At 45.4% G+C, this 57,671-nt stretch carries 48 protein-coding genes (2 of these 48 only partly in view); 15 read left to right on the top strand and 33 right to left on the bottom strand.

The features are described from left to right. Nucleotides 1-562, bottom strand: partial view of a hypothetical protein gene (locus ACM1ND_RS03665; protein ID WP_418027081.1) — the 5' portion only. Its footprint begins 485 nt before the window's first position; only the first 562 of its 1,047 coding nucleotides appear in the window; the start codon lies at nt 560-562; the stop codon falls past the left edge of the window. Between the two features lie 173 nt (nt 563-735). On the opposite strand from ACM1ND_RS03665, the gene ACM1ND_RS03660 reads away from it, so the two are divergent. Next, complete coding sequence (locus ACM1ND_RS03660; RefSeq protein WP_418027080.1) at nt 736-1,134, top strand: hypothetical protein; 399 nt, start codon at nt 736-738, stop codon at nt 1,132-1,134. 540 nt (nt 1,135-1,674) lie between these two features. Here the strand turns inward: ACM1ND_RS03660 and ACM1ND_RS03655 are convergent. Both ACM1ND_RS03655 and ACM1ND_RS03650 read right to left on the bottom strand, forming a co-directional pair. Beyond that, nucleotides 1,675-1,983 (bottom strand): DUF2500 family protein, encoded by a 309-nt coding sequence (locus ACM1ND_RS03655; RefSeq protein WP_028541043.1) that lies wholly within the window; start codon nt 1,981-1,983, stop codon nt 1,675-1,677. 465 nt (nt 1,984-2,448) lie between these two features. Further along, on the bottom strand, nt 2,449-3,843 hold the full coding sequence (locus ACM1ND_RS03650) for a helix-turn-helix domain-containing protein (protein ID WP_418027079.1): 1,395 nt from the start codon (nt 3,841-3,843) through the stop codon (nt 2,449-2,451). Between the two features lie 242 nt (nt 3,844-4,085). On the opposite strand from ACM1ND_RS03650, the gene ACM1ND_RS03645 reads away from it, so the two are divergent. Further along, entirely contained in the window at nt 4,086-4,538 is a 453-nt protein-coding gene (locus tag ACM1ND_RS03645) for a hypothetical protein (protein ID WP_028541046.1), read from the top strand. A 959-nt stretch (nt 4,539-5,497) separates the two neighbouring features. On the opposite strand, the gene ACM1ND_RS03640 is transcribed toward ACM1ND_RS03645, so the two are convergent. The 7 genes from ACM1ND_RS03640 to ACM1ND_RS03610 all read right to left on the bottom strand — a co-directional run bounded on the left by ACM1ND_RS03640 (nt 5,498) and on the right by ACM1ND_RS03610 (nt 15,197). Continuing rightward, the gene (locus ACM1ND_RS03640; RefSeq protein WP_013308681.1) at nt 5,498-6,325 is read right to left on the bottom strand and encodes a carbohydrate ABC transporter permease; all 828 of its coding nucleotides are present in this window, start codon (nt 6,323-6,325) and stop codon (nt 5,498-5,500) included. After that, nucleotides 6,322-7,206, bottom strand: a complete 885-nt coding sequence (locus ACM1ND_RS03635) for a carbohydrate ABC transporter permease (protein ID WP_023986930.1) — start codon at nt 7,204-7,206, stop codon at nt 6,322-6,324. The genes ACM1ND_RS03640 and ACM1ND_RS03635 overlap by 4 nt, the downstream gene beginning before the upstream one ends. A gap of 38 nt (nt 7,207-7,244) precedes the next feature. Beyond that, nucleotides 7,245-8,525: an ABC transporter substrate-binding protein gene (locus ACM1ND_RS03630; RefSeq protein ID WP_023986929.1), complete on the bottom strand. Its 1,281-nt coding sequence runs from the start codon at nt 8,523-8,525 to the stop codon at nt 7,245-7,247. 218 nt (nt 8,526-8,743) lie between these two features. After that, the gene (locus ACM1ND_RS03625) at nt 8,744-9,811 is read right to left on the bottom strand and encodes a response regulator (RefSeq protein WP_341057916.1); all 1,068 of its coding nucleotides are present in this window, start codon (nt 9,809-9,811) and stop codon (nt 8,744-8,746) included. Beyond that, the gene (locus tag ACM1ND_RS03620) at nt 9,808-11,607 is read right to left on the bottom strand and encodes a sensor histidine kinase (RefSeq protein ID WP_418027078.1); all 1,800 of its coding nucleotides are present in this window, start codon (nt 11,605-11,607) and stop codon (nt 9,808-9,810) included. The genes ACM1ND_RS03625 and ACM1ND_RS03620 overlap by 4 nt, the downstream gene beginning before the upstream one ends. Before the next feature lie 133 nt (nt 11,608-11,740). Continuing rightward, nucleotides 11,741-13,747 (bottom strand): beta-galactosidase, encoded by a 2,007-nt coding sequence (locus ACM1ND_RS03615; protein ID WP_418027077.1) that lies wholly within the window; start codon nt 13,745-13,747, stop codon nt 11,741-11,743. A gap of 55 nt (nt 13,748-13,802) precedes the next feature. Further along, nucleotides 13,803-15,197 carry an MFS transporter gene (locus ACM1ND_RS03610; RefSeq protein ID WP_418027076.1) on the bottom strand — a complete coding sequence of 465 codons (1,395 nt, stop codon included), beginning with the start codon at nt 15,195-15,197 and terminating at the stop codon, nt 13,803-13,805. A 174-nt stretch (nt 15,198-15,371) separates the two neighbouring features. On the opposite strand from ACM1ND_RS03610, the gene ACM1ND_RS03605 reads away from it, so the two are divergent. Beyond that, nucleotides 15,372-16,286 carry an AraC family transcriptional regulator gene (locus ACM1ND_RS03605; RefSeq protein WP_069079774.1) on the top strand — a complete coding sequence of 305 codons (915 nt, stop codon included), beginning with the start codon at nt 15,372-15,374 and terminating at the stop codon, nt 16,284-16,286. A 159-nt stretch (nt 16,287-16,445) separates the two neighbouring features. On the opposite strand, the gene ACM1ND_RS03600 is transcribed toward ACM1ND_RS03605, so the two are convergent. After that, on the bottom strand, nt 16,446-17,534 hold the full coding sequence (locus ACM1ND_RS03600; RefSeq protein ID WP_023986923.1) for a site-2 protease family protein: 1,089 nt from the start codon (nt 17,532-17,534) through the stop codon (nt 16,446-16,448). 333 nt (nt 17,535-17,867) lie between these two features. Between ACM1ND_RS03600 and ACM1ND_RS03595 the strand changes: the two genes are divergently transcribed. Together ACM1ND_RS03595 and ACM1ND_RS03590 are read left to right on the top strand one after the other, a co-directional pair. After that, nucleotides 17,868-18,818: a macrolide 2'-phosphotransferase gene (locus tag ACM1ND_RS03595; protein ID WP_034094972.1), complete on the top strand. Its 951-nt coding sequence runs from the start codon at nt 17,868-17,870 to the stop codon at nt 18,816-18,818. Between the two features lie 166 nt (nt 18,819-18,984). After that, the gene (locus ACM1ND_RS03590; RefSeq protein ID WP_418027075.1) at nt 18,985-22,350 is read left to right on the top strand and encodes an SNF2 helicase associated domain-containing protein; all 3,366 of its coding nucleotides are present in this window, start codon (nt 18,985-18,987) and stop codon (nt 22,348-22,350) included. 128 nt (nt 22,351-22,478) lie between these two features. On the opposite strand, the gene ACM1ND_RS03585 is transcribed toward ACM1ND_RS03590, so the two are convergent. The 3 genes from ACM1ND_RS03585 to ACM1ND_RS03575 all read right to left on the bottom strand — a co-directional run bounded on the left by ACM1ND_RS03585 (nt 22,479) and on the right by ACM1ND_RS03575 (nt 24,623). Then, the gene (locus ACM1ND_RS03585; protein ID WP_418027074.1) at nt 22,479-23,429 is read right to left on the bottom strand and encodes a ring-cleaving dioxygenase; all 951 of its coding nucleotides are present in this window, start codon (nt 23,427-23,429) and stop codon (nt 22,479-22,481) included. A gap of 55 nt (nt 23,430-23,484) precedes the next feature. Further along, complete coding sequence (locus ACM1ND_RS03580) at nt 23,485-24,111, bottom strand: nitroreductase family protein (protein WP_023986919.1); 627 nt, start codon at nt 24,109-24,111, stop codon at nt 23,485-23,487. Nucleotides 24,112-24,251: 140 nt separating this feature from the next. Then, nucleotides 24,252-24,623, bottom strand: a complete 372-nt coding sequence (locus ACM1ND_RS03575) for an MmcQ/YjbR family DNA-binding protein (RefSeq protein WP_023986918.1) — start codon at nt 24,621-24,623, stop codon at nt 24,252-24,254. A gap of 531 nt (nt 24,624-25,154) precedes the next feature. On the opposite strand from ACM1ND_RS03575, the gene panB reads away from it, so the two are divergent. Next, nucleotides 25,155-26,027: a 3-methyl-2-oxobutanoate hydroxymethyltransferase gene (gene panB, locus ACM1ND_RS03570; protein WP_068941424.1), complete on the top strand. Its 873-nt coding sequence runs from the start codon at nt 25,155-25,157 to the stop codon at nt 26,025-26,027. Then, nucleotides 26,027-26,950, top strand: a complete 924-nt coding sequence (locus ACM1ND_RS03565) for a ketopantoate reductase family protein (RefSeq protein ID WP_053324600.1) — start codon at nt 26,027-26,029, stop codon at nt 26,948-26,950. Before panB ends, ACM1ND_RS03565 begins: the two co-directional genes overlap by 1 nt. 101 nt (nt 26,951-27,051) lie before the next feature. Here ACM1ND_RS03565 and ACM1ND_RS03560 read toward each other — a convergent pair whose 3' ends face one another. The 7 genes from ACM1ND_RS03560 to ACM1ND_RS03530 form a co-directional block, all read right to left on the bottom strand. Then, entirely contained in the window at nt 27,052-27,609 is a 558-nt protein-coding gene (locus tag ACM1ND_RS03560; RefSeq protein WP_028541058.1) for an NADPH-dependent FMN reductase, read from the bottom strand. 241 nt (nt 27,610-27,850) lie between these two features. After that, nucleotides 27,851-28,858 carry an AI-2E family transporter gene (locus ACM1ND_RS03555; protein ID WP_023986914.1) on the bottom strand — a complete coding sequence of 336 codons (1,008 nt, stop codon included), beginning with the start codon at nt 28,856-28,858 and terminating at the stop codon, nt 27,851-27,853. A 55-nt stretch (nt 28,859-28,913) separates the two neighbouring features. Continuing rightward, nucleotides 28,914-29,330, bottom strand: a complete 417-nt coding sequence (gene psiE / locus ACM1ND_RS03550; RefSeq protein WP_025723919.1) for a phosphate-starvation-inducible protein PsiE — start codon at nt 29,328-29,330, stop codon at nt 28,914-28,916. An 87-nt stretch (nt 29,331-29,417) separates the two neighbouring features. Then, the gene (locus ACM1ND_RS03545; RefSeq protein WP_013308662.1) at nt 29,418-29,912 is read right to left on the bottom strand and encodes a DedA family protein; all 495 of its coding nucleotides are present in this window, start codon (nt 29,910-29,912) and stop codon (nt 29,418-29,420) included. Between the two features lie 22 nt (nt 29,913-29,934). Next, nucleotides 29,935-30,444: a CDP-diacylglycerol--serine O-phosphatidyltransferase gene (gene pssA / locus ACM1ND_RS03540; RefSeq protein WP_023986912.1), complete on the bottom strand. Its 510-nt coding sequence runs from the start codon at nt 30,442-30,444 to the stop codon at nt 29,935-29,937. Between the two features lie 24 nt (nt 30,445-30,468). Next, entirely contained in the window at nt 30,469-32,238 is a 1,770-nt protein-coding gene (locus ACM1ND_RS03535; protein ID WP_069079776.1) for a sensor histidine kinase, read from the bottom strand. After that, nucleotides 32,235-32,915 carry a response regulator transcription factor gene (locus ACM1ND_RS03530; RefSeq protein ID WP_028541060.1) on the bottom strand — a complete coding sequence of 227 codons (681 nt, stop codon included), beginning with the start codon at nt 32,913-32,915 and terminating at the stop codon, nt 32,235-32,237. The genes ACM1ND_RS03535 and ACM1ND_RS03530 overlap by 4 nt, the downstream gene beginning before the upstream one ends. A gap of 210 nt (nt 32,916-33,125) precedes the next feature. Here ACM1ND_RS03530 and ACM1ND_RS03525 point away from each other — a divergent pair, with 210 nt between their 5' ends. From ACM1ND_RS03525 to ACM1ND_RS03515, 3 genes are all read left to right on the top strand, one after another. Then, a complete protein-coding gene (locus tag ACM1ND_RS03525; RefSeq protein WP_279835506.1) occupies nt 33,126-34,469 on the top strand; it encodes a glycoside hydrolase family 30 protein in 1,344 nt (447 codons plus the stop codon). Between the two features lie 162 nt (nt 34,470-34,631). Then, nucleotides 34,632-35,021 carry a winged helix-turn-helix transcriptional regulator gene (locus ACM1ND_RS03520; protein ID WP_023986908.1) on the top strand — a complete coding sequence of 130 codons (390 nt, stop codon included), beginning with the start codon at nt 34,632-34,634 and terminating at the stop codon, nt 35,019-35,021. Between the two features lie 271 nt (nt 35,022-35,292). Further along, nucleotides 35,293-35,739 (top strand): hypothetical protein, encoded by a 447-nt coding sequence (locus tag ACM1ND_RS03515; protein WP_023986907.1) that lies wholly within the window; start codon nt 35,293-35,295, stop codon nt 35,737-35,739. 103 nt (nt 35,740-35,842) lie between these two features. Here the strand turns inward: ACM1ND_RS03515 and ACM1ND_RS03510 are convergent, their stop codons facing one another. Further along, complete coding sequence (locus ACM1ND_RS03510; RefSeq protein ID WP_013308656.1) at nt 35,843-36,334, bottom strand: phenolic acid decarboxylase; 492 nt, start codon at nt 36,332-36,334, stop codon at nt 35,843-35,845. A gap of 166 nt (nt 36,335-36,500) precedes the next feature. On the opposite strand from ACM1ND_RS03510, the gene ACM1ND_RS03505 reads away from it, so the two are divergent. Then, nucleotides 36,501-37,049 (top strand): PadR family transcriptional regulator, encoded by a 549-nt coding sequence (locus tag ACM1ND_RS03505; RefSeq protein ID WP_418027073.1) that lies wholly within the window; start codon nt 36,501-36,503, stop codon nt 37,047-37,049. A 63-nt stretch (nt 37,050-37,112) separates the two neighbouring features. On the opposite strand, the gene ACM1ND_RS03500 is transcribed toward ACM1ND_RS03505, so the two are convergent. Genes ACM1ND_RS03500 through ACM1ND_RS03490 form a run of 3 tightly spaced genes read right to left on the bottom strand, consistent with a single transcriptional unit; the run spans nt 37,113 to nt 41,129 of the window. Further along, a complete protein-coding gene (locus tag ACM1ND_RS03500) occupies nt 37,113-38,312 on the bottom strand; it encodes a Ger(x)C family spore germination protein (protein ID WP_418027072.1) in 1,200 nt (399 codons plus the stop codon). Beyond that, the gene (locus tag ACM1ND_RS03495) at nt 38,309-39,403 is read right to left on the bottom strand and encodes a GerAB/ArcD/ProY family transporter (RefSeq protein WP_028541065.1); all 1,095 of its coding nucleotides are present in this window, start codon (nt 39,401-39,403) and stop codon (nt 38,309-38,311) included. Before ACM1ND_RS03495 ends, ACM1ND_RS03500 begins: the two co-directional genes overlap by 4 nt. A gap of 25 nt (nt 39,404-39,428) precedes the next feature. Then, nucleotides 39,429-41,129: a spore germination protein gene (locus tag ACM1ND_RS03490; protein ID WP_316243276.1), complete on the bottom strand. Its 1,701-nt coding sequence runs from the start codon at nt 41,127-41,129 to the stop codon at nt 39,429-39,431. A 238-nt stretch (nt 41,130-41,367) separates the two neighbouring features. Here ACM1ND_RS03490 and ACM1ND_RS03485 point away from each other — a divergent pair, with 238 nt between their 5' ends. From ACM1ND_RS03485 to ACM1ND_RS03475, 3 genes are all read left to right on the top strand, one after another. Then, nucleotides 41,368-41,709: a phage tail protein gene (locus tag ACM1ND_RS03485; protein WP_023986902.1), complete on the top strand. Its 342-nt coding sequence runs from the start codon at nt 41,368-41,370 to the stop codon at nt 41,707-41,709. 46 nt (nt 41,710-41,755) lie between these two features. Further along, nucleotides 41,756-45,646, top strand: coding sequence for an immunoglobulin-like domain-containing protein (locus tag ACM1ND_RS03480; protein ID WP_418027071.1), 3,891 nt, complete (start codon nt 41,756-41,758; stop codon nt 45,644-45,646). A gap of 235 nt (nt 45,647-45,881) precedes the next feature. After that, nucleotides 45,882-47,249 (top strand): exosporium glycoprotein BclB-related protein, encoded by a 1,368-nt coding sequence (locus ACM1ND_RS03475; protein WP_254348777.1) that lies wholly within the window; start codon nt 45,882-45,884, stop codon nt 47,247-47,249. 71 nt (nt 47,250-47,320) lie between these two features. Here ACM1ND_RS03475 and nirD read toward each other — a convergent pair whose 3' ends face one another. From nirD to ACM1ND_RS03435, 8 genes are all read right to left on the bottom strand, one after another. Then, complete coding sequence (gene nirD / locus ACM1ND_RS03470) at nt 47,321-47,650, bottom strand: nitrite reductase small subunit NirD (protein ID WP_023986899.1); 330 nt, start codon at nt 47,648-47,650, stop codon at nt 47,321-47,323. 39 nt (nt 47,651-47,689) lie between these two features. Further along, nucleotides 47,690-50,119, bottom strand: coding sequence for a nitrite reductase large subunit NirB (gene nirB / locus ACM1ND_RS03465; RefSeq protein ID WP_023986898.1), 2,430 nt, complete (start codon nt 50,117-50,119; stop codon nt 47,690-47,692). A 259-nt stretch (nt 50,120-50,378) separates the two neighbouring features. Then, a complete protein-coding gene (locus ACM1ND_RS03460; protein ID WP_023986897.1) occupies nt 50,379-51,050 on the bottom strand; it encodes a DUF4867 family protein in 672 nt (223 codons plus the stop codon). Then, nucleotides 51,047-52,906 carry a beta-glucoside-specific PTS transporter subunit IIABC gene (locus tag ACM1ND_RS03455; protein ID WP_418027070.1) on the bottom strand — a complete coding sequence of 620 codons (1,860 nt, stop codon included), beginning with the start codon at nt 52,904-52,906 and terminating at the stop codon, nt 51,047-51,049. The genes ACM1ND_RS03460 and ACM1ND_RS03455 overlap by 4 nt, the downstream gene beginning before the upstream one ends. A gap of 141 nt (nt 52,907-53,047) precedes the next feature. Further along, nucleotides 53,048-54,007, bottom strand: coding sequence for a hypothetical protein (locus ACM1ND_RS03450; RefSeq protein ID WP_023986895.1), 960 nt, complete (start codon nt 54,005-54,007; stop codon nt 53,048-53,050). A gap of 42 nt (nt 54,008-54,049) precedes the next feature. Then, nucleotides 54,050-54,499: a ribose 5-phosphate isomerase B gene (gene rpiB / locus ACM1ND_RS03445; RefSeq protein WP_023986894.1), complete on the bottom strand. Its 450-nt coding sequence runs from the start codon at nt 54,497-54,499 to the stop codon at nt 54,050-54,052. Between the two features lie 19 nt (nt 54,500-54,518). After that, the gene (gene rpe / locus ACM1ND_RS03440) at nt 54,519-55,175 is read right to left on the bottom strand and encodes a ribulose-phosphate 3-epimerase (RefSeq protein WP_068941342.1); all 657 of its coding nucleotides are present in this window, start codon (nt 55,173-55,175) and stop codon (nt 54,519-54,521) included. A gap of 413 nt (nt 55,176-55,588) precedes the next feature. Beyond that, complete coding sequence (locus ACM1ND_RS03435; RefSeq protein ID WP_028541072.1) at nt 55,589-56,599, bottom strand: LacI family DNA-binding transcriptional regulator; 1,011 nt, start codon at nt 56,597-56,599, stop codon at nt 55,589-55,591. A 232-nt stretch (nt 56,600-56,831) separates the two neighbouring features. On the opposite strand from ACM1ND_RS03435, the gene ACM1ND_RS03430 reads away from it, so the two are divergent. Further along, nucleotides 56,832-57,671, top strand: partial view of a spore germination protein gene (locus ACM1ND_RS03430; protein ID WP_418027069.1) — the 5' end (the start) only. The gene runs 840 nt beyond the window's last position; 840 of the gene's 1,680 nt are visible here — the first part of the coding sequence; its start codon is at nt 56,832-56,834; its stop codon lies beyond the right edge, outside the window.

The raw sequence follows: 57,671 nt of genomic DNA, 5'->3' as shown, positions 1-57,671 counted from the left end.
GCAAGTTGTTACGGGTCGGAAGCGAAAGCGCCGCATCAATCAGGTTCGTTCCGGTGGGATTCAAGCGTACGTAACGATAAAGCCGTCCTATACGATCCTGGGCAACCGTCCCCCCATCGGCTCCGCCTGGCTGAATTGTAGCCTCTCGATTGTCTGTATTGGAGGGATTGAGGACATGGTTATTGCTAAAAAGATAACGTGTCGCCGGCGCTCCAGTTGGGGCAACGATGAGTCCGGTTGAACCGGAGCCTTCAATCGTCCCGACACTGTAGCCGGCGATGACCGGGCGTATGCGCACTTTGTAGTCCGTGGCATTGGCTCTGATCTTTCCAGTCTTTACAATTCGGACTGGAACGTTCGTTTTCTTTCCTAATGCGGTGGCCGACAGGAGTCCAGTAGAGGCCGACGCTAAACGGTCCGTGTACACAATGACAGCGGCTCCTCTTTTGGGATGAGCAGGGTCCCTGTACCCTACGCCAATGCCGTGGACACCGGACATTTTTAAAACTCGCTTGGCCATCCGCTTTTTCACTTGAAGCGCGGCCGAGAAGGTAGCCAACATAATCATCTCCTTTTACATTCAGATGAAATATTGTATGGCTAAGGCCGCTTCGCGTTCCATTTGATCATACGATCGCTGTATTGAAAGGCATATGAAAACATTCCAAAAAATGGTATACTCATTTCCGAAATTGACATCTTATCATTTGATTCTGGTGTTCAAGGAGGTACTTTATGTTTTCAATCATGTTGACATATAGCATACAAGCAATTGTAATTTTACTGATTATCTTTGAATTGTTGAGAAAAAACAGAAAAAAAATAGGCTGGGGATCACTTTCACTGCTGTTATCTCTTCTTGGCATGGCTGTTTCTTTCGAATTTGGCAATTACGTATTGGGAGACCAGTTGCTTTCCTTTTTAGGATTGCCCGCCTGGTCTAACAGTGTTGATAATACTAGGTTTCACTACACCATTTTTCTATCCAGTATTTTTTTTATTCCCAGTTTAATCATTGGATATAAAAATCCTAAAGAGTTTGGAGCTACAATCGGAAAACGGATTTCTAGTATATATCTATTTTTGATCATCATTTCGCTTTTATTTTTTATTATCAGTATTTTCTCGAAGTGAAAGTTGTCTTAGCGGAGGTTGTTGTTTTATACATTAAATCCGAACAATCCGGGGTGAGTAATTAGATCAAGGAGTTGGTATTATCTATAATTCATTTACCTCCATATTCTTTCCGGCACTGACTGCAATCATCCTTATAAAGATGCCAATATTGGAAACAAGAGTGGACAAAGGTACGATGTTGAAAGTGAGAATTACAATAATAACAGTCCTGCTTATCGGAGTCGTGTTGTATATAATTGATACTCAGTGGTGGATTGTGATTGCTTTTGCAGTATTTTTCTGCATACTACTTGTTATAAAACTTTTGAAAAGGCGTAATAAGCCACATTGATTTATGATTCTCATACTCAGCGTCTAACAAAAGCCCTCCATTAATGGAAGGCTTTTTATATTACGTAGCATATTTAAATTCCCAACTTATTAAAACACCCCACCAGCGTATGCCAGCAGGGTGCTACCGATGCTTTCGGATTTATATGGGAAGTATATAACGTTTGGGTGATTATGTAAATAAATATATAGATTAAGCTGATCCCCTCATATTATGACACGTTCTACCCAGTTCCAAGTACCTTGGCTTGTTACTTTGATTTTATCCCCTACGACAAAAAGGCCATATTTATCGTTACTAACTGAAATTTCTTTGCGCTCATTGCTTTCGAACTCGCAAGTTATATAAAATGTTTTTGAAGACGATCCTTCAGTCCAATCTACCCGCTTATCAACCACCTCACCTATACGTTCTATTCTCGGTTGTTTACGATTATTGCTCGCAATCCGAGAACCGCCTATAAACGCTGAAAGAATAAGTCCCACGACTATAAGTAAAAGAATCCAAAAGACCATCTATAATCCTCCTAAGTATTCATTAGTTGGTAATTATGATATCGGCTTTTCAACTGTTTATTTTGATATCGATTGAAAAATGAATATAAAAACACCCCACCAGCTTAGCCAGTAGGGTGTCACCGATGCTTTCGGATTGCACAACAGTACTTCCGTATTCGTTTTATCAATACGATTGGTTTGGATGAATTTGTAAATACAATATGTATGGTTCATGCTGATCACCTCAAGATAGGTATTCGGTGATTGATGTGTTAATTCCTCCAAAATAACAAATCACCGCCAACCACTGGATGGCGGTGATTTGTTTGCTTACGCTTAAGCACCTCCATGCTGTACATGAGGCTGTATATCATGCGTCTGGGCAGGTACAGTAACAATAAACAAAAAACTAGCTGCAATCATTAGCAGTACCATTTTTTTAACATTGTCTAACCATTCATTCTAAAATAGAGGGCATAAATATTAATAGTAAAATAATCTTTCTCTTTGCCCTACACTAACTAAACTTTCATACTTTATAAAAGTTCTAACGTCAGCAAATTGTTTAAACTGCTCAAATAATCTTATGCATCTAATGAAGAAGGATTCTTTGTTATTGGCTAATGATTTAGATAAAACGTCTAGCAGGTATCTGAAGCCATAAGAGTAATTGCCTCTGTTCAAGTAGTATTTAGCAAGTTCATATTTAAAACGTGTTGTTTGCTCTGGTACTACCTGATAGGTATACATATCCGATGATGGCTGTTGTACAAAAGAATCAATAATCATTTCAAACCGTTTAAGTATATCATTCACGTCTAACTGAAATCGGTTAGCTGCAAACATTACGTTCAAAAGCTTTACGATCATTTCCTTATCGACTTTATCACTTGATGCAATAATATATTGAACATAATCGTTTAGCACGCTTACATCTCCAGATAAAAGCTTATATACGTACGTGTTACCTTCTGCCCAGTTTTGGAACAAGCCCATCCAGTATTGGGTGTCCTCGTCCTTCTCCAAAACCCAATCTAAATTAGTGTAGGCGTATGTATACTGTAGGGCTTGGTGGTAATCGCCTTTAGCTTCGCAAGAACCTGAACACAACAAATCAGCATAAGCGATGTACACAAACAGTGGACGACTTAGTTTCTTGGAAGACTCATCACGCATTCGACTCTGCTGTCGATGTTCCAAAGTATATTGGATTTCAGCTTTAGCTCTCATTGTTCTAGCTACTTCCTCAACCTTGTCCCATTTACGCAAAGACCTGTACACGTTTGCTAAATCCTTCAGCGCGTCAAGCTGTTCTATTTCATCCAGACGTTCCACGAAGGATTCAAATAGCGTTGCTGCCTTGAGATTCCGGCTTTGATCGTTTCCAACTTGAATCGTGAATATACGATATTGGCAGACTGCCAATCGTTCAGAATGTTGATACTTCTCCGCTTCAGCCACACCCTCATAGAGCAGTAGTGCAGCCGCATGTCTTCCCTGCTTCAACAATTCTTCTGCAATTTCAAATAGCTTGGGCGAATACAGTAGATTGTCCATGATGGCTCCCACCACTCGACTAATCGCATCCAACTTGTCCAACTCCGCACAACGAAATAGAAATGGCTCGATTCGCCTCATATTCGGGGGGGTGTCGATGATGTAGTTTTCTATAAACAGATCGTAAAAATACCCTTCTGGTAAATCCATAGCCTCAGTGATTAGGTCAAGCTGGTTAACAGACATTGACTTATTCCCTGTCACAATAGCACTTACTATTCCCCTATTCATGCCTGCAAGTTGTCCGAATTGCGCTAAGCTCAAACCCTTTTGTTGTAGGTAACTATCTAATTCTGCTCTAATCGTAGGTGTATGCTTCATGTCATATCCACCTCCCACACAGAAATTCCAAAAATTTTTATTATTGCATTCTATTGTTGTCCATAATTTAACAGTTGTCAATAAGTTTTGAAATATATGTCATGCAATATTCGAATAAAATATATATTTTCGAATATTAATGCTTTTTACCATTTTGTTAACAAAAATATACACTATATTCCTTTTTTAATGATATACTTGGTCAGTAGTACAAATTATACCAATCGAGAGGGCGATTTTTGATGAAGTTTAAAAACACAGTAATCATTCTTACAGGTGTATTGGCTCTTACGGCAGTGGCTCCGCTGGCTGCTACTGCCGCACCAGTTACGGGGATTAAAGTATCGAAGGATCATGGAGGTATAGTTATCCAACAAACTGGTCAAGAGGTACATGAGGTTCTTGGTGGGACAAGTCCGACGATGGACTTAACTGTTGATAAAGGTTATGGACATGTAAAGATTAAAGTTCGGAATCAAGGAACATCAACTATCTCTTGGAGCTTGCAGGGTAACGGGAAAGAATATGTCTATAAAACTGTTGGCAAAGGAGGCTCATTAACGTGGAATAGTCTTAATTCATTCCCTAATGGGATGCCTTCAGGGAAATACGTAATTCAATTCAGAGCCGACGGAAACAAAGTTGATGGCGAGGCTTGGGCTACTACTGGTCAGTACCCATCAGACATTAACTAACCGTTATTACAAGCAGGGGAGCGTCTTGGAGTTAAATCCAAGGCGCTTTATTTAATTTTTCCAAAAAAATAAAGGTGAAGGTAGCAAAACACCTGATGTAGTGATAATTGTTGGTTTAGTGATCGGAGTTCTCATAGGTATCGCTCCTGTCTTTCTTAGTGGAATACAAGAGTGGACTTGGCACACTACAGTCCTTGTACTTGGTTCTGCGCTTGTTATTGGTCACATCCTTTATAGTTGGATAAAGGAAAAGATAGTATATGAGACAAACTATGTCACGGTATTCGTAAATTAAAGCCCTTGTTGCAAATGGAAGACCTATTCATTGTAATGAAGAGGAGAGAGTGATGAAAAAGAAATTTTTTATCGTAATTGGAGTTATAATAGGCATCCTGTTCTTCTTTTACTTGTTAACTTTATGGGCGGCAAACAATCTCCATGTGCCCTCTCAATAGATTAAACAAGTTATATCGATTTTGTTTGATGTTCATTTACAATTCACATAAACGTTCCTTTCCATAAAGAGTTGCGTTTGCAATATACTCAAAAGTAAAGGAATTGTGGCTAACTTCAAATGAGAAGCATATCTTATTACAAGTAAACTCTCAACATTTTAAGCCCAGTGGAATATGAGGTATGCATAATAATCAAGGGAGCTGATATTATCTATAATTCATTTACCTCCATATTTTTTGCTGCGTTAACTGCAATCACCCTCATAACGCTGCCAAAATTAGAAGCTAGGGTGAGTAAGAGAATAATGTTGAAAGTGAGAATTTCCATAATAACAACAGTTCTGCTGATCGGAGTCGTGTTGTATATCATTGACCCTCAGTGGTGGATCATTGTAGCCTTTGCAATTTTGTTTGTAACCCTTCCTATCTTTTTATTGAAACGTTGGCGCGAAAAAAGCTGAATCAGAGAAAAAGCCTTCCTTGTTGATAGGAAGGCTTTCCACCTTATCCCTTAACCGCTCCCTCCGCAATGCCCTCCATGATGAATTTCTGAAAGAAGGCGTAGATCAGGATAACCGGGATGGAGGTCAGCACAAGTGCGGCCAGAATAAGCGACCAATCCTTGTTGTACTCTCCAAACAGCATATTGGTCGAGAGAATCAGGGTGTAATGGTTCACATCCGTCAGCATTAACAATGGAAGCAAAAAGTCATTCCAAATCCACAGAAAATCCAAAATCGCAATGGTAACTGTGATTGGTAGCAGCAATGGAAATATAATGCGAAAGAATGTTTGAAACTCATTACAGCCGTCCATTTGTGCGGATTCTTCCAGCTCACGCGGAATGGATTTGACGAATCCATGATACAAAAAGATCGCCATATTCACACCCAAGCCGATATAGATCAGGGCCAAGCCGTACGTACTGCCCTGAACGGACAAATCTTTTGCCATTCGCGTAAGCGGTATCATAATAGAGTGAAACGGTACCAGCATCGATGCGACAAACAGGAAGAAAATCGCACTGCTCAATTTCCCCTGTGTACGAGACAGCTTGTAGCCTGCCAGTGCCGAACAGATCACAATGCCACCAATGCCGATAAAAGAAATAATCGTGGAATTAAGGGCGCTGTTCAGCAAATGAGTCTGATGAAAAGCCTGACTGTAATTTTCAAAGTGAAGCTTTGTCGGCAGCGCCGTAAAGGATGCAAACATCTCACCCTGTGTTTTAAACGAGTTAATTACCGCCATGTAGATTGGGAAGAAGGACACGACAGCGCCCACGCACAGAATCAGCGTAATCAGCAAGGAATTAGCTTTCTTCAGCCTCATGCCTCCACCTCCCTCTTCTTCATGACACGCAGCTGAATCAGGGTGAAAATGAGAACGATTGCGAACAAAATAACGGATTTGGCGCTCGCATAACCATAACGGAAGTTGTTGGAGAACGCCTCCTCATAAATGTTCATCGTAATCACCTGTGTACTGCGCCCCGGCCCCCCGCCAGTCAGTCCGTATACGACCTCATACACCTTGAAGGCACCATTCAGCGTCAGGAAGAAACAGATCGTAATCGCATGAGTAATCATTGGCATCGTTACGCTTCGCAATGTCTGAAATGCGTTCGCCCCGTCAATAATAGCAGCCTCCTTCAAGCTTTGTGGTACACCTTGAAGCGCAGCCAGATAGATGATCATCATATAACCTACACCATTCCAGAGCGACACGATAATAATTGAGAAGAAAGATACTTTCGGATCGCCCAGCCACGATTGGCCCAAAAAGGCGATAGCCGTCTTTTCGGCGATCTGTGGCAGCACGGAAGAAAAAACGAAGGTCCACATAAATGCGCTAATAATGGTACTGATCATATTGGGCATAAAAAATATCGTCCGGAAAAATCCTTTGGTACGTGTACGCGACTCAATCAACACTGCCAGTGCCAGTGCCAGTACATTTTGCAGCACAATCATGACCAATACGTATTTAAGGGTAAACCAAAGGGAATTGAGAAAATCGGGGTCTTCCTTCAACGATTCCACAAAGTTCCCCAAGCCGATAAAGCTGTAATTAGGATTCAATCCGTTCCAGTCTGTAAAGCTGTAGTACATGCCGCTGATCGTTGGAATGAGCAGGAAGATAGCATAAAAGATCAGCGCCGGGGCTGTAAACGCCAGTAACATGACGTATTTTTTATAGATTTTAAAAGGCATGGAGTCTCTCCCTCCCGGTGTAATTCTGTAGGTTACCGTTACTTGTTCACTTTGTTATACGATTTCCATGCCTTATCCAGCGCCTTAATTACGTCATCCTGCGAGAGCTGACCAGCATAATAGGATTGTAGCGATTTGCCTGCCTCGTCCTTGACCGCTTGCGGGATAGATGGATCTTGGTACGACTTGCCTGCTTTCACGTATTCGGTAGCGTCATTAACCCAAGGATAGCTTTTAAACGTATGCACTTTGGAGATCGGGTTAAATTTCAATGCTTCATAGAACGCGCTAGAATCCTTGTCATCCAGCACATAGTTAACAAAATCGAGCGCAACCTCCTTATTCTTGCTTGTAGAGGATACAGCCAGCGAAGTCGAAGTGGACAAATTAATCAATGTCGCATTGGAATCGTCATTGATCGGCAGCGGTGCTACCCCAAAATCCATCTTCGGATCCGATTTTAAAATCGTTTCCGCAAACCACGGCCCTTGAATCCACATCGCCGCTTTACCCGAGGCAAACGCAGCCGATCCATCATCCCCGCCGATTTCCAGAGCCTTGTCAGTACCGTTGCTATTCACCAGATCAATAATATCGAACATGCTCTTCATTTCGGAAAAAGAGCCTTTATCCTGATTCATCCGGTCGATAAAATCCTTATTCTGTGTGTTCATCATTGCACCTGCCGTAAGTGGCACAAACAGCTGTGGAATCCAGGATTCCTTGTAGGACAACAGGAACGGTTTCACATTATTCGCTTTCAGCTTCTCGACCACAGCCTTCATTTCGGTCAACGTTCCCGGCGGCTGCAAATCCAAATCCTTAAATATCTTTTTATTGTACAAGTAGCCCCATGAGATCGTCTCCAAAGGAACCGCTACGACCTTTCCGTCTTTGGTTGTCACCGAAGGCTTCACACTATCCATCAATTTGTTAACAAAAGGCTGACCGGACAAATCCTCCAAATAGCCCGCTTTATAAAACGGAGGAATTTCATTCACCGCGTGCAATGCAAATACGTCCGGCGCATCGTTGGATGCGAGTCTTGTCTTCAAAATTTGTGCGGCGTTGTCAGCAGGCGGCATCTCCAGTTGGACCGTAACGTCGATATTTTTATCTTTCTTCTCTTTCGCTACGAACGCATTAATGTATTTATCGTAGTGCTCCTTCAAACGGGGCTGAGCAATAAACATTTTGAGATTCACCGTTTTGCCGTCTCCACCGGAACCGCTGCTGTCACTGCCTGAAGAATTCGCTCCACACCCGGCCAATAACGTGCCAACCAGCATCGTGCTCAATACACCTTTCCACACTTTCATGAAAAATGACCTCCCCTATTTTGAAAATAACTGTTACCCATCGGCAAATCAGCTGTTATTCAAAGCAGCTATGCCGCCGGTCTTCAACCTCTATTCAGCTCTGTGCGAACTTCGTAAGGCCAAATTCCTTTGTACCGCTTGTTTTGTATACGCTTTCATTATAGGGTGGGAGGTCACTTCTGCCATTGGACACCCTTAGCTTATTGAATTGGACTTTTTTAAACTTCCTTCCTCATTTCACCGGGTGCCATGCCAAAATGCTTTTTAAATACCCGATAGAAATAAGACACATCCTCATATCCTGCCATCTCCGCAACTGCTTTAATTGAAATCTGTTTATTGGCCAGCCATTCCCGCGCCTTTTCCATTCTTCGCTCTACGATGTAGTCCGTTACATTTTGACCATACTCCTGCTTAAATACCTTGCTCATATACTCTTTGCTCACAAAAAAGTTTTTCGCCAACTGCTCCAGTGTAATCGGCCCAGCAAAGTGACTGTCGATATATCGCCGTACCTCTTCTAAATTCAGTTTGTTTTTGTATTTCCGCTGCCGAATGAGCTGATCCAGTTCCTGAACATAGCACGACGATACGAATTCCAGCGCATGTTCTACAGAGGATACGGCATCCTGCGGCAGTGGAAATCCTGCCTTTGTCGTAGAATTATCCAGCCCGTTATCCGCTGCGAGCTCTTTCAGCAGGGAAAGAAGCTCCTGCACCAGCCTGCCTAGCATATGTGGACTTGGTGCTCCATAACTCTCCAACTCCTGCATAACCTGCCTGCAGGTTAAGTTCACCCCGTCACAGTTCAGCTCATTAAAATAAAGACGCAGCAGTTGCTTATACCGGGTCAACCTGTGAAAAAACTCATAATCCAGCTCTGTCGCTTCTTGCTGCTGTTCAGCCACCTTGACCTCCAGATCGTTTTTGCATTTGAGTAGCACTGCATTCAGCTCTGCAGGATTGACTGGCTTTAACAAATAATCGACGGCCTTATAACGGATGGCATGTTTGGCATACGCAAAGTCATCATATCCACTCACGACAATGATTTTCACATCAGGACAATGGTTATTTAGTGCTTGCAGCAACTCCACTCCGTCCGCACCCGGCATGCGCATATCAGTAATCACAATATGGGGAGCTAACTCCCCGACCAGCCTGAACGCCTCGTCCCCGTCTTCAGCCTCACCCACTACCAACATTCCAAGTTTTTCCCATGTGCCAAATGTCTTCAGAATATCACGGTTCCACGGCTCATCGTCCACAATTAATACTCTGATCATACTTTTCCCTCCTCTGCTGAGGTGAATGGAATGCGGATGGTGACACGTGTACCGACTCCCTGCTCACTATCTATCGTCACTCCGTAGTGCACTCCAAAATTCATCCGTATGCGTGAAGACACATTGCTCAATCCGATATGACTACCCTGCGCCCAGATCGGTTCCTCCGACGCGTTTTCCAGCTTTGCCCGTAGTTTTTCCAGCTTGTCCGGGGCCATGCCGTTTCCATTATCGCAAACCGTAATACACACATCTTGTTTCATAATCTCCACTCGAATCCCCATTTGCCATGCTCCCGCCTTTCGATCAAGACCGTGCTGAAACGCGTTTTCCAACAATGGCTGAAGCGATAGCTTAGGCAGTCGAATATCCATCGCCTGTTCTTCCGACTCCACCTGAAATACCAATCTTTGTGGAAATCTCCGTTGCTGGATGCGCATATAGTGTCCCACATGGTCAAGCTCTGCGCGTAAAGAGGCCAAATCCTGAGGTTCCCGTACCACGTAACGGAACATCTCACTCAGCGACCGAATGACTTCATAGGTGTCCTCCGGCTTTTGAGAAAATACCATACTTCCGATCATTTGCAGCGTATTTTGCAGAAAATGTGGATGAATCTGCGCTTGGAGCGCTTTCAATTCAGCCGTCTTTTTTTGCAAATTTATACTGTATTCCGCCTGAATATGCTCGCGAATTCGGCCTGCCATCCCATGCAGACTTCTTTCCAGCAGCCCAATCTCATCCGGGCGTGTACTTGGCTGTCCAATCGGTCCTTTGATCATATCCAGCTCCTGTACGGAACGCGCCAAATGAACAATCGGACGTGCAGTCCGCCATGCGATGAAAATGGCAATGCAGATGGAAACCAGAATTGAAATCACGCCTACGATAATACCATACAGCATGGTTGAAAAGGCACTGTGGTTAATGGAGGAAGTGGGTACGATTTTGACCAGCTTTAGCCCAACTACATCCAGATCATTATAGAACACATAATGTTCAGCAGTTTGAATCACTCCAGGGCCCGGCTTAACGTCACGAAGAGCTGTCAGCACACCTGCAGGTGGAGGCGACTGCCGAGCCTGTGCTGGATACATGACCCTGCCATCCGCATCTGTAATAAGCACCTGATGCTGATCCCCTCGTCCCAGCAGGCCCAGCGTCTGATCGAATTGCGACCACAATACATCCAATGAAATAGCTCCCGTCTGCTTCTGATCTTCAAAACGCCGAATACTGCGCGTCAAAGTAAAGCGTTCCGGGTCAGCAGAGCTTGGACGAATCGAATAATCCTTATTCGCTTGCCACATCTCGGCATACTGTGGGGGAATACCGCTCACTGTCGTAATTTCATTTTGCATGCTATTAAAGGTAAACAGGGTTTGCGATTGCTTCAAATAAAGCTGGATGCCGATCACATGACTTCCGGCCGAATAATACACATTCGCCATCGTATTCAGCATTTTTCGCTGGGCATTAAATTGGCTCGAAAGATTGTCAGGCTCGCGCTCATTCAAATAATCGCTCAGATCAGGGCTGATCTGAATGCTGTAAATCAGATGATTCAGACGATCTAGCTGGTCGCTGATATAGATCCCCGTCCATTTCATATTGGACATGTTCGTCTCTACCACTTCAGTTTCCATGGAAGCTCTACTTTTTTCCGCAGCCAGCACCGTGACAGCAATGACCGGCAGCACAGATAGAACAATCATCGTCAAGATCAGCTTAAGCTGAATGCTGCGTCGATACGGGGCCGTCAGCGCCCGGAACCAGCGGACTGCTCGGGTTGGCATAGCGATGCACTCCTCTACTCAGCCATATGCGAAAACGCCCCGCAATTCGCAGGGGCGCTTCATTTACCGGATACTCCCGGAGAATACCTATATGATATTATTCGTAAGTTGGTTTCAGCTCATTATTCATCATTTACGCTTCTTCGATAATTATAACACCCCAAGGCTCTAATGGAAGCGTTTGTCCTTGGATAACTGTACGCCCCCCGATTAACTCCTTGCCGTCTCCATGTGGATATACCACTGAGCCTGCTTGTTCGGAATAGTTAAAATAGTACCGGATTGTCCGTCCCAGCTCATTCGTGCCGGATTTAACAATGATCGGATAAGACGTTTCCTGATCTACTCCCCATACTCCCGCCTTTTTGGCTACAGAGCTGAATAGTTCGCGGATGACCGCCGGGCTGACGATACAGCCGATGTAGGTCGCTGTTCCCTGACCATAGCGGTTTTGCGTAATCGCGGCATAGTTTCCCCAATGCGGGTGATCGTAATAGGCCAACACTTCGGCGGTCGTCGGGGTAATCAGCTCCATCCACGTATCTACCTGATTGTCCTCTGGTGCCACCTCAAAAGGATTATTTTTGAGCGTCACCTTCTTCGGCTCCACGAACAAGCTGTAATGAATGCCGCAGGCTTCGCTAATCACGCCCGGCTGCCGGGACGTTCTCACCTGCACATGCTCGTCGGTAAATCCGCTTCGGAATGTGTATACTATATGACCACCTTTCTCCACATATCGGTTCAGCTTCTCCAGTAGTGCGTCTGGGGCAGAATAGAGGACCGGGACGATCAAGAGATCATAGTCGTCAAACGATTCTGTACCTGGATGAACAATATTCGTCCCGATATTCAGTTTATACAACTCGTCATACAAACGGCGTACGATGTCATTGTAATTCAACGGGCTGCTCATATTAAATTTAAACCAGTCAATCGACGTCAATGCTTCGTTGCTGACCAGAATCGCCGTTTTATTTTTCTTTTTCAGGTTGACCAAATGCGGAGACAATCTTGCAAAATCCTTCCCTATGGTCTGTGCTTCCTCATACACAGGATTCGGTTCAAAATCATGGCTGAGCAGACCCTTCCAGTAGGTTTCGAAGGAATTATGGATGGAATGCCAGTGCCAGTATGCCACCATATTGGCTCCAGAAGCCAGATGGCTGAACGCTTGCAGACGCAATTGCCCCGGATAGGGAACCCAGTGGGTAAAAGCCTGCGCTTCCGTTTCCAGCACTAGATAGTTGTTATTTTTCGTCGAACGCGCTACATCGCCACCGAAGGAAATTTCAATTCCGGTCAGATCATCCTGTGATGGATGGTAAATATCCACCCCAGTCACATCAAAGGCTTGCGATGCCGCAAAGTGATCCACGTCTGGCTGAACACCAAAGGAATGACCTCTCCATTCAAAATCAAAGTTTTGCGTAACAAATTGGTCTTCCCGCTTATATTCATTCACCAGCGCGACCTGCCATGCCAGGAAATCCGTCACCAGCTTGCGCTGGAATTGGGAAAAGGCTGCGCCCAAACTTCCATTAATCGTTCCGACCACCGAAGGAAAGTCCTCCCAGCTATTGATGCGATTACTCCAGTAGTCCAGACCAAATTTGCGGTTTAGCTCCTCCAGCGATTCGAACCGCTCCCGCAAATACTTTACAAATTGCAATTGCACATTGGGCCCACTCGTGTGGTAATGCTTGGTCTCATTATCCGTCTGAAAGCCAATGACCGCCGGATGCTGACTCACCCGTCCGATCAGCCTGCGTATGATTCGCTCGGCATGGAACAGGTACACCGGGTTCGTTATGTCCATAATCTGGCGAGCTCCATATTTGCCCGGACCTTGAGGCGTTGTTGCCAATACATCAGGATGCTCCTTCACCAGCCATGTGGGTACGGCATAGGTGGGCGTCCCCACAATGACTTCGATGCCCGCCTTATGCATGGCGTCCAGCACCCGATCCACAGAGGTAAAATCAAACACGCCGTTTTGCGGTTCATGCGTACTCCAAGTGGATTCGGCAATCCGCACCACGTTGATGCCCGCATCCTTCATCATTTGGATATCCTGGCCCAAACGGTCATATGGCATATACTCATCATAATAGGCAACACCGTACAGTAGCTTTTTCATCAAGTCGTCCTCCAATTAGGTTCGTTAGGGTATGTGGAGCTATATAAGGTTATTTTCAAACACCGTGGCTGTTATGCGGTTTTTTCAGGGATGGAACGGATATCGTCTTGTCGGCTACACCCTGCTTCGCAGAATCTGCCTGTTGTAGATTTTTTTTCGCACTTGCCAGCCAGCCTTCTACGTCTTTTTCTTTAATCTTGTACAGCCATGCAAACAGACCTGCCGTAATTAAGGCCCCCACTCCAGGTACTACTGCATAGAGCGCGAATATCCATGTGAGAACCTGTCCGGTCTGCGATACATTCGGGACATAGCCTGCAAAGGCAAGCGCATAAGCGACGATTCCACTGGCTGCCGCTCCCCCCAGTTTTCCTGCAAACGTTTGGGTAGCAAAAGCGGTACCACTGGCACGTACGCCTTTTTTGAATGCGCCATATTCCACACAATCGGCCGTAAACATCGGTACCATGAGCTGTGGTGCAGAGCTGAACAAACCGAAAAGAACCGCGAATACACATACGACAACGGGGTTACTGTAACCGATTACAAATAAAGATAAGCCCGTAGTAAACAATCCAATCAAGCTGACGACATTCACTTTCCACTTGCCGAATCTTTTAATAATTGGGGGTAAAATCAACGCGGTGAGCAGCTGCACACCCAAGGAAATGAACATGAGAATGGAAATATAAATAGGATTTTTCAAGTTGTATAAGGCAAAGTAACTGACGACAATCCCTTGCAGATTGGTCATAGACAGCATCATAAACGACATCAGGTAAAATAAAAGCTGCTTGTTTTGCAATGGATACGTCATAATTTGCTTGAGCGTAACCTTCTCCGCCTTGTTGGAATACCGTTCTTTGACATTAAAGCGAGTAAAGTTCATGAGTATCAAACCCGCTATGGCAACAATCAGTGCCAAAATTGGCCATGATATCTGATTGGCCACAGCTACCGAAGATGAGGAGATGACCATAAAACCCAAGAAGACCATCGTCCGGCCTCTGGACATTAACAGATCACGTTCATGCGTATTTTTCGTCATCAGTGTAGCCAACCCAAAGCCAGGCGCATCACTGATCGTATAACACATTTCCCATGCCAGATACGTGACGGCGATATAAATCACCTTGGCGGTAAGCGACGCATCATTAGGAACGAGAAAAATAAGTACAGTAAGTATCGGCAAAATGATGGAAGCCAGATTCGTCCACGGTTTGAACAAGCCGCCCTTCAGATTGGCCCGGTCAATGATCACGCCGAAGATCGGAGCACTAAGTGCATCCCATATACGGGCTAGTACGAATAAAGTACCGATAATAGAAACAGATATGCCAACATAATCCGTATAAAATAGCATCGCAAAAGAGGCGACCAGACAGAGAATTGCGTTGCTCCCCAAAAAGTAAACGTAATACGATACACGTTCTTTCGATGTTGTTTCCATAGCTCCTCCTGATTACAATATGGCATCGCTTTCAAAAAATCTACATATAAGCGCTTTCTTTTATGTAAAAGCTTATACTATAGCATTTGTAAACGCTCTTTTATTATAGTTAAATGTTAGATACAATGAGATTGTCTAAGCGGTGTAAAATTTGCCCTAATCGAAGGTGATCTGATGATATTAAATCCTGATGTTGATCCAGCTCTATTCCACGATTGCCAATGGCTACCCATTATTGACTGGAATGTGAAATTTTTCGGCGCCCATATTCACCGGGTCAAAGCGGATTGGTGCATGCCTGAGGAATCTCATATCGGTTTTGAAATTGCACTCGTTTTAGAAGGTCGTCAGGAAACGATTATGGAAAATAACGTATATTCGGTTGGGGAAGGTGATATTTTAATTATTCCGCCGGGTTTCAAGCATGTGAGTCAGTGTGTTTCCCCAAACGGCATGTACTATTTTAGCTCTCATTTTAATGTCGATGATCCATTGTTCCGTCAGGAAATGATTAAGAGCAATCAGCTCTTTTTCCCAGCGGGTACTGAAACGAATACCAAGCTGCAAAAGGTCGTCCATAGCTGGATTGGCATGGTACAGGAAAGCGGAGAATATACGACAGCAGACCGTTTTCGTATGCAAATTGCCTTATTTGAGCTATTCGGGATATTCTCGCAAATGATATCTACCGGTTTGGAGCCCAGAATTGCGCCTTCATCCGTTCAATATGCCAAGGCCATCATGGAAGCCATTCAATCAAGGTTTAAGCCTTATCGGGAAGATGAATCTGGCGAGCAAGCGTTCCGCCTTGAAGATGTGGCGGCTTCCCTCGGGATCAGTCCTGGCTATGCCCAGGAAGTGTTCCGCAAGGTATACGGCTATTCTCCACGTCACTATCTATCGGAGACCAAGCTGCATGAGGCTAAGGTGCTGATCCAGCAGCCCAATCTGCCACTCAACAAGGTAGCTTCCCTGCTCGGATACTCCAGTCTGGCTCATTTTAGCAGACAGTTCAAGCGCTGGACAGGCACCAGCCCACTTAAATATCGTCAGACGTTAAAGCCGATTACTGATGCACAAAGGATTTAAGATATAAGGACGGATAGCAAGGGCTCCACCGTGTTATTCATACAAAAAAAGAGCGTGACACCGAATATTGCGGTTGTCGCGCTCTTTTCACTCTATTTTCTATAAGCTCTACCGTTGCCTTAATGATCTAAAATCTTGACTAAGCTCTCATTACTCGAATCACAGCCTAATATCCCCTATATGCTGGTGCACCACATACATCATCCCCATCAGGAATACGGCCAAAGCCAAGTAACCGATGCCGAATTTCCAGCGCGATGATGCGGGTACTTCGTAATATTTATCATTTTCAAACGGAATGTAATCAATCCCACACAGCAATCTGAGCTGGTACGCATCCGGCGTCGGTATATGTTCCACACCGTTCAGCCATACATGCTGGACAAGACACTGCTGTGGCAGCAGAAGCGTCTGTTCCACATCCAGACTTTCCATATACACCGTCACATATTGCTGCCCCTCCAAATCCGAGTAGGTATTAAAAGATAATCTGCGCGTGTGCTCCGGTCCGGGCAGCGGATATCCTTGCTCATACAGATGCTGTACGTTCACCAGCGGCTTTTGCAAAAAGGATTGGACCTTAACCTCCTCTTTATTGCGTTTAACATATTTTTTGTACAAATCGTAGGCAAAGAACGCCCATATCAAGAAAAATAAAAAGGATTTTAAATATACTACGACTACAATTCCACCCAATAGGCCCACCAGCCACAGCCAACGCGTCACTGCCGTGGAAATCCGTCCTCCGTCGAGCGGATGAATCGGCAGCAGGTTGATCAGGTTCAGGAAAAATCCGACATACGAGAGCGCATACAACAGGGGACTGTCTGTTGCATAGGCTCCTGCGTATACCGCCATAGCCCCAACCGTCCCCAGTAACGGGCCGCCCATGGCTACATAAGCCTCTGTCTGCGCATCCAAAGGTTGCCGTTTCATTGTGATCAGCGCGCCGAGAAAAGGAATAAATAACGGTGCTGATACGGGAAGCCCCTTGCGCTTGGCGGCCAATACATGTCCCAGCTCATGCACAAACAACAGCAACACGAATCCGACCGCAAATCCCCACGGGTAAATGATCGCATATGTGCCAATCGTTATCGCCATAGATATCAGCGCACCGCCAAATTTACTGAATTTTAAAAGGGCAAGTAACGACTTACCTTTCAGAAGAAGCAATGCTGCTGCACTACCAAGGTACCATTTGGATGAGCCGGATTTGGAATCGGTCTTTTTCTCTTCATTTTGCAAAAGTATCCGCCTCCTTTCTTTAACACTTCCATTGTATCCTGCTATGTGCAGCTTGTAAAAACTTCTCTAACTCACAGATAAGCGAACTGGGGTAGCCATTTATATTATTCCTCGTATTGTAGACATCCTCCAATGTAGGATGTTATATTGGTGCTGGGTTAGATGCCCTATTTTGTAAAGGAGGTTTGCTCTTTCATGTGTACTCACTACATGCGTCTCAGATAAAAGGATAGGCTTTTCAATGAAGCTCAACCCGTTTTTTTATATGGAAGGTTGAAGCTTGTTTAAGTTACCTTTTTTTAAACTAAATCTGAACAATGAGGTGTGTTTCATATGACTGAAAAGCGTTCCTTGACTAACTCAAAAGACGTTAGTGATATATTGGCCCTTGCCAAAAGCAACGGGCTTCACATACTACATGAAGGATTAGAGCTCAACGAGTCCGGGCTAGATTTTCGGGCACTATTCGCCAAAGACATTCAGGGTACCCCTTGGGTTCTACGTACACCGCGACGAACAGATGTGGTCCAATCAGCCGCTTACGAGCACAAAGTGCTTCAGTTGATTCGGGATACTCTTCCTGTAGCGGTACCGGATTGGCAAGTGTATCGTCCAGAGTTCATCGCCTACCCTCAACTGGAGGGCACTCCTGCCGCTACCATTGATATGGAAACCAAAAGCTACGTATGGTTCATCAATCCTGAGGCTCTGACGGAAAGATTCGTTGCTTCGCTCGCTAAAGCCCTAGCCGCGTTGCACCGGACGGATCACCAACAGGCAGCAAATTTCGGTGTCCGCGTAAAGCAGCACGACGAAGTTCGGCAATTGATGGACCAGCGGATGAAGGAAATAAGGAGCGTCTTTGGTGTATCTGGCGAGCTATGGCAACGATGGCAAACCTGGCTGGCAGACGATAGCTACTGGCCGGAATATTCCGTACTTGTACACGGTGATTTGCACCCAGGCCATATTTTAGTCTCTTCGAATACAGAGGTTACTGGAATGCTGGACTGGACCGAGGCCGAAGTAGCTGATCCGGCGATTGATTTTACGAGTTACTATACTTTGTTCGGAGAAGTAGAGCTTACTCGTTTATTGAAGCTTTACGAGGCAGCAGGCGGACGTGTATGGCCGCGTATGATCGAACATATCGTTGAACTGACCGCGGCTTACCCTGTGCTTATCGCCGAATTCGCCCTCAAATCCGGGCTAGATGAATATATGGAGATGGCACGTAACGCGCTGGGTGTCCATGAGCAAGAAGAAGGACTGCCCGACATATAATATAGCTGTAGCCACCTGGCAGGCTTTGGTTCAATGACGGACCAAGGCCTGTTTTTTTCTGCTCTCCTTTTTTTGTAAAGTTACGTTTCGCGCCCAAGTGTCCATCCTCCTGTCTGTTCTGTTATCATGTAAGAAAACGGAATAACTCAGGAAAGGATTACGAATCATGAGTTTTGAACTTACCCGGCGAGCCATCAGACAACTATGCAGTCAAGCTGCTTATGACGACGGGGATGCCTATTACCGGGCCAAAAGAGTGGCCTTTACACAAATAGATCATGATGAAGGGGTATACGAAGCTACGGTCAAAGGAAGCAGCTTTTATGCTGTTGCGGCGATGATCCGATCCAATGGAAGTATCCGAGCAGAGTGCACCTGTAGCACATTTCAGAACACCGGACGATATTGCAAACATATCGCTGCTGTTCTCCTTAACGCCCATGATATACGCCGTGGAAAAAGTCTGTCTGTACGCTCCTACGCCTCCAGACTTCATCCCGGTACTACCCCAGATACAGCAGGAAGCATGGATTCAGACGGGATGTACACATCTACAGATGCTCCGTATGATTACACTGCTAAAACGGCACGATCCTCTGACATCACACAAGGGGATCTCCAGCTGACCGACAGTATGTTAAAACTATTTGACCGCAAGCGACCGCTTCGCAGCACGCCTACCCTGCTGGATACTCGTGCGGTCTTGGATTTTCAATTCGTCATCCGGCCTTTTGCCTACGGTTACCAAAAATATATGTTTGGTGTAGAAATGAAGGCTGGCCCCAAACGATTATATATCGTCCAGAAAATTCGTCCGTTTCTGGATAGTATTGACCGTGGGGGTAGCTACATGTTCACGAAAAGCTTCTCGTACGAGCCTGAGTTGTACCGCTTCCGACCTGAACATGACGCTATTCTCCAGCAATTATCCCAGGTGTGCCACCATGAGCGTATGATTCGGGAAACCTCAGGCACGTATTCATCTTCCAGTAGCCATATGAGCGGCGAGCGAATGCTCCTCATTCCGCCTGCGGCTTGGGAAAAGCTGCTCCCCTTGCTGACAACAGCACAGGGCGTCTACTTTGAAATTCACGGAAACATGAGCGAGGGTATTCCCCAGTCCGACCTGATGCTTCCACTGCAATTTGAATTTGATGAGGCCGGGGCCATAACCGAAGGCTACCAGCTAAGCATACAAGGATTGGATGACTTGACCATCATGGAGGACTATGGTGTCGTCATTGCCGATGGCAAGCTTGTCAAACAGAAGGCCGATCCCTTACGGCGTTTGTCCGAGCTAAAACGGATGGTAGAGGTACACCACAGGCGAAAAGTTCTGATTGCGCCAGAGCAGATGGAATCTTTTATGGACAAGGTTGTACCCGGGTTAATGAAGCTCGGACGTGTTCATATGACTCGGTCCGTCTCAGATCGGGTCACACAGCAGCCATTGAAGGCAAAGCTATATCTGGACCGGGTAAGAGACAAGCTACTGGCAGGGCTGGAGTTCCAATATGGGGATATCATCATCAACCCGCTGGAAACAGATGCACGAACGCCTGGTAACGACCGAATTCTGATACGTGATGGGGAACAGGAGCAGCGTATTTTGGAACTGATGGAGCATAGCTCCTTTGCCAGAACAGACAGCGGATATTTTATGGAAGATGAAGATGCAGAGTATGATTTTTTGTACCATACTGTTCCTCAACTGGAAAAGCTGCTCGACGTCTATGCTACAGGTGCAGTCAAAGCGAAAATAAACAATACTCTGCCTACCCCAAGGATACGGGCGGAATGGGATGAACGTACGGATTGGCTTGAATTTAAATTTGATATGGAGGGCATTCCGGAACCGGAAATTCGCAAACTGCTCAAATCGTTAGAGGAAAAACAGAGATATCACCGTCTGCCGAATGGTGCCTTGCTGCCGCTGGAAACAGAGGAGTACAAGGAATTGATTCGGTTCATGAATGAAACAGGTATCCGTAAAAGTGATCTGGATGCAGCGCAAATTCGTGTTCCCGTCACACAAGGACTGTATTTAATTGATCCTCACGATCATGGGAAAAACCTGACTTTGGGTAAAACCTTTCGCCAGCTGCTGGAAAATATACGTAACCCAGACCATCTCGACTTTCCAGTTCCAGACATGCTTGCTCCAATCTTGAGAGATTATCAGGTTTACGGCTTTCAATGGCTTAAGACATTGGCGCATTACCGTTTTGGGGGCATTTTGGCAGATGATATGGGGCTGGGTAAAACGCTGCAAAGTATCGCCTTTCTCGTCTCAGTATTGCCGGAGATTCGCAGCCAGCAGCTTCCAGCCATGATCGTGTCCCCTGCATCACTGGTGTACAACTGGCGGAATGAGCTGGAGAAATTTGCTCCACACGTCCGCGTCACTATCGCAGATGGCAGCCCAGAAGAACGCGGCCGGATCATACGGGATGCCGCCAGTTATGACGTCGTCATTACGTCCTACCCGTTGCTACGGCGCGATGCAGATGTGTACAGCAAGCCATCGTTTCATACGCTCATACTGGACGAGGCGCAGGCTTTCAAGAACCATGCCACCCAGACGGCACAAGCTGTTAAGGATGTAAAAGCCCGTTACCGTTTTGCCCTGACAGGAACGCCTATAGAAAATACATTGGAAGAGTTATGGTCCATATTCGACGTTGTATTTCCTGCGCTATTTCCCGGTGGGAAAAGAGTGTTTCACAACCTGCCTCGAAATGTGATTGCCAAGCGGGTTCGTCCGTTTCTGCTGCGCCGTCTTAAGAGCGATGTCCTCAAGGAGCTGCCGGAGAAAATCGAATCCGTGCAGGTATCCCGGCTTCTGCCAGATCAAAAAAAGTTGTATACAGCCTATCTGGCCAAGCTCCAGCATGAAACGTTGAAGCATCTCAACGAGGAAGGATTTCAGAAAAATCGAATCAAAATTCTCGCAGGTCTGACCCGACTTCGTCAGCTCTGCTGTCATCCGGGCTTGTTCATCGAAGGGTATACGGGAAGTTCCGCCAAATTTGAACAGCTGTTGGAGATCATTACGGAATGTCTCAGCTCCGGGAAACGGATGCTCATTTTTTCACAGTTCACTACGATGCTTCAAATGATCGGACGTGAGCTTGCTCGAGAAGGGGTGTCCTACTTTTACCTGGATGGGCAGACTCCCGCTCCGGAACGAGTCGAGCTGTGCAGTCGCTTCAACGAAGGAGAACGCGAGCTGTTCCTGATTTCCCTAAAGGCAGGAGGCACTGGCCTGAACCTCACCGGAGCAGATACAGTCATTCTGTATGACCTGTGGTGGAATCCCGCTGTAGAGGAGCAGGCTACCAACCGCGCACACCGAATGGGTCAGAAAAAAGTCGTGCAGGTTATTCGTCTCGTCGCCCAAGGCACGGTAGAGGATAAAATGTATGAGCTGCAACAAAAAAAGAAAAACATGATCGACCAGGTCATTCAACCGGGGCAAGAAACCCTTTCGGCACTGACCGAGCTGGAGATTCGTGAACTGCTCATGATCTAGCCAACTCTTCCACGCTTATTTATACGTTAGTATGACAATTCCACATGCAAAAAAAGGTCCAATCACGGTAGAAATCTTCCCGCATTGGACCTTTTTTCTTCTAAATATGATTGTTTGGATCGAGCAGATTAATCCTGTTTTAATACTCTAGGTTCAATGGGAACCAAGTTAGACTCAATCTGGGTGCGATGAGGCTCATACCATTCAGGCAGCATCAGCTTGTGCCCCAATTCATTCAATTCCTCATCCACGGTAAATCCGGGTGGATCGGTTGCGATCTCGAATAAAATACCGCCCCGCTCGCGGAAGTATACGGCATTAAAGTATTGGCGATCTACAATACCACTGGTCCCAAAACCATGCTGATGAACCCATTCGTTCCACGCCTGATGCTCCGTATCGTCCTGCGCGCGCCAGGCAATATGGTGAACCGTACCGGCGCCGCCATTCCCCCACGGGACATCTTTGACCGGAATGTCGATCAGGTTGCCCAAATCACCTGTCGCCTGATAGCGGATGTAGCCTGCATTTGCGTCTTCTCCGATGGGAGTCATCCCCAGGACGTTCTCCAACACCTCTTGCGTATGCTTGGAATCCGCACTGTACAGTACCGCCCCGCCAAAGCCCTTGATAGCTTTATCCGTAGGCACGCCGCCAGCTGTCCACGTGTTCACCGGGCCATCTTCCCGCTCCACCAGCTCCAGATGCAAGCCCTCGTTGTCTCGGAACTGGATGAATGACTCGCCAAAACGAGAGGCCTTCGTGAAAGACACCTTCAAGCTGTGCAGACGGTTTTCCCAGTATTCCAAAGCACCGGACGGCACGACATACGTCGTAATCCCGACCTGTCCACCTCCAATCTTACCCTTGCGTGTACCCGGAGCTGGAAAAAAGGTAATGATCGTTCCCGGGCTGCCCTCTTCATTACCAAAGTACAAATGGTATACTTCTGGAGCATCAAAGTTGATCGTCTTTTTAATCAATCGCAAACCAAGTACGCCTGCGTAAAAATCAACGTTGCCCTGCGGGTCTCCTGCAAAGGACGTGATATGGTGAATTCCAGCGGTTTTCAATGACATCTTTATCACTCCTTCATTAACATGATGATTTATTTACACAAATGATTTACAAATTTCAAAATCCATTGTAGCTGACAAATTGTCCAACCGGCTTGCGGTATCCCCGTGCCCGCTGACCCGATTCGTCCTCTTTACCCAAGGTAATCATCATCACGGGTACAAATTGCTCTGGAATATTCAGTACTTCCTGCACCTTCGCCGGATCAAAACCGATCATCGGGCAAGTATCCCAGCCTTTGTCCTTGGCAATCAACATCAATTGCATAGCCGACAGACTGGCATTACGGATCGCTTCTTCTCTCTGGAAGACAGGTCCCCGCTCGCGATAAAACTGAGTTACCGATTCCACCGTACTATCATATTCCTGCTTGCTTAGGACACCTAAATTCAGGAATCCTTCGTTGAGGTCAGCTACCTTGGTATAAGCTTCTGTATCCCCCAGCACTACAATGGTCGCCGAAGCCGTTAATATTTTATACTGCTTACTTGCCTCATCATGCAGTCTTTGTTTGGTATCAGCATCCTGCACTACGATATAGCGCGTATGCTGTAAATTAAAAGCCGATGGAGCAAACTTCACCAACTGAAATATTTCTTCTAGTTCTTTTGCATCTATAGTAACATCAGGAATAAATTTAGAAGCTGATCTTCTCTCTTGAATAATATTCACCAGTTCGCTCATGTTAAGTTCCACTCCTTGATATTATTTTCAAATGAATTATCTTTAAATTAAGAATATATCTATTCGTGTTTTCTGTCAAGTAAAACTATAATAATGTTAGTAAGTATTTTTGGATACAACCTAAGGGCTTCACCAGCCCTTTACAAATCCGTTGCCCGTATTCTCATCGTAATCGCTTCGCGTTGCGCTTTGGTTAAGCTCTTGAAGACTAGCTCATACGAATGGTCGATCATGCTGTACAAATCCTCCAGTGGGAAGGTAGCATCAACCTCAATCGTATTCCAATGCTTTTTATTTAAATGATAGCCTGGCTTAATTGCCTTGTTTTGTTCACGCAGATTTACCGCAATGATCGGATCACATTTCAAGGATAGATGGCTAATGCCGTCCTTTTCAGATAATAGAGCAAACATCTTGCCTCCAACTTTCAGTACTAGCGTTTCAGCACCGAATGGATAATCCTTAACAGCCTCTTTTTGGCTCAGACCATACGCTACAATTTGTTCATACACCAGCCTTCACTCCTCTGCTTGATTCATCATCTATGAAACGATTTGTGCCCTATTATATCACGCTCTCCACATACAATAGTCCCATGCTACAATTAGAATTCTATCGGGAGGGTCAATCCTTTCTATATGAATTTATTGACCGTCCGTGACCTCATACACGTCCTGATGATTTAGCAATATTTCACATACTGTATCTGCAAGCTGACAGCCCTTCACTTCCGAATAGGAAGTTGGAGGGGCTTGTTTTGTTCATATAGTAGAGAATGTTATGCAACAGCCCTATATTTTGGTATACTTCCGTGAGAGGCTGTATCGATACATTCGAACGGTACTCTAGTTAGTGTAATTCAATATGTAGATGTGTGAGCCTATGGAGGTGAACTCGTTGGATTTTGCTCTGATCCGCAAGGACCGAGACAAAAGAACGGTCGCAAATTGACTCTTTTTTTGCCTTTCGGACCTTTTCAGCCATGTGCTGAAAGGTTTTTTTTGTGATCTAAAATAAAGGTAGGAAAGGATTTGAATGCAACCATGGCAACCTCGAAAGCACTTAATATTTTGCAATTGAAGAAAATGAAACGAGAAGGTTCACCTATAAGTATGATTACGGCGTATGACTATCCATCTGCTCGTTTGGCTGAGGAAGCCGGGATCGATATCATCCTTGTCGGTGATTCCGTAGGTAATGTGTTATCTAATTATAACTCCACACTGCCCGTCACTATGGATGATATGGTCTATCATACACGGTCTGTCGTGCGCGGTGCGGAACATACTTTTATTGTTGCTGATATGCCATTTATGACGTACCACGGGAGTAGTGAAGAAGCCCTTACTAATGTGCGCAGGCTCATGCAAGAGGGACATGCCCATGCCGTGAAATTAGAAGGGGGCATGGAAATTTGCGACACCGTGAAGCGAATTGTTCAATCCGGCGTCCCACTACTGGGGCATATCGGACTTACACCACAGTCTGTGCATCAAATCGGCGGATACTTCATTCAAGGTAAAAACTCACAGGCCGCTGAGCGCCTTCTAAATGATGCCCGGGCCCTGGAGCAAGCGGGAGCTTTTGCCATCGTGTTAGAGCTGGTGACAGAGGAAGTAGCGAAGAGCATCACCCGAGAGATATCTATTCCGGTCATAGGCATCGGTGCGGGGAGATACTGTGATGGCCAGGTTTTGGTGTATCATGACATGTTACAATACTCAGCTCCTTACCGGGAGAAGAAGTTCGTAAAAACCTATTCGGATATAGGTGCTTTGATTCGTAACAGCATCGGGCAATATGTCGAAGACGTGAAGAATCGTTCTTTTCCAGGCGAGGAGCATGTTTTTAAGGCAGATGAGAACGTAGTAGAAGGATTATACGGGAATGCAAAAGTAAAGGCAGGGACCCTATAATGCGATTTCTGATTGTAGGTGCAGGGGCGATTGGAGGCTATTTCGGGGGACTTCTTGTTCAAAAAGGAGAAGACGTGACCTTCTTCGTACGCCCTTCAAAAAAATCTCAGTTGGCAGAAGTCGGTCTGATTGTTAGAAGTGTTCATGGAGATTTCCAGACGCCAATCCGTGCTATTACAAATGGTGAAGCCGCCGATCCGTTCGACTGTATTATCATTTCGGTCAAAGCGTATCATCTTCCCCAATTGCAGTTCGATCTTGAGCCTTATATCGGTGATCATACCATGATTCTTCCGTTACTTAATGGTTACGAACATTTTGACTTTTTGCGCAAGCAATTCGGTTCTGAAAAAGTGCTGGGCGGACTTTGTTATATTGAAACTACGCTGGATCATGATGGTTCTGTTGTTCAGACAAGTCCGTTCCACCGTATCGTCTTCGGTGAATGGAACGGAGTGCACTCAGAGCGTACACAATTGCTGCTGAATCATCTTGATCATGCAGGCTTCACAGTGGCACGAAGCCACGATATCCAGCGTGAAGTTTGGCAGAAATATATATTCGTTGCCAGCTTGAGTGCAATTACAACACTGATGGATGCCTCGGTTGGAACTATACTTGCCACGGCAGAGTCACGTGCTATTTACGAAAAGCTGCTGCATGAGATTGTCACACTTGCTCACAACGCGGGGATGCCGATTGATTCAGAGATGGAAGCTCATACACTGAAAACGATGGAATCCTTACGACCAGAGATGATGTCATCCATGCAACGCGATATGCTTAAAAAGCTTCCGATTGAAGCCAGCCATCTACATGGTTCACTGCTTGCATTGGCTGCAACCAGTAATACTGTTTACCCCATACTCGAAACGGTATATGCCCGATTAAAGGTATACGAGAGCTTATTGGACACTGTCTAAAATTCAAACTTTAAAATCAATTAAAAGAGGAAGCGGCAGCTTCGAAGGTGAAAATGAAATCTTAGACTGCCGCTGCTTTTCCTTTATTAAACTTCAAAAATCTAAAGAGTTCCTGTGCTTGAGCATGCTTGCTCAAGCCCTTGAAGTAATGCTTCTAGCTCCTGCCTAGTTTCAGCGTTTGTAATTTCACCTTCCTGATTTAGCTTCAAGGTGATATGCGGAATAATGACCTTTCCATTCTCCACAATCTGTGCATTGATCATTTGCAATGTGAGCAGCAGCGAGGCATGCGCAAGATGGCCGCCCATAGGAGACGGTGACGCGCTAATGACCGCTGTAGGTTTATTTACAAATTCACCTGAAGATACGAGCCAATCCAAGGCATTTTTCAAAGCACCCGGCACACCATTCCCATATTCCGGTGTACAGATCAGCACTCCATCCACTTGTTTCAATTGCTCCCGTAGCTCTTTTACGGAAGCTGACCCCTCATCTACATCCAAGTCAGGGTTAAAATGCGGGAGATCCCCCAATCCATCATAGACTGTGAATATCATATTTTCAGAAGCCAGCCCAATAGTAGCCTTCATAAGCGCTGTATTGGAGGACTTTTGACGAAGGCTACCCGATATAGCCAATACCTTAATTTTCTGTTCCATCCGATCATCTCATTTCTTTTAACTTGATCTAATCTTGCATATTCAGTGTACTATAGCTAACAAGAGAATTAAAAAATAAGTGAGAATGCATTGATAATGCCGTTGGACACACCCTGCATGATGATGAGCGTCAGCGATTTTTTCCTATGAACAAAAGGGCAATAAAAAAATGCCTGCGGCTTCGCAGGCATTCGTGATGAATCAATAGTCACTATACAAGGGTGGAATCTGTAGTGCTGAATCAAGTATCCTTCTCTTGCTTGCGTTTTATCCCAATCAGATCAAGGAAGAAAACAAACAACGGAATACCTACAATCAAGCCCCAAATTCCAATCAGATGCTCAGAGAAAATAAGTACGACAAAGGTAAAGAAGATCGGTAAATTCGTTTTGGATGACATCAGCTTCGGATTTAAGAAATAGGCCTCAATCGCATGAATCACCACGATCAGAATAACTAGATAAATCACATATTGAATGCCGCCGACACTGAAAGCGATCAGGCCGAGCGGTGCCAGTGAGATAAACACACCTGCCACTGGAACCAATCCAAGTACGAAAATGATGAGCGCAAGACCAAGCAGATTAGGGAAACCCATAATCCAGAGTGCAATCGTGGTCAATATACAGTTAATAAGTGAAATCAGTAGTTGAGCCTCCAATACCTTCCCGAACGTATCCAGAAACATACGGCCAAAATGACCCACTTCCTTGAAAAACCAACCCAGTTTGCTATCTACAAACGTAGCTGTAAAACGTGTAATATATGATTTTTCCATCAGGAAGAACAAGCTCAAAATAATCGACACCAGAAGCTGTGTTCCCAATTGACTGACCTTCATCACTGCACTCAGGCCAGGCTCAAATAGCCGCTGAACATTCAGCGTGTCCATAAATTCGATAATCGTTTCGTTCCATTGATTACGATCAGGATACATATACGCTTGCTGAATCATGAGATACACCTGCTTGACCTGTACAACGATTAGCGGCACCATTCTGTAAACGCCCCACACCATAATCAGAATTAGCAACCCATACACCAGTAGCAGCACGATCATCGACGGCACATTGACGAACCGCTTGACCAGCTTATTCACTCCGTTATATATACTACCAATCAAGATCGTAAGCAGCAGTGTTAACAACATAATATTCATCATGCTTCTTAACATAAACAACAGCAAAACGATTATCGCAAGGACGGCTACCCGCCTGACGCCCGCATGATTCATCCAGTTTCTTACCATTCGTCTTTATTCCCTCTTTCCCACTTGACTGTCAACTTTGCAATCTTCCTGAGCATCAATTTTCTCTTTTTATCAATTTACTGTTAGCGATCAATAGAGAACCTACCATGACTAGGATAGCAATAGACCACCAGAATGTATTTTTAGCATCATCATGATCTACAATAATGAGCCTGATGACAGCCGTGATCCCAATATAGATAAAATAACGTAATGGAAAATGAAAATTGGTTTTAAAGTACTTAACTATTAATGCTATGAATTCAAAATACAAGAAAAACACAAGCAACTCTTCCGTGAATTCATAGTAATTTTTGTCGGCCTCTGTGTACAAAAAAACATAAGAAAAAATGGACCATGTTTCTTTTAGAAGTAAGAAGCTTAAAATCAGCCCGACCAGAAACAGCGAGATATTCAAGATCATTTGCAGAAAACTAGGTAACTTCTCAATATACTTCATTAATGCATTCAATACAGATCCCCTCACTGGTTGTACAGTATCTTTATTTATATTATCGGTGGTATACGTGAAAAATGCTACATTACTTTTGAGGTCACCTTAATGAAAGTTTATATTCGCCCCTGCAATATAACCAATGGAGATAAAGATAAGCGTCCATATCAGAGAACCTGCGCTTGCCACCAGCATATATTTTCGGACAGGCATCGCACTAATGCCCGACAAATAGCTTGTCGCATGTCTGACTCCTGGGATAAAATAACCAAACAAAATGGTCCATAACCCAAAACGCGCAAACCACCCCTTAACTCTTGCAAATCGCTTCGGTGTCAATCCAACCCACTTGCCGTGCTTATCCACCAAGGGCTGACCCAGCTTTTTGCCTAGCGTGTAGCTGATCATCATCCCTGTCATTGCACCGATGAAGCTGACTAATATAGACACCGAATAATTCAGTACCATGATAGAGGATAAATAGCCGACAAACACCATAATAATTTCATCCGGAACCGGTAGACCGATAATCCCAAGAGCAAGAAGAGCAAAAATAGCGATATATCCGTATTGTGTAATCATGCTGATGACCCATTCCATAGGAGAGCCACCTCCTGACCGATTATTTTTTGAAGGACGGAAAGGGAATACGGCTAACCATCAGGAACGACAGCACTACCATTAATGCAAGCAACAACCCCGGCTTCAAATGCTCACTCCATAAAAACATAAAGGACAAAATCACACCCGCCGCCGTAATCGGCATACCTACAAAGCCTTTGCTAAAAGCCATTAGGTTGAATCTTGCCAATCTTACCGCACCGCATATGACAAACAAAACAGCCACAAGCGGTCCTATCCAATGGGTATCTCCCAGTTTGTATAACAAGATCAAGAAAGCAGGGGCAACCCCAAATGAGACAACATCCGCCAGCGAGTCGAGCTGTTTGCCAAAATCACTGGAGCAATGCAACAGCCTTGCCAGCAAACCGTCTAATACATCCCATAAAGCAGCCACCACCACGAGAATAAAAGCGGTCATGTATTGCTCATGAATCGTAAAATACAGGGATAAGACCCCTGCCCCCAGGTTTGCAATCGTGAATAGTGAGGGCAACCAATTCCATTTCATACTCCTTAACTCCTTTGCCGTAGCTTAGCCTCCGAATATAACAACAAAACGGACGCCGTCCTTGGTATTCTCCACCTTATAGCGGAATTCGTGCAAATCTAAAATTCGTTTGACGATCGACAGCCCCAGTCCTGTCCCACCCGTCTGGCGGCTACGTGACAGCTCGGCCCGGTAAAAACGGTCCCATATCTGCTCCAGTTGATCGTCAGGAATGGTCTCACCTTTATTTTCAATGGAAAAAAAACGGATTTTCTCAGCGCCTTCGATACGAATCGTGATTGAGCTTCCTTCCTCAGCATGCCGTATGGCGTTGACAACAAAGTTGATAATCACCTGTTCCATCCATCCTACATCGGCATGAATCGGCATCTCATTGGCGGGGATAATGACCACTTCCAGCTTTTTCTCCTTCAACAGATGGAATAGCTTGTCCACGACTTCCTCCACCAGCTCACTCAAGATAAAGGTCGTCTTGCGGAGCTTGAGGGTTCCAGATTCCAATTTAGCGAGGTCCAGCATATCTTTGACCAATCGCTCCATTTTGTCCGCTTCCTCTACAATGACTTTCATATAATGATCCTGCTTCCCGGCGCTAACTCCATCTTGTAGTCCTTCTGCGAAGCCTTTAATGATACTCAGCGGGGTTTTTAGCTCATGAGAAGCGTTGGCAAAAAAGTCTTGTTGCACAGCCTCCATCCTCTGTTTCTGTTCCATGTCCTCGACCAATTGTTGATTGACCTCCTGAAGCTCGCGCAAAGCCGTGTCCAGGTTCTGGGACAGGGTATACATGCTGTAGGACAGGCTGCCCAGCTCATCATTCTGCCGGATTGGTGTATGGGCTGTAAAATCGAGCTTAGCCATTCGCTTGGCGGTATTATTCAAAGCAATGAGCGGACGGGTCACCATCCGGGAATAGAACAGGGACAAAATCAGAATGAGTGCAAATCCCCCGATCCCTAGGTACAGATAAAACCAGCGCAGAGCTTCATTCGTCTCACTAATTTCCTGCAACGATGTCACTGTGAACAGGAGGTCGATCTCGCCTGTGTCCTGACGAACAGGATGGACTATGACTGCATTACGTACCCCTGTCCAAGGTTCCGTCCAATCTTCCTCCAACACTTCGAAATTCTTAAGTTTCTCCAGATGCGCCTGTGATAAAGGGAACCATTCCTCCAGCGCACCAAACAGTAATCCTTGTCGCTGACTCCATGTTTTCAGATCTGGCAGTGCAATCTCTGTCACCGTACCGGATAACCTTACACTGTCATCTGTGCCAGCCGCTTGCGATGTCGTTCCTATATTTTTGAAACCAGGCTTCTGAATGCCTAATGGATAAATTAAGTTGGGGGAAGTGATGCCGTCAGTCCCCAATACCTCACCTTCAACCGTTACCGTATCACCGGGCTGAATCCGGGCAGCTCTCAACTCATCTCCGTACTCGCTCATAAACAGAGACAGCGATATCTTAACAACTTTACCATCTGCTGTTCTGAGACTGATATGAAACGCATCATCCAGCTTTACTTTGCCGTCTAGGGTAACAATCGCCAACTGGTTCTTATTCTGAAGCATAAAGCGAGCTGCCTCTCGCGAAACCCTGCCCGATCCCCAAGCCTCCTGGACATAACTTTGACCGAAGCTTTTCAAACGGCTTTCCACACGACCAATCTTCTGTTGCTGATAAAAATTTTCAAAAAACAGAAATTGACTTAAAATCACCATACCGTAAAAACACAGGAAAAACACAACCGTCATAATGAACAACTTAAAGGTAACTCCCCGTTTGTTCATTCTTCCTCCTCAAACCTGTAGCCTGTACCAAAAACCGTGCGGATATGGCGTGATTCACGGCCTAGCTTACTTCTCAGCTTTTTGATATGAGTATCGACAACCCGTGTGTCTCCTTCAAAGTCGATGCCCCACACCCGGTTCAGTATCACATCCCGTGAAATGACTATGCCTTTATTATGTATAAGCAGCCGCAGCAACTCATACTCCTTGGGCGTCAGCTCGACTTCCGCCTGATCCACCTCAAGTCGATGAGCCATCGTATTGAGAATGGCAGTGCCGAATCGCAAAATATGCAACTCCGGCTGCACATGTCCTTCCACTCGCTTCATCAGCGCGTTTGCGCGGGCGATCAACACCTTGGGGCTAAAAGGTTTGGTAACATAATCATCGGCTCCCAGTTCAAAGCCTAATATTTTATCATCATCACCGGATTTGGCTGTCAACAAAATGATCGGCACACCTGAACGGCTGCGTACCTGGCGGCACACCTCCCAACCATCCAGCTCCGGCATCATAATATCGAGTATAATCAGGTCCGGCTGCACCGAATCAAACCATATTAGTGCATCTTTTCCATTACCTGCTTCATAGACTTCCCAATTATTTTGTTTAAAATAATCAGCAATAACTTCACGAATACGTATTTCATCCTCCACGAGAAGAACCCTTTTCTTCAATCGACTTCCCTCTTTCGTCATTCTAGGACACCAGCATATCAAAGACATGTGTACTTTATGTGTTCTTGATACCTCTTATCAGCAGAACTTCTCATCAGCAAATTCGACCTTGGATTAGGGCAAATTTGTCTTGGCTCAGACCATCTCATCTCCTGTGATCCTACCCTATAATAAGAAGAGATACAAAAAGCCTGAACAGGAGGGTAATACATGAGTAATCAAACCATTCAGTGGTTTTCCACTTCTAAAGCTAAAGCTTGGCAATCCCAAGCTCATCATCTTACCGATACCCAAGATAGTGCCAACCTAACCCTTACGGGAGAAACACATCAGCTTGTCGAAGGTTTTGGTGGCTGTTTTAATGAATTGGGTTATGTAGCCCTGAATCATTTGGAAAAGGACGAACGAGATCGGGTGCTTCATTCTCTCTTTCATCCAGAGGGCGAGCACAAATTTGCAATATGCCGACTTCCTATTGGAGCGAGTGACTACGCGCTGGAGTGGTACAGCCACAATGAAACAGACGGCGACGTGGAGATGAAGCACTTTTCCATTGAGCGTGATCACCAATATCTCATTCCTTTTATTCGGGAAGCGTTACAACTCAATCCTAACCTGAAGTTGTTCGCTTCACCCTGGAGCCCGCCGACATGGATGAAATCACCGAAAGCCTACAATTACGGCACTCTGCGCTGGGAAAAGGATATTTTGAAAGCGTATGCATTGTACTTTGTCAAATTTGTTCAGGCTTACCGCGAGGCAGGTATTACGATCCATCAGATTCATGTTCAAAATGAAGTCATTGCCGATCAGAAGTTCCCTTCCTGTGTATGGACCGGGGAGCAGCTGCGTGAATTTATTCGGGACTATTTGGGCCCTGCTTTTGAGGAACACGGACTAGATACGGAAATTTGGCTGGGGACCATTAACGCTCCCGATCCGTGGGAGGAATTAATGAAGAAGACTTCTACCGGATTCGATGAGTATGCCCATACCGTATTGAGTGACCCCGAGGCCTACAAATATATTAAAGGCGTAGGCTACCAGTGGGCAGGCAAAAATGCCATTCAGCGCACCGTTGCCAGTTATCCTGAGCTTCGTTACATGCAAACAGAAAATGAATGCGGCAACGGAGAAAACTCATGGGACTACGCCAAATATGTATATAATCTGTACCAGCACTACTTCAGCAATGGTGTGAATGCTTATATTTACTGGAATATGGTTTTGGAACCGAAAGGCAAGAGCACATGGGGCTGGGAGCAAAATTCGATGATTACCGTTGATCCCGCGGATCGAAAACCTGTCCTGAATCCAGAGTATTATGTCATGAAGCATTTTTCTCATTTTGTATTACCAGGTGCCCGACGCATCGGACTTCGTGGCTCATGGACTGGAAATGCAGTTGCTTTTCAAAATACAGACGGGCAAAGGGTGGTGGTCATCGCCAATCCGTTCAAGGAATCGCGTGTGCTGAATCTGTCTCTCGGTGAAACAACACACCGCTTGGAGCTGGAGCCGGAGTCCTTTAATACTATCGTGATTCCTTCTTAACGCCACAGATTTCTGGACTCTTCCAGCTTGCACACATCATTAGGTACCCCTGTCCGGTCTATAAGTGTCCAAGCATATGTATAGTTTCCAAAATGGATGTATATCCTTTTGCGTATAGTAGCTATAAATAGTATACTTGGAATAACTACGGACAGGAGGTCGATGAATATCACTACTGTAAAAGACCGGATTGATTTGAAGCTGATTAATTGTGATAAGGAATTGACTCTCGCGGTCATCGGTGGAAAATGGAAGCTGATTATTTTGTGGCATCTCGGTATGGAAGGCACCAAGCGGTTTGGTGAATTGAAGAAGCTGATCCCCCATATTACGCAAAAAATGCTGACCAACCAATTGCGCGAGCTGGAGGAAGATAAACTCATTCTTCGTAAAGTCTATCCCGTCGTCCCTCCACATGTGGAATATTCACTGACGGAGCATGGCGAAAGCCTGATTCCGGTACTGAGAGCAATGTACGATTGGGGATCAAACTATCGCGAGAACGTGATTTGGAAAGAAGAAGAAGCGATTCAGGACGTCACACCCGTGTGACCAGCAAAACAAGCATTTTGTAAAATGCTGAACTATATTTTTGTAGAGACGACCCTGGGGAGATCTGGGGTTGTTTTTTTTGTGATATAAAGACGTTCCCCAAGATAATAAAAGAAATGGATGCAAGTATCCGTTTCCATTGGCATTAAAGCTCGTTTTCCGCTACATATCCTCATTTTACGCTTGTATTCGTGATTTACATTACATCCGCTGTGACGTATGATTCTTCCATCCCTATTTACAGTGAATCCGAGAAGGAGGCCGTTCTAGCATGAGCATGACGCTTGCCCAGCCCACAACATCCCAAGCGACCCAATTAAGTATTGGTTCCATGGAAATGATTCAATACGACTATCGTCAATTTTCTGACTCAAAACCTTATCAACACCATTGCTGTGGCTTGCTTACTATGTCGTGTAACGGCGCTCAAGGTTTGGCGGAATATGAGCTGCCTGAAATTAAAGGCGCCTTTGACCTCGTCCGCTGGGCTTCCGTGTTTACCTCGCTCAAGGGTCTGTCCTTAACCGAGGCTGAGCAATATATTCAGCACCACGCTGATCACTGGGGGCCTGATAAAACAGAGCTAGCTCTATCTGCCTTATCCGATCTGACTACCCATGCGAACCTGCACATTCTCTCCCCATCAGCGACCATACTCCCCCCTCGGATTAGTCGTTCATATCTTATCGAGCATGGTCTGGTCTACTATTCATTCTAAATATCGTCCACAACTCCATTAGCAATCCACTTTCCAGTTCACGTAAAAAAGCCTGAGACTGTTTATCACAGGCCAGGCTTTTACACTTTCAGCACAGAGTTGATTACACTTGCAGTTTACCTGCACGAATATCGTCTGTCATTCCTGCATAAGGTGCTTGGGAAATTAATTGTTCGTTGTTCACACCCGCATTTTCGATGAATGTAATATCTGCAAATTCAGGAACCACATACTTCGGATATGTTTCATACTTTTCACGCGATTCCTCCATCAGCGGAATAAAATCGTTTTGATAGCGCACAGTGATTTCCGGATGCTCATGAACCCATTTAGGAAAGAAAATAATGCCGTGCATACGTTTTTCCTCAGGCATAAAGTTCAGAGACACGTCAGTGCCTGTCGGTTCGGTCCACGATACTTTATACACATTTTCCACCAGCTTCACCAGATTGACCTTCTGATCACGTACCCAGCGGCCGCCTACCATACCACTATGAATGCGATAATCGATCGTATCTTCATTTTTAATATATATTTCGTACTCCCAACCATTCTCATAAGTGTAGATCATGTGGCTGCCGATAAACTTGTCCATCTTGCATCCTTCTTTCCTAAATTATAAGTTTTCATGAATTGAATAGGAGACCAAAAATAAAAATATTCAATTCAAAACATGTAATGTTAAACATGTTGTTAAGTACATATAAATTGTAGCACTATGGTATACTAGTGTCAAATAATGTTTGACAAGGAGAACTACGTTGAAGCGCACATTAAAATACGCCATTTTGGGCCTGGTTCATAAAGAGGAAATGAGCGGCTACGATATTACGAGTCAATTCAAGAAGGAAATCGGACAATTTTGGAGCGCCAAACACAGTCAGATTTATCCTGAGTTAAAAAGGCTGACCGAAGAGGAGCTTATTGAATATCGCACCTCCATTACAGGAGCCAAGCTGGAAAAGAAGCTGTACTGCATCACCCCCAAAGGAACCCAAGAGCTGACCGAATGGCTGTTGAGCGCCAAAGAGTTACCGGAAACGGAAAAGGATGAGTTTATGCTCATGCTGTATTTCTCAGCAGCCATCCCCAAGGAAGAGAACAAGCGATTGTTCGAGGACCAGATAATCAAACGTAAAGAGAAGCTGGAGTATCTGTACGAAAGTAAAAAATCCCTCCAACAGCTGGACGAGAACCTTCAAGCCCCCGGTTCTAATCAATTTGGGCATTATCTGGTGCTGAGCCGTGCCATTAATCGGGAAGAAAGCTATATTACGTGGCTGGAAGAAACACTGTCCCTGTTTGAATAGCCTAAAAAACCTTCAACGCCACGTAGATTCGTGGTATTGAAGGTTTTTCTAAATAGGTGCAAACTAGTCTGCCGTCGTAATCGAAGAGCCGTAATCTTCAATATGGATATCTGTGCTAAAACGTACAGGAATGGTACTAAAAATGTTATCCCAATCCTCTTTAACCTTACGCCAAACTTTAGGATGCTGAATCCTCAACGCTTCTCCGAAACCTCCAACATCAACCTGCAGCTTTTGCATTTTGGCTACAGTTTGTTCAGCTAATGAATTAACTCTCTCTTGAAAGATACTCTCTTCTTGTCCGAGCACATCATTGCTACGCAAATTTTCTTTCTTGTTAAAAACCTCGGAAACGCGTCCCTCTGAGGTCATTTTTACTTGGAAGGAAATGTCGCCCCCCTGAACGATGGCCTTGATCCTGCTTTTCACCGCTTTGATCTCATAGGCTATATTTTTACCGGTTTGGGGATCACTACTTTTCAGCACGCCTCCAACCAATTGACCTTTGATCCACATGAGGCCCTCGACCTCTGACTCATTCAGAAAACCACCGTAGGTTTGTGTCTTTCCCTTGATGATTCCCGCACCTGCGAGCTTGATTTCATTCTCCGCCGTAATGACATTGGGCAATATAAAGCTTCTTTTACCCTTCATGGGCCCGACCACTTTAACCAAAGCCACGGGTTTTATCAACCGGGCATTCCGTTTACGATTTTCGAAAATATCCTTTAAGATATAGGCAGGAATTTGACCAGGAATTTTCTCCTGAAGCGCATTGCCCGCCTTGTCTGTACTAATCAGCAGCTGGACGCTGGGCCGAATGTCATTATCCCCCAAGAAAAAGTCCAGCAGCTCATACAATGGAATTTTGCGAAGCAGACTGGAGCTGATAATAATCGTTTTCAAATGTTGTCCGATGGGCGGTCGGTTGGTTCGCAATGAAATTTCTCTTAACATTTCAAAAACGGAATCCCCCGTTTCCGTAATATTAAAAAACTTTTTAGCTTGTGGGGAGGAGCTGTTGGAGCCGCCGCTTTCCTCTGGGATGATAAATTGAAAGGTTCCGGTGATTAACTCTTTTTTCGGATAGTCTCCTCCTTTCCGTTTAATTTGTTCTTCTTGTGAAGATTGTGACACTACATCCATAGCAATGCCCGTCTCCAGATTTAGATCCTCCACCGGAGAGCTGCTCCAGCAGCCTGAAAGTGTACAGCATGTCAGGAGAGCCACCATTCCGAGTAATCCTGACTGGACTCTCTTCATGACCGCACCCCTCTCCAATGAGAAATAAGCAGCAGAGGGAGTGGAAGCAGAGCGAATAGAACGAAAGCTGCATTCCCGATCATCGTTCCAAAAGAAAATAACTCATTCAGATTTTTGGGAATTTGGGACAGGACGTAGATGAACGGGAGCAAAATAAACAGCGCCTTGGAATAAGAGCTATTCAAAATTTGAGAAACTCCGAGCGAAGCGCAATAAAAAGCAATACTGAATGTAGCAAAAATTTGCATGATCCAAATGGACAACAATAGGGATTCGAACCGTTCCAATAACAGATACTCCACTTCAAAGGAGCGGGCCAAGTCTAAAAAAGGCCAGGTTCTGGTCATAACTCCTTCCACCGAAAAGGCGCCAATGCATAAGATCAGCGTAGCTGTATAAAAAATGGTCGAGATCCCGATTGCCAGTCCGACCGCCTTAGTTGCTTTCTCCGGTTTTTCCATCCGACAAAGAATAAACAGTAGGCACTCTGTCCCCGTTAGGGTCAGGGTTGTAGTCTTGAGCGCTTTAATCACTGGCATCACACCCTCGGACAAAACAGGACGCAAATTATTCAATTCGAAAATATTCAAACTCAGCAAACATATCAATAAAAAGATAGCTGCCGTAATCGGGAATATAACTTGACATATTTTACCCAATGTACCTATCCCCCCCAAGCAGAGATACAGAGAGATCCACATAAAGGGGGCTGAAATAGCCCACACTGGAGTTCCTTCAAGCAAAAAGAACGACGTTACTTCCTCCACAGCTCGGATTTCGTATGCAGCTATACAAATAAAATAGATGACGAACAAGATGCCCAACACTTTGCCGATGGCTTTGCCAGTTATCCGCTGAACATACTGGTAAAAGGTGCTTTCTGGAAACCGTGAACTTAGTTTGACTATAATCCATCCGAACAGGAAAGTGGCAGCCCCTGCTAAAATGACGGACATCCACACATCCGGTGTTTTTGCAGTTTCAACGGCTACTCTGGGAAGAGTAAGCAACCCGGCAGCCAGCATAAAGCAAAGCACGATTTCCGTCGTCTGTAACGTTGTAATTTTATCCGTTTTTTTCCCACGGGCCATCTTGCTCCCTCCTGTGTTGTTGAACTCATCCTTGTCGCTTAGGGTCTTTATGCTTCAATAGAATGGGTCTATTTTTCATAAATTGTAACGGTGCTCGCAAAAAGTAATCTTTCCAGTCCTTCAATGAACGGGGGGCCGTTAAGCTAAGATATGGCACGCCGAAGCTGTGTAATTTAGCCATATGAATGCTCAGCATCAGGAAAAACATGATCACTCCATACAAACCGAAGATAGCAGCCGTGAACATGGCCCCAAAACGAAGAACACGCATAGAGATCCCGGCGCTGTATACAGGTGAGGCAAAGGAAGAAATCGCCGTGACCGCTACCACAATAACGAGAATCGGACTCACAATCCCGGCGTCAACAGCGGCCTGTCCAATAATCAAACCGCCGACGATGCCCATCGCTGGACCGATGGGTTTGGGGAGCCGAAGTCCTGCCTCGCGTAAAATTTCGATGGAAATTTCCATAATCAGGGCCTCAATCAGCGTCGAAAACGGAACTCCCTGTCTCGCACTGATAATGGAAATGACCAACTTGGTTGGAATCAGTCCGGGATGAAACGAGATAAAGGAAATATAGAGCGCCGGGGCGAACAGAGATATCGTAGTTGCCATAAAACGAAGAAATCGAATAAGCGACCCCGGTATCCATCGTTCATAGTAATCTTCGGGAGACTGGAGCATCATCCCGTACGTCACAGGCATAAGGAGCGCAAAAGGTGTACCGTCCAGCAGAATCGCCACACGTCCCTCCAGCAATGCAGCCATGACCCGATCCGGTCTCTCCGTATTTTGAATTTGCAGAAAGGGGCTAAGAAAATTATCCTCAATAAGTTGCTCCACATAGCCCGACTCCAGCACCTCATCCATATCAATGGTTTTGACCCGCCGCTTCACCTCATCCACAAGCTCCGCGTCGGCAATGTCTCTGAAATACACCACCATCAGCTGCTTTTCCACTCTTTTGCCGACTTTAAAGGACGACATGGCTAGTTCCGTACTTTCTCCATGCCTGCGCAGCATCGCTGTATTATCGCTGAGTATCTCTGTAAAACCGACTCGCGGTCCCCGCAGCACCGATTCCGATATGGGGTCTTCCACCCCTCGTGTATTCCCTTTGGGTGTACCCAGCACGAAAGCACCCGGTATGCCCTGAATCAAGAGTATGACTGAACCGAACAGCACCTTTTGCAAGGAGAACTGCACCTCTAACGTATGCTCTGTCTCCGATACCAGCATAACCTGACGAATAAACATATCCCGAAGCTCTTCTCCTCTCGGGAGATCTTCCCCCTCTTGCCCGGAGCTGCCCCAATCCATCAGCGGCTTTAAAATATTCTGATCCATGCCAACCTTGTCCGTTAATCCATCCACAAAAAAAAGTGTGCCTACAGCGTTCAATTTTTCCAGAAAAATAGATCGTTCGTTCACGTCTGACATATCCGTAACTGCTTGTCTGATTTTTGCTACATTGGCTTCATAATCTTCGGTAAAGGTCCCTTTTACCTTCTCAGCCTCACTTACAGACGGATTACGATCTGCATGCTGCGAACGGTCTTCTTCTTCTAAAAGCTTTAATCGTTCCATACGTCTGCTCTCTCGACCATCCATCGCTCTAATTTGTCGTACCGTCAGAAAAATAATCAAAGGGATGAGGAACAAAAAGAAAGCTTCCATCCATACGTTCCATTTAGGCATATGAGTTCCGATGACCTGCCACACACTCTTTCCTCCTTCACTTCCATAGGATTTGTATATAGATTTACCTGGATTAGAAAAAAGATGCATGGGCAATGGAATAAATTTCTTTACTCACAAAAGGAATAAAAAGGTGAATTTGATAGATGAACTGTAGTGCCAAAAGTGGAATTACATGATAATATCTATTCATTCTATGACTAATGTCACAAATTTGTTGAATTCGTGGGCCATTATTCGAAACTAAAAAGGAGTTGTAGGTATGAAGAATCATTTTTGGAAGAAAGCCGCTGTGTTGAGTTTGTTAGCGGTCATTTTGTTAGGGGGAACGGCGATCAGTCCCAAACAGGCACATGCAGGTTATGAGCCTTATATTGGGGAAATTACGGTGTACCCGTACATGTTCGCTCCTAAAGGTTGGCTAAAATGCGAGGGTCAGCTCTTATCTATTTCGCAAAATACAGCACTGTTCAGTCTGCTGGGCACTAATTTTGGCGGCGATGGAATGAGCACATTTGCATTACCCGACTTGCGCGGGGCTTCCCCGTTGCCGAATGTAAACTACTATATCGCAACCGAAGGGGTTTACCCATCCCGCCCTTAATGAATGTGTTCATCGGTGGGCTAATTAATGAAGAAGAGGTGATGGCGTGCTCGAAGGCAATAACTTCACACGCAACAATTCAAAACCGTATCGCTTGCTGGTTCCATTGCTGCCATTCATCGGCGGTGCATTCCTGCTCATAGGGACGAATGAGGTTCACGCTGCCGGTTGGGAAAATGTGGTGCTTAACAAGCCAGCCACATCCAGTGGCTACAGCCAGCCCTATGATCCTTCCAGAGCTGTGGATGGGTCAATCGAACCAACAAGCCGCTGGTATCAAGCCAGCAACGGTGAAAAATGGATTCAGGTAGATCTGAGAGACTGGTATATCGTAGATCGATACGTTGTTACAGGTATGGGAGTCCATAACGGATGGCAGGATCAACGTGATCCATACAGTTTCCGATTGCAAACAAGCAGCAACGGAAGTAATTGGGTGACTGTTGATACCGTCCAGAATAATGAGAGCTCTAATGTTGAAAAGAACATTGCCCCTGTAACTACACGATACTTGCGATTATATATTGATCAAGGAAATACAAGAAACAATCAGTGGGCTTCCATCATGGAATTCGCAGCTTATGGGGAGCGATTGCCCGTTCCACAGGCTCCGGGGCATTTTACAGGAACCAAAAATGGAAATACAGTGGAGTTAAGCTGGGATGCCGTTCCTTATGCAACTTCATACAAAGTCATACGAGATAGTGTAACCCTCTATACAGGTAACTTAACCCAATTCATAGACACCTCAGCATTGCCGCCAGGTGAAGCCCTTTACACGGTTCAGGCCGTGAATGCTAAGGGGGAGAGCACTCCCTCAGAGGTTAAAGTGAACATACTTACCGATGCCGAGAGAGTTGCACAGGCAAAGGCTGCTCTTGCATTAGGCTTCGCATCTGGAGATACAGTTGATTCCGTATCCCAAAAGCTGACACTGCCACTCGCTGGATTGAATGATACGACGGTGAGCTGGAGTTCGGATACTCCTGACGTCATTACGAACGAGGGGGCTGTCACACGCCCGCGGTACGATCTGGGTGACCGAAAAGTAAAACTGACAGCTACGATTGCGAAGGGAAGCGCCTCGGATACTCAAACTTTCGAAGTTACCGTACCGAAGATAACTGCACAAGATACATTGGATCAAGCAGCAGACACCCTCTCGCTTGGCAATTTGTCTGCGGTAACAGAAAATATTTCTCTCCCTTTATCCGGTTATGGTGGAGCGCAGATCGAATGGTCCTCAGCCAAACCACTAATTATTGCAGCAGATGGAACACTCACCAGACCCTCTTATAATAGTGGAGATACGGATGTTACCCTAACGGCTACCCTGCAACTTGCAGGCTTAACGAAAACAAAGAACTTTACTGCGCATGTACTCAGTCTGCCCATGAGCGATACAGAAGCCGTTGACGCAGCATACAGGGCGCTTGAGCTGCCAATGACTACAGTAACCGGAGACGTATATTTGCCAAAAGACGCTCTGCATGGTGTTCAGGTGTCATGGTCATCGAATCAGCCCCAGTTCCTGGATCATACTGGGCATGTAACATTCCCAAGCTATGTGCAGGGCGATCAGACCATCACGCTGGAAGCAGTTGTGTCACGAGGCAGGGTTGAGCTACGAAAAACATTCAGCCTGCTCGTGCCTGCACTGCCCGTAAGCGCTGATGAAGCCGTAAATTTGGCAGCTAATACACTGAATTTAGATTATCCGCAAGGGATTAAGGATTCCATCGCTCTGCCTCATACAGGAGCATTTGACACCCAGATCGACTGGTCTTCAGATCAACCAGATATTCTCAGCAACAGCGGTCAGGTGAATCGGCCTAAATATACAGACGGTGATGTGAATGTACAATTAATTGCCATTATTTCTAAAGGTGCAGCTTCTGTACAAAGAACATTCACGATCACAGTGCTGAAGGCATTACCGAATACACCTTACGTACGATTAAACGGTAGTAATCCAATTGTTCTGGAAGCCGGTGACAGCTTCACTGATCCGGGAGCCAGTGTACTGGACAGCGTATACGGCAATATCCTGATCCCTGAGCTTTCAGGTAACGGGAATGTCGATATAAATGTACCCGGTGTATATGTATTGAACTATGCTTATAGCGACAATGGAGGTTGGACAGCGGAGCCAGCAGAGCGCCATATAAACGTGCTGCCCCGTGCTGTTGGGGCCGCAGCAGGCAATGGGGATATAGCCTCTGTGGTCGTTACAGGTGCCTTACCAGGCGCACGGCTTGAACTGTACAATGCCCAGCAGGAGCTTATAGCGGAAGGAATCGCTTCGGGAGAGGGAAAATATACATTTACACCTGTGCCTGAAGGAGCCAGCTACTATGTGCTACAGAACGTAAATGGTATGAAGAGTGCCCCGTCAGGGCTAGTATATCCGCAAGGGTTAACCGCGCAGCGCGTTGCGGATTCCATCACAAGCATAACAACTCCTACAACAAGTGACACACTGCTCAGGTTGCCTGTTGTACCTGATGGTTTCCGTGTGACCATCAGCAGCAGTAGCCAGCCAGACATCGTGCGTACAGACGGAACTATTGTTCAAGCAGATACTCCTTCCGTTGTAACTATCATGCTGGATGTTATGAGGGTAAGCGATGGTTCTCGTGCGTTGACGCAAGCCATAGAAGTCACCGTCCCTGCCAAGGTAATTGCAAACACAGGCAAATCTAACAAAGATAAGAATGAGGATCTATCTGCTTTCGTACCACAGATCGGAATTTCCGAACAAGGGAAAGAGTTCTCCCTCTTTGTTCCTTCGCCGGCATTCCTGGATGAGCAGATACAGCAAGCACTTCGCGAAGGCAAAGCATACGCAGACATTCGTTTGGAGCAGGAGAAGCAACTGAGTCGTGTTATCCTTTCTCATTCTTTACTGAATAAATGGGATAAGATTGGTGCATCGGTAATATCCCGATATGGAACACTGATGATATCCAGTGACACCTTAACCCGCATGGCCTCAGGCCAGCAGGACGTTACATTGTCATTCCAGCAGGTAGATGTACAACGTGCACAGCAGATCCGTGATTGGGCTGAGCAACAATCCAGCCTGACGCTGATGGGTCCGGTTACAGACATCAAAGCCAATGTGACAGGAACCTCGTCGATCATTCTACCGCTGGATAACGAATCCTTAGGTGAGTTACACAATGCAGAGCCCCAGTTCTCCATTCTTGTTATTCATGAGAATGGCGAGCGTGAGATTCTAAAAGGGACTGCTGTAATGGATTCAAAAGGGATTTTGTCGGGTGTGAGTGTCAATACGACCGGGTTAGGTACCTTTGTCGTCGCCACAGACGCAAAGTCTCAAACCAATAATGCCAGTGTGCAAAATGACCAAATCAATTCGTCAGATTCGCAAGAGCTAGCTCAGGTATGGCCGGATGTACAAGGCCATTGGGCAGCGAAGTCCCTGCAATCTCTTGCAGACAAAGGCTGGATACAAGGCTATAAAGACGGCAACATACGCCCTGAGCGCGCTGTAAGCCGTGCAGAATTTGTAGCCATACTGACCAGAGCATTGGGAACTGCTGGAGATGAGAGCCCTTCTACCTCATTTACAGATATGCAGGGACACTGGGCTGGATCAGCCGTGGATTCTGCTCATCGTCAGGGATGGATTCAAGGGCTAACCGCTCAAACTTTCGGACCTGATGAGAGTCTTACCCGTGAGCAGGCGATGGTGATCCTGTCACACGCGATGCAGAATCAGATATCCATTTCCAGCACTACTGCACTGCAATCCTACAAGGATGAGCAGCAGATTTCAGCATGGGCCTCCGCAGCATTTCAAAATGCAGTATCCTCCGGTTGGATCAGCGGTTATCCAGATGGAACACTCAAGCCAAAAGCAGCCATCAGCAGAGGTGAGATGGCTGAACTGCTGGTACGTATTCTTAAATAAGACTTTTCAAGCTTCATACATCAGATGAGTATAAGCAAATACAACGCGGCCTCCAAGCTTTTCGGGGGCCGTATTTTTTTATGTATATTTTATGTACAAGCCTCCAACAATCATTTTTGCTTGTTTATTCACCCTTTTCGCTTCAGTAAATATATTATGAATATCTGCGAAGCGGGGCGATGAACCACCTATCACCTCTACAGTAGGAAGAATGATAAGGAGGAGATATTTGAGCATGAAACATAAAAAACCGTTCAGGTTCAGTGGTGCTTCAAAAAAAGACGAAGACTGTAAACCAACAAGAGTAAATAAAAGTATCGAGGCTCTTCTCAGACTGATTAATGAATTGACCGCGATCATCCCCGTCGTATTCGCAAACCCCTCTGCGGCTAATGTATCTTCCTTGCAACTGGTTTTAAGACGTTTGTTGTCTCTGGCGAAAAGCTTAAGACTTAGAGGCGGGGTTAAGGCAGACTTGCTGGCAGCGCTGGAGCTTGCTATTGTTGCGTTAGAAGCTACACCTTTCTCTCCGATCGGCGTAGGTACTGCACTGCAACAATTGCTGGATGCCCTATTGTCCATCGTTTTACAAGAATCCCTTGATCCTGCTCTTAAAGACAGCTTAATCAGCGCGATCAGAATCGCTGGAACGACGGTTAGCAACGTATTAGGTGAAACATACTTGTCAGGGGAGTCCGGTGCACAAGGACCTCCTGGACCTGTGGGACCCGGCGGTGCGCCTGGACCCGCAGGTGGACCAGGGCCACAAGGGCCTCCCGGACCTATCGGCGCCGCTGGACCTATCGGAGCACCCGGACCTGTTGGCCCTGCCGGGCCCGTGGGGCCTGCGGGGCCCATTGGAGCGGCTGGACCTGTTGGCGCCGCCGGGCCTATCGGGGCCGCTGGACCGGAAGGCCCGGCCGGACCTGTCGGCGCTACAGGTGCTGCGGGCCCTGCCGGGGGTGTGACAGGCGCCACGGGCGCTACGGGCGCGGATGGATTGGTCGGGCCAGCCGGGGCCATAGGGCCTGCTGGAGCCACGGGTGTTACGGGCGTTACAGGGATTACCGGAGCCACCGGCTCGGGAGCCATCATCCCGTTTGCTTCAGGAGGACCTGCTATACTGACAACTGTTCTTGGCGGAGTGGTAGGAACCACAAGTTTGATCGGCTTTGGGAGCTCAGCAACAGGTATTAGCCTCGTAGGCGGGGTCATAGACCTGACAGGTACACTTGTAGGACCTCTGATTAACTTTGCTTTTTCCGTACCACGGGATGGCGTAATTACATCTATTGCTGGTTACTTCAGTACAACAGCTGCATTAACTCTCGTGGGTTCAACTGCGACAATTACTGCCCAGCTGTTTAGTTCCCCAACACCTAATAACACTTTCACAGCAGTTCCGGGAGCTATCGTTATATTGGCCCCTCCACTGAATGGCATTGTTGCTTTGGGAACGACCTCTAGCGGCATTACTACTGGTTTGGCTATCCCCGTAACCGCACAGACTCGTCTGCTCCTTGTCTTCTCTGCCACAGCTACAGGTATTTCCCTCGTAAACACTATCGTAGGTTATGCAAGTGCAGGCGTCACCATTACCTGATCCAAAAAGAAAAAAGGGCCCAGCAGGATTGTTCCTGTCGAGCCCTTTTTATTTGTATTCCAACAGACGAACTAAACCGTTTCGAACGATATTTTTACTTCTTCTCCCTCTTCACAAACGGCGAACGTTTTAATTTGTCCGTGATCAGGCTCTTGAACGATGCCCGTCTGCAGATCAATTTTCCAGTCATATAAAGGATCATAGATATAATGACCAGATACTATAGCCTCTGTAAGAGGACCTCCTTTGGGATGAGGACTGCTATTTTCAACGGCATAAAGCTCATTCTCCGAAGTGCGGAAAACAGCAATTTCAGTACCTTTGATATGGATGGTACGCCCTATTCTGATCGGAAAATCCTTACTATGACCGACGACAAGCCATTCGGCATTTTTGATCATTTGCTTGATCGCTCCCTTCCTCAGGCATTTTAGATACAATTACACAATAGACGGGGTGACAACCTCGAATAAATTTTTGCGTGAATCCTCATCATTGATGATCTTTTTCCAAGGGTCTTCGACCTGTTGTAATGCAAATTCGATGCGTTCTACTAAAGCTTGTCGATGATCTGTATCATGAACGACAGCCTTCTGAATCTCCTCCAGACCGATCCGTTCCACCCACTCCGAAGTACGTTCCAGGTATTGTCCTGTTTCCCGGTAGAGTTGCATTACGCTTCCTACAATATCAATCAACTCGGCGTCGGTTTTTACTTTACAGAGTGAATCAGCCAACCGCGCTTTAATACCGCCATTACCACCGATAAAGATCTCCCAGCCCCCATCATTACCTACGATTCCGATATCTTTGGTACATGATTCCGCACAGTTGCGTGGACATCCATTAACCGCTAATTTGAATTTTGCCGGGAAATCCAGTCGTTCGAATTTCCGTTCCAACACTTCTCCCATTCCCATCGAGTCCTGTGTGCCAAACCGGCAAAATTGTGATCCAACACAGGTTTTAACTGTACGAAGTGACTTCGCGTAGGCATATCCCGACGGCATATCGAGTTCTTCCCATACTTTAGGCAGATCCTCTTTACGGACACCGATCAAATCCAGCCGCTGTCCTCCTGTTACTTTAACGACCTTAACGTTGTATTTAAGAGAAACATCTGCTATCTTCTTCAAATCTTCTGGGGTCGTTACACCACCGTACATTCTAGGAACAACTGTAAACGTTCCATCCTTTTGAATGTTCGCGTGCAATCGCTCATTTACAAAACGGGAATCTCCCTCATTTTCATAGGTATCCGGGTTAATCATTCCCAGATAGTAATTCAGCGCTGGCCGACATTTGGAGCATCCTTCATCATTATGCCAACCCAGTACATTCATAACTTCACGCGTTGTTGTCAGCCCTTTGGTTTTGATCGCTTCCACAATCTCGTCCCGACTCAAAGTTGTGCAGCCACATATTCCTTGCTTGGCTGACGTCTTGAAGCTGTCTCCAAGAACGTACTGCAGAATTTGCTCTACAACCGGCTTACACCCTCCACAGGAACGCGTTGCTCCGGTACATGCCTTAATTTCATCGACTGTGGTCAGTCCATTATCATTAATCGCATCCACAATCGTCTTTTTGGTTACACCGTTACAGCCACAGACAATTTCATCATCAGCCATCGTTTCAGCGGATAATGATTTCGCCCCGTCCTTGCTGCATCCAGTACCCATGATCTGTCCATATATCTCATCTGTCATCAACGTTTGCTGACGCACATATTTTTGAAGGCTAGCAGATTCGCTCACATCGCCAAACAGTACAGTTCCAACAATCTTATTTTCACGAAGCAGCACTTTTTTGTATGTGCGCTTCCACTCATCCTTTGCCACAATCACCGTATGTTCAGGCTGGGTTATGAATTCGCCAGCTGAGAAAACATCCACTCCTGAAATTTTGAGCTTGGTGGAAACCACCGATCCCATATAACCTTCAGTATCCGCACCTGCCAAATGTTTGGCAATTACACTCCCCTGTTCAAACAGCGGAGCTACCAAGCCGTAACAGGTTCCGCGGTGTTCAACACATTCCCCTACAGCATATACATCCGGCACGGAGGTTCTCATCAAATCATCGACTACAATACCACGGTTCGTTTCCATACCACTTTGCACAGCCACCTGAATATTAGGTTTGATCCCGACGGCCATAACGACCAAATCCGCTTCCAGCTCGCTTCCGTCTGAAAACCGCAGTCCTTGTACCCGATCTTGACCGTACACCTCCGCAGTTTGCATTTGCATAGCAAACTTGATTCCCTGGCGTTCTAGTTCTGTTTTCAGCATCGCAGAGGCTTCCCGGTCCAGCTGGCGTTCCATCAAATCCTCCATTAAATGAACGACCGTAACATCCATACCCAGGTTGACCAAGCCTTTAGCTGCTTCCAGCCCCAATAGGCCTCCACCAATGACAGCTGCCTTTTTAAAGGTCTTTGCTGCCTCAAGCATTGCCGAGCAATCGGCGATATCTCGGAAACCGATGACACCCGGTAATTCTTTACCCGGAATAGGCAGAATAAATGATTGTGAACCAGTAGCTACCAAAGCTACATCGTAATCAATTTCCAGTCCGTCTTCGGTGCGAATCTTCTTGTTCTCACCGTCAATGCTTTTCACCATTTTTCCTGTATATAAAGTAATCCCTTGATCCGCGTACCATTGCAAATCGTTCAGTATGATATCATCAATCGTTTTACTACCTTCCAACACATAAGAGAGCATGATCCTGTTATAGTTCGGATGCGGCTCATTTCCCAGGACCGTAATTTCATACTTATCCGTTAATTTCAAAATTTGTTCGACCGTATTGATACCAGCCATCCCGTTCCCTATAACCACAAGTTTTTGTTTACTGTTTATCATATACCGGTTCCTCCATTCATTCGACGATGCTTCCTATCCGACGACATCTCCTACGTTCCTATGAATATTGCTTATGCTTCTATTTTAATGCAGCAGATAGAGCTATATGTGATTAGAATCACAATGTAGTTCAAATTAAAAATATTTAGGGATTTCCCTATTCTGCTTCAAGGGATAAAGGTAAGCAGCTGAAATTGAGTTAAAAAAAAGGACCAGCTAGCTGGTCCCTTAGTTTAATTTATGAATGATGGACTTTTACTCAAATGGGAGAAATATTCAGCAACTTCCCGTGCAGCCCGGGATGGACGCCAGCCGCGATTTTTTCCATCTGTGTACTATGAACCATAAGAAATTTATTTTTCTTAGTCAGCAGTAGGTTCCCCCGGCTACCTTCTCCCGCTTCAAGTGGCATATTCGTTCCTGCCGGAAGGATCACAATCGTCAAATATCCTTCACTGTCAACTTTACAGGGAGCATAATGAAGTGTCGTTGAATATATCTCGACAACCGTGTTTTTAGGCTGAAAAAACACCTGAACATTTGCACTGTCATAGGAATTGTCCTCAATGTCCTGTACTCTGCCGACAAGATGAATACAGTCTGTAGCGGCAATCACCACCTCGCTGCCCTGATGATATTCCAGCCCGGTCAGACCCGTATTCTGACCTGCGCAAAAACCAGCCTGAATTGGAAGTTGGCCGTACACCTCATCTTGAATCCGGTGAATTACACCGAAGTCTTCGAGTTCTGCGACCGAAGGTACATAATGGTTTCCCTGATCGGGTACGCTGGTCGTTTCTTTTGCATACTTGATAAGCTCTGTGGTATTAAAATGAGGCAGCAGCCTTCCATACGGGCGGAATGCTTCGCTCATTACCTCATAAATAACCAAAGGTGCATTGATTTGATTTAGTCTTTCCGTAGTCTTCATAGCTTGACCTCCAGCAATGAATCTCCTGTGTACACTCGGTTATTTCCCAGCACCTTAACGTCAGAGTATTCGGCTGTATTCGTCACAATAATCGGTGTAGTCATGTCATAGCCCAGAGCTTTAATTGCTCCAATATCAAACTCGACCAGCAGTTGACCTTTGGTAACCCGATCCCCTTCTGAGATATGCGTTTTAAAATGCTGTCCTTTCAACTTGACGGTGTCCATACCGATGTGAACCAAGATCTCCGTTCCTCCATCCGATACAATACCAATCGCATGGCCTGTACGGAAGGCATTAGCTATAGTTCCGTTGAATGGAGAGAGCAGTTTGCCATCCTCAGGCACAATAGCAACGCCTTTACCCATGGCTCCAGTAGAGAACACTTCATCAGATATCTCGGATAACGGTTTGACAGTACCCGTCAGCGGGCTGGAAATATTCTCGTTCGTTAGCGCAGGAGCTGGGGTTGCAGCTTCTTTCTTCTCTTCATGGACTGCAATCATTTCTGTTTCCATGGAATCATTAAATCCAAAGAAATACGTGGTAATGGCTGTGAATATATAAGCTACGATAATGGCAATTACGAATCCGGCAAATCCTGTGCCGAAGAATATCGGCAGGGATGCCAAGCCCGGTATACCTGGAGCAATTGCCACGGAACCCGCCGCACCTGTGATTGCCCCGGCGATAGCGCCCCCGATAATAGCCCATACGAACGGTTTTCTGTAGCGGATACTAATCCCGTAGATGATCGGTTCCGTGATGCCAAACAAACCTGTTATCGCTGCAGGCCCGGCAATCGCTCTCACTTTTGGATTTCTGGTTTTAAGGAATACACCCAGTGCCGCACCTGCTTGTGCAAAGTTAGAAGGCGCAAATAATGGTTTCAAAGTATCATGACCGTATACCGCAATGTTATTGTACATGATAGGAATAAACGCCCAGTGGAGCCCCATAACAACTAACATCTGCCACCCGGCACCTACAATGACTCCCGCTACAATCGGACTCAAATTGTATAAGAAAGTGTAACCCTTAGCCAGCCCCAAGCTCGCATATATTCCAATTGGTCCAACCGCAATCAGAGTCAAGGGAACAATGACCATCAGACAGATAAGTGGCGTTATAAAATTTTTCACGCTATCATGAATTACTCTATTCAGGAATTTCTCCAGAATGGATAGCAACCAAACCGCGATAATCACTGGAATAACCGAAGAAGTATAACTCATAAGAACAACAGGAATATTGAAGAACGAAATATCCGTTTTATCGTTATACAAAGTAATAATATTCGGATACACCAGAGCCCCTGCTACCGCAAGCGCAACAAAGGTATTGGCTCCAAATTTCTTCGAAGAGGTCACAGCAATCGCGATCGGCAGGAAATAAAAGATACTGTCTGCGGCAGCGAACCAGATCGAATAGACACCACCTGTTTTGGTGAGCCATCCTAACGAGACGAGCATTAATAAAAGCCCTTTCAAAATCCCCGAAGCTGCCAGTGCCCCCAAAAATGGTGTAAAAATACCGGAAATAATGTCCACCGTTTTGTTGAACCAGTTGCCTTCAGGAGCAGCGGATGCATTCGATTTGTCGTCATCTCCAAGGCTACTGATCTTTAAAATGTCTTTATATACGTCCCCTACCGTATTTCCAATGACCACTTGATATTGTCCACCGTTTTCAACAACTGTAATAACCCCGGGAATATTTTGTGTTTGGTTCTTGTCGGCCTGATCCCTGCTATTTAATTTAAATCTTAACCGAGTGGCACAATGCACCAAGCTAGAGACATTTCCTTCTCCGCCAACGGACGCTAAAATGTCTTTTGCCAGTTTTTCATTGGACATACTGCTCGCTCCTTTAATCCTCATTTGGCATTTTTCTATAAAAGTAAACGTTTACATGGATGGTGGTAATTCAAAGACTCTACGCGCACTCCAAGGAGTACGAAAAGAATATAGAGTCTCTGAATTACACGGGGTCAATCGTTACCGGCTTCTTCCTACCATTCTCTTGATTGTATGTCTGCGTCCTTTAATGGACAGCGCAAGCTGGTATACGTTCTCAGGAAGAGGTGTTCCTGCATAACCACCATCTCCAATGGCATGAATATCCGCGCCCGTCTGTTTCATCATGAGTGCGATCCAGGCAATCGTTTGAACATCTGCCCCTTCAACTGAGCTGTTCAGGAAAGAAAGAGCAAGCGTTCCGGGTTTATATGAATGGACAAATTCTACACATTGTCTGACGTGCTCCACTGTAATACCATGTCTGGAGCCAGGTGCAGGCAACGTAATAACGTCAGCACCAGAATCGATCAAGTCCTTAATAATTTCATTGGAAGGTCTCTCGCTCAGTGGATCACCCAATACTTTCTCAATGGTTCCGTCTTCCCATTTTCCGGCGCAGATCAGGATTTTGTCTCCCAGTGTTTCTTTTGCCAGCTTGGTAGCCTCAATGATCCGTTCAAAGGTTGTACCTGCGGAAGGATTTCCTCCCAATACGATAAAGTCAGCTCCAATCTCTAAGGCACGCAGGAAGTTCTCTCTGGAAGCGATTCTTCCTTCTTTGGCCTCCACATATTGTTCTCCCGCAACCTGAGCATCCGGGCTTGGACACTCAAAATAAATACCGAGCGGAACACCGGCCCATTCCTTGATTTGCTTCAGGCTATACGGCTTATCAGCCAGCTTGCCATGCTTCATTTCACGCAATCCGATATTGGATTCTTCCTTGATCATATCAAAGCCATTCAGCATAACCATATCTGCGCCGTAAGCTGCTTGGATCTCCGCATTGGTAACGCCATCGACCAGGCCGGAATTCAGCATCACATGATGCTGTCCCATAATGACGCGCCCTTCAGAAGCCAGAATGGATTCTTTTAGATCTGCTGCGCTAAATTTCAAAATATCCGTTTTCGTGCTTGCGATTAATCTTTTTGCCAATGTAATCTCCTCCAAGTCATTTATGTTTTAAGTGGTCGTTCGTCAGCACAAATGCTGTTCCTCGATGTCGGATATCATCTTGATGCGGTCGCCATGGCGTCCTCCTTCAAACTCAGCCTCCAGCCATGATTTCACTATCATTTTCGCCAATTCGCTTCCGACGACACGTGCACCGAATGCAAGAACATTTGTATTGTTGTGCTGCTTGGACAGCTGTGCAGAGTAAGGCTCGCTGCATACTACAGCCCGAATTCCCTTGACTTTGTTGGCCGAGATGGATATTCCCACGCCTGTGCCGCAAATCAGAATGCCTGCGTCAGCCTGCTTTCCGACCACAGCCTCTGCAACGAGCTTTCCATACTTCGGATAGTCGGTTCTTTCTGAAGTTTGCGGTCCATAGTCCATGACCTCATGACCCAGTTCATTAAGATAAGTTGAAATCGTCGTTTTAAGCTCTACAGCCACATGGTCGCTACCGATGGCAATTTTCATGGCTTTATTCCTCCCCGAATTAGATATTTTTTAATCTGTTAATGATGGTTTTGTAAGATTCTTCTTTACCAAACAAAGTGGATGTCCCCAGTACGAATCCTTCAACCCCGTAGTGTGCCAATTCGTTGATCTTCTCTTCGGAGATAGCCCCATCAACCACGATTGTATAATTCAATCCCTTTTCGTGTTTAAAAGCTTGCAGCGCTTTAATCTTGTCGTTCACGAAGGGTAAATATTTTTGCCCTGCAAAACCCGGATTTACGGTCATGACCAACACATAGTCAACCATGCCAAGTAAAGGTTCTACTGCAGCAATGGCTGTCCCCGGATTAAGAGCGATTCCCGCTTTTACCCCTCTTCCAACAATTCGGTCAATGGTGCGCGTCGGGTGCATATCGGCCTCCGGGTGAAAATAAATGATGTCTGCACCCTTATCGGCAAATAAATCAATATAGGCGGAAGGGTTGTCTATCATCAGATGTACATCCATTGTTTTTTGGGTTTGTTTACGGATAAACTCCAAATCCTGAAGCCCCATTCCGAAATTAGGGACAAATCTACCATCCATAATATCAATATGATAAATATCCACATTGGCTTCTTCCAGCGCGTTTACTTCATGTTCCAAGGAGCTGAAATTAGCGCACATCATGGAAGGACATAATAACATACTCATTCATAATCACCCTTCTTTTAAAATAGAGTAAACGATTACTCAAACGACATAATCTGTTTAACATTTTCCAAAAAGCAGCAGTTGATCTTTATGCCCTTTGGTATTGAATAAATCAGTAGAGAAAACGTTTACCCATTGAAAAAAATAACAACAGTTCATGGCTCGAACTCCATCACTTGTTGGTTTCTCACACATCATATGGATTCTGAACTCTCTTGGGTAAACGATTACATTTAACATAATTAAAGTTATCATTTTCTGATATTGTTGTCAAACCATTTTTTTGTTGGATATTAAACGGGAAAGTTTACAGCATAATAGAGCACAGCTCAACCATCTTACTCTGGAGAGGTAAAACAGTACCTATGCTCACCTCTCCCTTGGCTAATGCAAGATGATATCTGACCACGAAACTAGGTGGTACTGCGTTGTATCAATCGTACTGGGATGGAATAATGCTGCTCTTGTTCCATCTTGTCTCCACTCAGCATACGAAGCAGCATACTGGAAGCTTTATCTGCAAGTGTTTCTTTATCCTGTTCAATTGTAGTCAATGGCGGATTACAGTATTGGGAAATTGTGTCATTATCAAAACCCACTATCTTGACTTCACCGGGGACCTGTACTCCGAATTTCTGTAACGCCAGTAATCCGCCCAAAGCCAACCAGTCATTAGTTGCAAAAATACCGTCAAACCGCAGTCCTTTTTCCAAGACATGTTTAATAGCAGCCTGTGCGGTCTCCAGAGTAGGCCCATCATTGCGAACTGCAACCAAGTGGTCCTCGGATGGATGCAGTCCATGCTTTTGCAAAGCATCTTTATACCCGTACAGACGCTCATTAACAGAGGATAGATTGTTTTGCTTGGTCAACAGCAAAATTTCCTTGCAGCCTTTGTTAATCAGCTCCTCTGTCGCCAAAAATCCACCCTCATAATGATTGGACTCAATAAAAGCTACGTTCGTATTAATCTTTGGTCGTCGGTCAATACATACAATCGGAATGGGACGTTTAAGCAATTCCGCAGAAAGCTCCTCCTGACCCGAAATGCAGATCAGACCATCTACCATTTTTCCATCCAAAGTTTTCAAATATTCTCGTTCCTTCTCCGCATCTTTAGCAGTATTACATATAATGGTAGAATATCCTTGTTTAAAAAAGAAGCTTTCCACTTTTTGTACAATGACTGAAAAAAATTCATTATTAATATCCGGCACCAAAACGCCAATCGTCTGTGATTTACTCATCCGCAGGCTTTTGGCGATGCTGTTAGTCTCATATTGGTACTTTTGGATTACTTCAACAACCTTCTGCCGTGTTTCCTCAGAGAAGCGACCATTCTCGTTAATCACACGGGAAACCGTAGCTACAGAAACTCCACTTAACCTGGCAATATCCTTTATGGACACTTGATTTTTTTTCATATTATTTCCCTCAAATAATTATATTGAGTAAACGTTTTCCTGATTGGAGATTAACATAATCCTAATATGGGTGTCAACTGACACACTAGCATAGAAAGAGTTTTCCGCCAAAATACGAAGAGACCACAAGTCAACATACCATTTAATGAGTAAATACAACCTTTATAAGGAATACTTTAGGAACAACTTGTATCTTAAGGAAAAATGAATTAATCGTATGGAGGTGATCATCATGTGGTCTAAAATAATTTCTTATATTCCAAGCTGGAGTACACTCTTTCAAGCAGGCCTCGCGTTGATTATTCCTTTAGGGATTTATTATATAAACACCTCGATTTATTCGTTTGTTGGCAGTAAGGGAGCGAAATCCAAGCATTCTTCTGGTCGTTCTCTCTCCGATGAAAATAACGAAGGGCACATTGATCAACAGCATGAACCAAGCTCCAAAATTACAGGGAATTACGATTCCGATTTAAATTCGATCCGAGAGGCTATAGGCGAAAATAGTGATGTGCATTTTCGTGAGTTTGTAGTAAAGAAATATCATGCACGGTCCGTGTTAGTCTTCATAGAAGGTATGCAGGATGAAAAGCTTATGAGCAAGCAGGTATTGGAGGTCTTGATGTTTGACGGCCAGCAGGACCCACAGGAACAGCAAGAAAGTATAAATAGCTCTTTTATAAAAGAAAGCTTGATGCCGCTTACGCAAATTAGTGAAGTTGCTGATATGGAGGACCTGCAGGAGTCTATACTTTTAGGGCATACTGCCTTATTAATTGAAGGAATGAAGGGAGCACTGCTGGTAGGCTCGCCTAATGGCGCCATTCGCTCCGTCAATGAACCAACCTCTGAAGCATTACTTCGGGGTCCCAGGATCGGTTTTACGGAGGTATTAAGTGAAAATACTTCGATGCTTCGACGCCAAGGCATAAACAAAAGTCTGGAAATGAAGAAATTCCAAGTGGGAAGCCGAATCAAAAAAGATCTGGTTGTCGCGTACATCAAGGATATTGTGAATCCGGATCTCCTCGAAGAAGTAAACAGCAGAATTTCAAAAATAGACATGGACTTT

The sequence above is a fragment of the Paenibacillus sp. JJ1722 genome, from assembly GCF_048282685.1.
GTDB lineage: Bacteria > Bacillota > Bacilli > Paenibacillales > Paenibacillaceae > Paenibacillus > Paenibacillus polymyxa_B.
This window is presented reverse-complemented; position numbering and strand designations above follow the sequence as displayed.

What these genes read in the sequence shown, in the direction of transcription:
- ACM1ND_RS03495 (WP_028541065.1), bottom strand. Translation starts at nt 39,403, where the DNA reads ATGGCCCGTGGGAAAAAAACGGATAAAATTACAACGTTACAGACGACG.
- ACM1ND_RS03590 (WP_418027075.1), top strand. Translation starts at nt 18,985, where the DNA reads ATGAGTTTTGAACTTACCCGGCGAGCCATCAGACAACTATGCAGTCAA.
- ACM1ND_RS03455 (WP_418027070.1), bottom strand. Translation starts at nt 52,906, where the DNA reads ATGTCCAATGAAAAACTGGCAAAAGACATTTTAGCGTCCGTTGGCGGA.
- nirB (WP_023986898.1), bottom strand. Translation starts at nt 50,119, where the DNA reads ATGATAAACAGTAAACAAAAACTTGTGGTTATAGGGAACGGGATGGCT.
- ACM1ND_RS03545 (WP_013308662.1), bottom strand. Translation starts at nt 29,912, where the DNA reads ATGGAATGGGTCATCAGCATGATTACACAATACGGATATATCGCTATT.
- ACM1ND_RS03565 (WP_053324600.1), top strand. Translation starts at nt 26,027, where the DNA reads ATGCGATTTCTGATTGTAGGTGCAGGGGCGATTGGAGGCTATTTCGGG.
- ACM1ND_RS03630 (WP_023986929.1), bottom strand. Translation starts at nt 8,525, where the DNA reads ATGAAAGTGTGGAAAGGTGTATTGAGCACGATGCTGGTTGGCACGTTA.
- ACM1ND_RS03520 (WP_023986908.1), top strand. Translation starts at nt 34,632, where the DNA reads ATGAATATCACTACTGTAAAAGACCGGATTGATTTGAAGCTGATTAAT.
- ACM1ND_RS03515 (WP_023986907.1), top strand. Translation starts at nt 35,293, where the DNA reads ATGAGCATGACGCTTGCCCAGCCCACAACATCCCAAGCGACCCAATTA.
- nirD (WP_023986899.1), bottom strand. Translation starts at nt 47,650, where the DNA reads ATGATCAAAAATGCCGAATGGCTTGTCGTCGGTCATAGTAAGGATTTT.
- pssA (WP_023986912.1), bottom strand. Translation starts at nt 30,444, where the DNA reads ATGAAATGGAATTGGTTGCCCTCACTATTCACGATTGCAAACCTGGGG.
- ACM1ND_RS03655 (WP_028541043.1), bottom strand. Translation starts at nt 1,983, where the DNA reads ATGGTCTTTTGGATTCTTTTACTTATAGTCGTGGGACTTATTCTTTCA.
- ACM1ND_RS03645 (WP_028541046.1), top strand. Translation starts at nt 4,086, where the DNA reads ATGAAGTTTAAAAACACAGTAATCATTCTTACAGGTGTATTGGCTCTT.
- ACM1ND_RS03510 (WP_013308656.1), bottom strand. Translation starts at nt 36,334, where the DNA reads ATGGACAAGTTTATCGGCAGCCACATGATCTACACTTATGAGAATGGT.
- rpiB (WP_023986894.1), bottom strand. Translation starts at nt 54,499, where the DNA reads ATGAAAATTGCCATCGGTAGCGACCATGTGGCTGTAGAGCTTAAAACG.
- ACM1ND_RS03640 (WP_013308681.1), bottom strand. Translation starts at nt 6,325, where the DNA reads ATGAGGCTGAAGAAAGCTAATTCCTTGCTGATTACGCTGATTCTGTGC.
- ACM1ND_RS03475 (WP_254348777.1), top strand. Translation starts at nt 45,882, where the DNA reads ATGAAACATAAAAAACCGTTCAGGTTCAGTGGTGCTTCAAAAAAAGAC.
- ACM1ND_RS03660 (WP_418027080.1), top strand. Translation starts at nt 736, where the DNA reads ATGTTTTCAATCATGTTGACATATAGCATACAAGCAATTGTAATTTTA.
- ACM1ND_RS03580 (WP_023986919.1), bottom strand. Translation starts at nt 24,111, where the DNA reads ATGAGCGAACTGGTGAATATTATTCAAGAGAGAAGATCAGCTTCTAAA.
- ACM1ND_RS03635 (WP_023986930.1), bottom strand. Translation starts at nt 7,206, where the DNA reads ATGCCTTTTAAAATCTATAAAAAATACGTCATGTTACTGGCGTTTACA.
- ACM1ND_RS03610 (WP_418027076.1), bottom strand. Translation starts at nt 15,197, where the DNA reads ATGGAAACAACATCGAAAGAACGTGTATCGTATTACGTTTACTTTTTG.
- ACM1ND_RS03435 (WP_028541072.1), bottom strand. Translation starts at nt 56,599, where the DNA reads ATGAAAAAAAATCAAGTGTCCATAAAGGATATTGCCAGGTTAAGTGGA.
- ACM1ND_RS03625 (WP_341057916.1), bottom strand. Translation starts at nt 9,811, where the DNA reads ATGATCAGAGTATTAATTGTGGACGATGAGCCGTGGAACCGTGATATT.
- ACM1ND_RS03650 (WP_418027079.1), bottom strand. Translation starts at nt 3,843, where the DNA reads ATGAAGCATACACCTACGATTAGAGCAGAATTAGATAGTTACCTACAA.
- rpe (WP_068941342.1), bottom strand. Translation starts at nt 55,175, where the DNA reads ATGAGTATGTTATTATGTCCTTCCATGATGTGCGCTAATTTCAGCTCC.
- ACM1ND_RS03585 (WP_418027074.1), bottom strand. Translation starts at nt 23,429, where the DNA reads ATGTCATTGAAAACCGCTGGAATTCACCATATCACGTCCTTTGCAGGA.
- ACM1ND_RS03560 (WP_028541058.1), bottom strand. Translation starts at nt 27,609, where the DNA reads ATGGAACAGAAAATTAAGGTATTGGCTATATCGGGTAGCCTTCGTCAA.
- ACM1ND_RS03460 (WP_023986897.1), bottom strand. Translation starts at nt 51,050, where the DNA reads ATGAAGACTACGGAAAGACTAAATCAAATCAATGCACCTTTGGTTATT.
- ACM1ND_RS03615 (WP_418027077.1), bottom strand. Translation starts at nt 13,747, where the DNA reads ATGAAAAAGCTACTGTACGGTGTTGCCTATTATGATGAGTATATGCCA.
- ACM1ND_RS03595 (WP_034094972.1), top strand. Translation starts at nt 17,868, where the DNA reads ATGACTGAAAAGCGTTCCTTGACTAACTCAAAAGACGTTAGTGATATA.
- ACM1ND_RS03620 (WP_418027078.1), bottom strand. Translation starts at nt 11,607, where the DNA reads ATGCCAACCCGAGCAGTCCGCTGGTTCCGGGCGCTGACGGCCCCGTAT.
- ACM1ND_RS03555 (WP_023986914.1), bottom strand. Translation starts at nt 28,858, where the DNA reads ATGGTAAGAAACTGGATGAATCATGCGGGCGTCAGGCGGGTAGCCGTC.
- ACM1ND_RS03485 (WP_023986902.1), top strand. Translation starts at nt 41,368, where the DNA reads ATGAAGAATCATTTTTGGAAGAAAGCCGCTGTGTTGAGTTTGTTAGCG.
- ACM1ND_RS03500 (WP_418027072.1), bottom strand. Translation starts at nt 38,312, where the DNA reads ATGAAGAGAGTCCAGTCAGGATTACTCGGAATGGTGGCTCTCCTGACA.
- ACM1ND_RS03605 (WP_069079774.1), top strand. Translation starts at nt 15,372, where the DNA reads ATGATATTAAATCCTGATGTTGATCCAGCTCTATTCCACGATTGCCAA.
- ACM1ND_RS03535 (WP_069079776.1), bottom strand. Translation starts at nt 32,238, where the DNA reads ATGAACAAACGGGGAGTTACCTTTAAGTTGTTCATTATGACGGTTGTG.
- ACM1ND_RS03525 (WP_279835506.1), top strand. Translation starts at nt 33,126, where the DNA reads ATGAGTAATCAAACCATTCAGTGGTTTTCCACTTCTAAAGCTAAAGCT.
- panB (WP_068941424.1), top strand. Translation starts at nt 25,155, where the DNA reads ATGGCAACCTCGAAAGCACTTAATATTTTGCAATTGAAGAAAATGAAA.